Origin of the sequence: Thioclava atlantica (assembly GCF_000737065.1) — a bacterium.
GTDB lineage: Bacteria > Pseudomonadota > Alphaproteobacteria > Rhodobacterales > Rhodobacteraceae > Thioclava > Thioclava atlantica.
This window is the reverse complement of the sequence record NZ_AQRC01000004.1, coordinates 220,933-275,937: the sequence shown is the minus strand read 5'-3', so window position 1 is coordinate 275,937 and position 55,005 is coordinate 220,933. Positions and strand designations below refer to the sequence as shown.

Below are 55,005 nucleotides of genomic sequence, written 5' to 3'. Positions count from 1 at the left end.
AGAGCCGCAGTTCCGAGACCGCGCGCGTGCCCTCGGGCCAATGCGGCGCGGGACCGGTGAGCGCTGCGAGATGGCTCTCGTAATCGAAGCGCGGCACCGTGTCGTCGGGCTGCGGCTGGAGGAAGGCGGCGGTGATGTCGGAGGCCCCGCTCAGCGCCGGCATCCGCCCCCGGTCCAGCAGGTTGGCCACCAGCGAGGTGATGAACACGGTCTTGCCTGCGCGCGACAGCCCCGTCACGCCGAGCCGGATCACCGGTTCGAACAGCGCCTCCGAAACCGAGGCGCCAAGGTCCTCGATCCCGCGTGTGATCCCGTCCGCGATGTCGGAAATGCCCAAATGCCCGTTCCTCTCTGCCTCGCACTCAAGATAGGCAGGGCGGGGGCGCGAGGGAAGAGAGGGCGGACATTTGCCCGCCCCCGCGATATCCGCCTCAGACCGAGAGGCAGATATATTTCAGCTCGAGATAGTCGTCGATCCCGTGGCTCGAGCCTTCACGGCCCAGCCCCGATTGCTTCACCCCGCCGAAAGGCGCGACTTCGGTCGAGATGATGCCGGTATTGACGCCGACGATCCCGTATTCGAGCCCTTCCTGCACCCGGGTGATGCGGCCCACGTCGCGGGCGTAGAAATAGGAGGCGAGCCCGAAGATCGTCGCATTGGCCTTCTCGATCGCTTCCTCTTCGGTGTCGAACCTGAACAAAGGCGCGACCGGACCGAAGGTTTCCTCGGTCGAGACCTTCATGTCTTGGGTGACGCCGGTCAGCACGGTCGGCTCGAAGAAGGTGCCGCCGATCTCGTGGCGCTTGCCGCCGGTGACGACCGCGCCTCCGCCCTCGACGACGTCCTTGATATGCTCCTGCACCTTCTCGACGGCCTCCTCGTTGATCAGCGGCCCGGCTTCGGTGCCCGCCTCGAGCCCGTCGCCGACCTTCAGCTTCGCGACCGTCTGCGCGAGCTTCTCGGCGAAGGCGTCATAGACCCCGGCCTGAACGTAGATCCGGTTCGCGCAGACGCAGGTCTGGCCGTTGTTGCGGAACTTCGAGGCCATCGCGCCTTCGACCGCGGCATCGAGATCGGCGTCGTCGAAGACGATGAAGGGGGCGTTGCCGCCAAGCTCCATCGAACATTTCATCACCTGATCGGCGGCCTGACGCAGAAGGATCCGCCCGACCTCGGTCGAGCCGGTGAAGGTCAGTTTGCGCACGGTGTGATTCTCGCAGAATTCCTTGCCGATATCGGAGGCTTTCGACGAGGTGATCACCGACAGGATTCCCTTGGGCAGGCCCGCGCGTTCCCCCAGAACCGCCATCGCGAGCGCCGAGAGCGGCGTCTCGGAGGCCGGGCGGCAGACGAAGCCGCAGCCCACCGCGAGCGCCGGGCCCGCCTTGCGCGCGATCATCGCATTGGGGAAGTTCCACGGCGTGATCGAGCCCACGACGCCCACCGGCTGCTTGATCACGGTGATCCGCTTGTCGCGCTGGTGACCGGGGATGGTCTCGCCATAGACGCGCTTGGCCTCCTCGCCGAACCATTCGATGAAGCCCGCGCCATAGGCGATCTCGCCCTTGGCCTCGGCCAGCGGCTTGCCCATCTCGGCGGTGAGGATCTTCGCGAGGTCCTCCTGGTTCGCCATCATCAGGTCGAACCATTTGCGCAGCACCGCGGCACGTTCCTTGCCGGTGCGCGCGGCCCAGTCCTTCATCGCGATGCGGGCGGCCTCGATGGCGCGGGCGGTCTCGGCGCGGCTCAGATCGGGCACGGTGCAGATCACGTCGCCGCGCGCGGGGTTCGTCACGTCGAAGGCGGAGCCGTCATCGGCATCGACCCACTCCCCCGCGACGAAGGCCTTGGTCGCCAGCAGCGAGGGGTCCTTGAGGATGGATTTGAGATCGGTCTTGTCGTCGAGCATGGGGTCCTCCGGTGTCTTGGGCGATAGGGTCGCCCTCTCAAAGCGGGCCGGTCGCGGCCGGTCGGTAGAGTGTCTTCCAGCTGGGTTGCGGATCGCCGGGTCGCGCTTGCGCCTCATAGATGGCCCGGGCGATCGCACGGGCAAGGGTGCAGGCAGCGGCATGGCCAAGCTGGAAAATATCGCGGACGGGGTCGGCGAGCGGGCGTTCGCCGGTCGCCGCGGCGAAGACGAGATCGCCGTCGAGCAGACTATGCGAGGGCACGATCGCGCGCGCCATCCCGTCCTGCGCTGCGGTCGCGAGCCGGGTCGCCTGAGCCTGGCTCAGCGCGGCGTCGGTCGCGACGATCGCGATGGTGGTGGCCTCGCCCTGACGCTTGAGGGGCTCGGGTTCCGCGTCCGGGGCGATCCGGCTGACCGGTCCCAACCCGCCGAATTCGCCGCCCAGCTCCCACGGCGCCGCCCAGAAGCGCGGGCCGCCGGGTTCGGTCACCGAACCGAGCGCATTGACCGCGACCAGAGCGCCGATCGTGTAGCCGCTCTCGAGCACCGCCGAGGCCGAGCCGAGCCCGCCCTTGAGCGTGCCGGTCATCGCTCCGGAACCCGCCCCCGCCGAGCCGAGGGCGAAATCCTCGGCTGCAGCCTGCAACGCGGCGCGCCCGAGGCCGGGATAGGGATTTTCCCTCCAGTCCTTCGCGCCGCCATTCAGCAGATCGAAGAGGATCGCGCCGGGCACGATCGGCACCCGCTGATCGCCCACCGCGAAGCCGCGCCCCTGCGCCCGCAGCCCCGCCATCACCCCGTCGCAGGCCCCGAGCCCGAAGGCCGAGCCGCCCGAGAGAACGAGCGCATCGACCTCCTGCACCAGACGGTCCGGGGCGAGCAGGTCGGTCTCGCGCGTGCCCGGGGCGCCTCCCATCACCGAAATCGCCGCGGTGAAGGGGCGCTCGCCCAGGAGGACGCTCACGCCCGAGCGCAGGCCCGCCTCCTCGGCATTGCCCACGCGCAGCCCCGCGACATCGGTGATCAGGTTTCTCGGGCCAGGTACCATCTTCCTCTTGATCCAAATATCCCGGGGGACCTCCGAAGGACGGGGGGCAGCGCCCCCTCCCAAGTTCAGATGCAGCGCCCGCCATCGACCTCCATCGCGACGCCGGTGATCATGCTGGCCTCGTCCGAGCACAGGAACAAGGCTGCATTGGCCATGTCCTCGGGGGTCGAGAAACGGCCGAGCGGGATCGTGGCGAGGAATTTCGCGCGGATCTCGGGCGTATCCTCGCCCATGAAATTCTTCAGAAGCGGGGTCTCGCCCGCAACCGGGTTGATCGCATTGACGCGGATGCCCTCGGGGGCGAGCTCCACCGCCATCGCCCGGGTCGCGGTGATCATCCACCCCTTCGAGGCATTGTACCAGTTGAGCCGGGGCCGGGGGCTCACCCCCGCGGTCGACGCGACGTTGAGGATCGCCCCCGCGCCCTGGCGCTTCATCACCGGCACGATATGGCGCGCGGTGAGATAGACCGATTTCGCGTTCACCGCCATCACGCGGTCGAACTCCTCCTCGGTCACCTCTTCCATCGGTTTCGGCAGATGCGTCGTGCCGGCATTGTTGACGAGGATGTCGATGCGCCCGAAGGCCTCCATCGCGGCCTGCGCCATCGCGGCGACCTCCGCGTCGCTACTGACATCGACTCGGCAGGCGATCCCGCCGATCTCTTCCGCCACCGCCCGGGCGGCCTTGTCGTTCAGATCGGCCACCATGATGCGCGCGCCTTCGGCGGCGAAGCGGCGAGCGATGCCCGCGCCGAAGCCCGAACCCGCCCCGGTGACGATCGCGGTCTTGTCCTGAAGTCTCATCGCTATCTTCCCCCCGGAGCGCACTCTGGCAGATGCGCGGGCAGGCGCAAGGGGGCGCCGCCCCCTCTTCCTGCTCGCTCACCCCCGGCGTATTTCGGAGCGGGAGAAGATCCTATCCGTGCCAGGCAGCGATGGTCTTGAGGCTCGAGAAGCCATAGAGCGCCTCGAAGCCCTTCTCGCGGCCATGGCCCGATTTCCCGGTGCCGCCGAAGGGCAGCTCGACGCCGCCGCCCGCGCCGTAATTGTTGAGAAAGACCTGGCCCGCGCGCAGGCGTTTCGCCAGTCGCATCACGCGCGACGCATTCTCCGACCAGACCGAGGCCACGAGCCCGTAATCCGTCCCGTTGGCGATCGCGACGGCCTCCTCCTCGTCCTCGAAGGGGATCACGATCTGGGCGGGGCCGAAGATCTCTTCCTGCGCGAGGCGATGCGCGGCATGTCCGCCCCCGATCAGGGTCGGGGCGACGTAATGTCCGGCCGCCGGGACGTCATCCGCGATCGTGCCCTGCGCCGCGATGGTAAGATCCGAGGCGAGGCGCAGATACCCTTCGACGATTTCCTTCTGCCGCGCCGAGATCAGCGGGCCGAGATCGCGATCGCCGAGCGCGGGACCGACCACGAGCCCGCGGTAGCGCGCGGCCATGCGCTCGAGCACCTCGTCATAGCGCTCGCGCGCGACCAGGATGCGCGAGGCGGCCGAACAGGTCTGGCCTGCATTCTGGATCCCGGCATTGACGAGGAAGGGCAGGGCGCGGTCGAGATCGGCATCGGCGAAGACGAGCTGGGGCGACTTGCCGCCGAGCTCGAGCGTGACCGGGACCACGTTCGCGGCCGCCGCCGCCTGGATGAGCTGCCCCACCGCGACCGAGCCGGTGAAGGAGATATGGTTCACGCCGGGATGGGCCGAGAGCGCGGCGCCGGCCTCCTCGCCCAGCCCGGGCACGATATTGACCGCGCCCGCCGGCATTCCCGCCTCCTCGGCGATCCGCGCGAAGGCGAGCGCGGTGAGCGAGGCTTCCTCGGCCGGCTTGATCACGGTGGCATTGCCCATCGCGAGCGCCGCGCCGACCGAGCGGCCGATGATCTGCATCGGGTAGTTCCACGGCACGATATGGGCGGTGACCCCATGCGGTTCGCGCAGGGTATAGGCGGTATAGCCGTCGAGATAGGGGATGGTCTGGCCCATCACCTTGTCCGCCGCGCCGCCGTAGAATTCCAGATAACGCGCGAGCGCGGCGACGTCGGCGCTGGCCTGACTGAGCGGTTTTCCCACATCCATCGCCTCGATCGTGGCAAGCTCCTCGCCCCGCGCGGTGACGAGCGCCGACATCCTCATCAGGATGCGGCCGCGTTCCGCCGCGCTCATCCGTCCCCATGCGCCCTCGAGCGCATTTCGCGCCGCCGCGACCGCCGCATCGATCTCGCCGCGCCCGCCACGGGCGATTTGCGCCATTTCCCGCCCATCTGACGGGTTTTCGACGGAAACTGTCTCATTTGCGGCTTGCCATTCGCCGCCGATCAGCATTTGTTGCGGGTCGAACCAAAGGGGCAGGGTCATGCGGGGCTTTCTCCGGGAAAAGTCGGGTCCGGCGCCAAGCTCCGCCGGGTTTCACGCCGCGTCAAGGGGGGCGGCTTTCCGCCGAACGGATGCATTCACATTCATGTTAGTGTGAGCCGAGGGAACTTTTCCCTATTTAGTGCTTTGGTAGAGCGAGACCGGGCGCGGGGGCGCCTTATGAGAGAGACAGGAAGTTACAAGTGACCGTGAGTTCTATCACACGCAAGCGAGCGATTCGTCCCGTGATTCTGCTTGGCGTCGCCGGGCTTCTGGCCGCCTGTGCGAGCGAGCCGCATAGCTATGCCGCGCCGCAACCGACCCAATCCTCCAAGGCCGTGCCCGCGCATTACCAGTCGCGCGAGGATGACGGGAAGGAGATCCCGGCGGTCAACCCGAAATACCTCGTCGAGCGCAATCGCCGGCAGATCGTGCCCTATTACGGCCCCGAGGCGGTCGGCACGATCGTCGTCGATCCCTATGCGCGTTTCCTCTATTACATCACCGAGCCGGGCAAGGCCGAGCGCTATGGCGTGGCGGTCGGCCGTGAGGGCAAGGGCTTCTCGGGCGATGCGACGATCGAACGCAAGCAGGAATATCCGAGCTGGCGTCCGACCAACAACATGATCAAGGAAGACCCCGAGGTCTACGGTCCGCTCAAGGACGGCCTGCCGGGCGGTCTCGACAACCCGCTGGGTGCGCGCGCGCTCTATCTCTACGAGAACGGGCGGGACACCTATTACCGGATCCACGGCACGATGGACCCGTCCTCGATCGGCCGGGCAACCTCGGCGGGCTGCATTCGCCTCTTCAACCAGGACATCATCGATCTCTTCAGCAAGGTGCCGAAGGGGACGCAGGTGAAGGTCCGGACCCGCGAGGAAAGCCTCAAATTCGAGGGGCCGGTGGTGCAGCTTCACTCGGGTTACGTGGTTTCGGCCTATAACCAGGTCGCGATCAACGAGGATGAAGCCGCCTGGAAGGCGGGGATGATCCCCGACCAGAACAAGGTCGAGCAGGAACAGCACGCGGCCTCGGTCGCGATGGCTGAAGAGGTCGGTGCCTCGGGCGAGAATGCCAGCTCGAAGGATTGCGGTTATCCGGGTTCCGGCCCCTGCCCGGGCGGCGCCACCGCCACCAACTAAGGGCCGGCTCGGTTCGCAGAATTGCGCGGCGCGGGGGATGATCCCGCGCCGTTTTTCGTGCCGGAAGGCCCGGCTGCATACATCCCTGATGCCGCCGCGTTGCGGCATTCTTGTCTTCCCTTGCGGCGTTCGGGAAGCTAGGAGTCCACTCCAAGCAGATCAGGAGGATGCCCGATGAGCGCCACCGGAACGACGCGTCAGAAGATGCCCGCCGACATTCTCGCGATGAAGGGGGGCGCTCCGATCGTCTGCCTCACCGCCTATACCACCCCGATCGCGAAGCTGGTCGATCCGCATTGCGACCTCGTGCTGGTGGGCGACTCGGTGGGCATGGTCCTGCACGGGCTGCCCTCGACGCTGGGCGTCACGATGGAGATGATGATCCTGCACGGTCAGGCGGTCGCGCGCGGGCTTTCGAACGCGCTCATGGTGATCGACATGCCCTTCGGCTCCTACGAGGAGAGCCCCGCTCAGGCGTTTCGCAACGCGGCGCGCCTGATGGGCGAGACCGGCGCGGGGGCGGTGAAGCTCGAGGGCGGGGTGCATATGGCCGAGACGATCGCGTTTCTTGTCGCCCGTGGCATCCCGGTGATGGCGCATATCGGGCTCACGCCGCAATCGGTGAACACGCTGGGCGGCTACAAGGTGCAGGGCCGCGGCGAGGATGGCGCCCGGCTGATGGCCGACGCCCAGGCGGTGGCCGAAGCGGGCGCCTTTGCGGTGGTGCTCGAAAAGGTACCGCAAGGGCTGGCCGACCGGATCACCGCCGAGGTGGGGATCCCGACCGTCGGCATCGGCGCGGGCGCGGGATGCGACGGACAGGTGCTGGTTGTCGACGACATGCTGGGCCTCTTTACCGATTTCAAACCGAAATTCGTCAAGCGTTTCGGCGAGCTGGGCCGCGCCGCCGAGGCGGCGGTCGCCGATTACGCGGCAGAGGTGCGCGAGCGGTCCTTCCCCGCGACGGAACACAGCTTCGCCGACGAGGTGAAGAAATGACGCAGGTGATCCGCACCGCGGCCGAGCTGCGCGAAAAGGTCGCCGCGTGGAAGCGGTCGGGCATGCTCGTCGGGGTGGTGCCGACGATGGGCGCGCTGCATGACGGCCATCTGAGCCTGGCCCGCGCCGCGCGCGAGCAATCCGACCGGGTGATCGTGACCGTCTTCGTCAACCCGATGCAGTTCAACAACCCCGCCGATCTCGAGAAATATCCGCGCGACGAGGCTCATGATCTCGCGCTTCTCGAGGCCGAGGGGGTGGATGTCCTCTTCGCGCCTGGCGTCGACGAGGTCTATCCCGACGGCTTCGCGACGACGGTGTCGATCACCGGGATCACCGAGCCGCTCGAAGGCGCCTTCCGCCCCGGGCATTTCGACGGGGTGGCGACGGTATGCTCCAAGCTCTTCGGGATGACGCAGGCCGGGCGCGCCTTCTTCGGCGAGAAGGACTGGCAGCAATTGCAGGTGGTCCAGCGGCTCGTGCGCGATCTCAACATCCCGGTGCGGATCATCGGCTGCCCGACGATCCGCGAGGCGGACGGGCTCGCGATGTCCTCGCGCAATGTCCGCCTGAGCGACGCGCACCGCGCGATCGCGCCGCGGCTTCACGAGGTGATGCAGGGCGCCGCGGCGCGGATCCGCGAGGGACTGCCCGCCGAGGCCGCCCTCAACGATGCGCGCGCCGCGCTGGCGGAGGCCGGTTTCGGTGCGATCGACTATCTCGAACTGCGCACGGTGGAGGGGTTGCGCCCCGCCGCCGACCTCTCCGAGCCCGTGCGGATGCTCGCCGCGCTCTGGCTGGGCGATGTGCGCCTGATCGACAATATCGCGGTGTGAGATGCCGGGGCGGGGGCGCTGCCCCCATCTCCTTCGGAGATCCCCCCGGGATATTTGGATCAAGAGGAAAGGGCGCGATCCTGTCTTCCTCTTGACCGAAATATCCCGGGGGTGAGGGCGAAGCCCGAGGGGGCCGCGCCCCCTATCTCCCCAGCAAGTCCGCCAGCACGAGCGCCATGACCTGGGCGCTGTCGGCCATGTCCTCGATCCCTACCCATTCATCGGGCTGGTGGGCCAGTTCCAGAAGCCCGGGACCATAGGCGATGCAGTTCTTCAGCCGTCCGATCCGGTCGACATGTTTCTGGTCATAGGTGCCGGGGCTGACGACGTAACGCGCCTCACGGCCGAGAACCGCCGCGATCGCAGCGGCGGTTGAGCGAACCACCGGGGCGTCACGTTCGGTCATCGTCGGCTGAACCTCGAAGAGATCGCGGATCTCGTAGCGGAACGAGGGTCGGCCCGCCCGCACCCGCTCCATCAGCGCGGTGATCTCCGCCTTCACCTCCGCGATTTCCTCCTCGATCAGGAACCGCCGGTCGATCACGATGCGGCAGCGATCGGCCACGCAAGGGGCGGGAAGTCCGGTGTAATCGGCCCCCTGTTCCGGCTCGCCGCCATGGATCGAATTGACGTTCAGCGTCGAGGCCCGCGCGCCTTCAGGGATCACCGGCATCTCGGTGCGCTTGCCGGCCAGGAGCGGGTAGAGCGTTTCCTCCATCTCGGCGAGCACTGCGCCCATATGACGGATCGCGCTATCGCCGAGAAACGGCATCGAGCCATGGGCGATCCTTCCCTGCGTCTCGATTTCGGCCCACCAGACGCCGCGATGGCCGAGGCAGATCTGGTCCTTGTGCAAGGGCTCGGGGATGATCACATGCTGAACGCGTTCGGGCGCGAAGCGGCCCTGGCTTGCCAGATAGGCGACCCCGCCATAGCCGCCGGTTTCCTCATCCGCCGTGGCCGAGATCTCGATCGCACCGGCAAAATCGGGGCAGGCCGCGATGAAGGCCTCTACGGCGATCACGGAGGCCGCGAGCCCGCCTTTCATGTCGCAGGCGCCGCGGCCATAGATCCGGTCGCCCTCGATCTCGGCACCGAACGGATCGCGCGTCCAGCCATGACCGACCGCGACCACGTCGTGATGCGAGTTGAAATGCACGCAGTCGCCGGGTCGTGCGCCCTCGAACCGCGCGACCATGTTCCAGCGCGGGAAGCGGTCGCTGTCGCCGGGCGCGTCATGCGCGCGGATCAGCTCGGTCTGGAAACCGCGCGCGGCGAGCCGGTCGGAAAGGCATTCGCAGATCTCGAGATAGTTGCGCCCCGGCGGGTTGAGCGTCGGGATCCGGATCAGATCCCGGGTCAGCGCGAACAGCTCGTCGCGGCGGTGATCGATCTCGAGCTTGAGGCGGGTGGCGAGGTCCATGAGGTCACGCTAGCGCCGCCCCGACCCGCTCTCCAAGCGGAAAACGCATGGCTTTCGTGGCTCTGCCGCGATATTGCGGGGGACAAACCCGGCGGGGCGGCCGGGGCAGGAGGGACGAGATGAACCTGTTTCTGGGCTTCGCGCTGGTGCTTTGCATCGCGGTGGGCGGCTGGCTGTCGAAATATGAATGGGCGAAACTGCTTGCGCTGGTGCCGGTGGGGATGCTTGTGCCGGCCTTCTACATGACGGGCACATCCTGCGGTGCGGGCTTCGTGATGCATTTCATGGAAGAGGGCGTGTGCCATAACGGGTATTCTCCGCGGGTGATGTTCGCGGCCACCTATGTGCTGGCGCTGGTGCCGGTCGCGGCCTCGGCGATCGCGATCAAGCTGATCCGGCTGGCGATCGCGGCGCGCAAGAGCTGAGAACGTTGGCTGAGATGGGCAGCTGAGATGGGCGCCTGAGGCGCACCGCTCTTGCCCGGAGCCCACGGTCGCGTAGTCTTGCGAGAGGCGATAGGGAGCGGATCGGATGCTGGGCTTGGCGCGACTGGTGCTCTTCGGGCTGATCGGCCTGACGCTTCTGTTCTGGCTGGTGCGGATCTATGCGCGCTCGCTCAAGCGCGAGGCGCTCGAGGAGGACTGGGAGGAGACAGCCACGGAGGGTCGGGCCGAGCTCCCGCGCGACGCCTTTGTCGAGAAAGGGTTGCGCGCCTACGAAAAGAGCCTTCTGCGCAAGCTGATCTGGCTCGTCTATATTCTGCCGATCACGCTGATCGCGCTGGTCGTCTACCTGATGAATTACACGTGAGGGTGAGATGCGATACCTGAAATGGGGCTTCTGGCTGGTGCTGGTGGGTGTGGTCGGTGTTTTCCTGAGCTACGATCTGCCGCGCCACGACATCGTGCGCGTCGTGGGCACCGAAGTGCGGCGCGTCGATTTCGGCGAGAATTCGCTCTTCTGGGCCGCGCCCGATGTCGGCACCGCGAGCGCGACGAGCCGCGATGTGCGTTTCATCAACACGGTACGGCCCAGCGGCAAGGCCCTGGTGTTTCGCAACGAGGATACCGGCTGGGGCTGGCCGCCCTATTTCAAGCTCGACAGTTCCGATCTTCAGGCGCAGGCGGAGTCGCTCATCTCGACCAAGGCGGAACCGATCTGGGTCTCGGTCACCCGCTATGGCTGGCGCTCGCGCTGGCTGACGATCTATCCGAATGCGGTGGGAATGAAAGTCGTGCCGGGCCCGGATGCGCGGATCATCCCATGGGCCAATATCATCATCCTAACCCTGCTTGCGCTCGTGGTGCTCACGATCCGGGCGATGTGGCGGCAGTTCCGCGAACGCTCGATCGACCCGCTTCTCGAAGACGCGGAAGACGCCTGGGACGATGCGGGAGAGGGTGCGAGGAACTGGTTCGACCGGCTCTTCGGACGAAAGTGAGTGACAAGAGACCGGCCGCAGGTCTGGCGCGCCCTCTTGGAGGTTTTGAACCAGAGCGGGGAGAACAACCCGCGCCTCTTCCAAATGCACGAAATATCCCGGGGGTGAATGGCCGCAGGCCAGAGGGGGCAGAGCCCCCTCTTCGGCTTTCAATCATCATCCTCCGGCGACGCAGGGGGTAGCGCCCCCTTACTCGCCGTAAGGCACCCAGATCGTCTTGATCTGCGTCGCGCGCGACAGGAATTCGCGCCCCTGAGCGGCCGCCCAGTCGCGGTTTTCCATCACCCAGCTTGCTTTCAGGTTCCCCGCGCTTTCGGCCTCGACCATGGCGCGGCCCTCGGCGGAGCCGCAATACCACATGGCGGCGACGTCATCGTGCTGGGCCAGAGTCTTCGCGAGTTCGTCGCGCGGACCGCTGACGATATTGACCACGCCGCTGGGCAGGTCGGACGTGTCGAAGACCTGATAGAGATCGGTCGCCAGAAGCGGCATCGACTGGGCCGGGACGGCCACCACGCGGTTGCCCATCGCGATCGCGGGCAGAACCAGCGAGGCGAAGCCCAGCAGCGGCGCGGCATCGGGGCAGGCGATGCCCATCACGCCCCAGGGCTCGTTCATCGCCACGGTGATCTTCGCGCTTTGCGTCGATTTCACCGCGCCGTCGAACTTGTCCGCCCAGGCGGCGTAGTGGAAGGCACGCCGCACAGTGGCCTCGGCCTCTTTCGGGTCGTGGCCGGCCTCTTTCAGCCGTGCGGCGAATTCCTCTGCCCGCACCGCTAGATTCTCGGCGATGTAATAGAGCACCTGCGCACGGTTATGGCCGGTCTGCTTGCCCCAGCCGGAGGCCTTGTGCGCGGCCTCCACGGCGTTGCGGATATCCTTGCGCGACCCCAGCGGCGCGAGGCCCAGCTCGCGACCCTTCACGGCGATCGTGTAGCTTTGCCCGCTGTCGGGCCGGGTCTGCTTGCCGCCGATATAGAGCTTCGGCGTGCGGTCGATCGCGGCGGCGCTTGGCGTCTCGGGCGAGGGCCGGGCCGTGAAATCCGTGGCCTTGGTCTCGGGCTTTCTCTTCGGCTCCGGCACCTTGAGATAGGCCAGCATCCCTTCGCGCCCGCCTTCGCGGCCGAAGCCGCTCTCGCGCATGCCGCCGAAGCCCGCGGCCGCGTCAAACTGGTTGGTGCAGTTGATCCAGACCACGCCCGCCTTCACCTGCGCGGCGATATCCATCGCGAGCGTCACGTTTTCCGACCAGATCGAGGCGGAGAGGCCATAGCGCGTGGTATTGGCGAGCTGCACGGCCTCGGAGGGCGTGCGGAAGGTGGTGAGCGTGGCGACGGGGCCGAAGATCTCCTCGACGCTGGCGGGGTTCGCAGGCTCGGCACCGGTCAGGAGGCCGGGCGCGAAGAACGAGCCTTTCGCGGGAAGTTGCGTCTCGGGCTGGATCAGCGTCGCGCCCGCGGCTTCACCCTGCGCCACCAGGTCGCGGATCCGCGCGAGCTGGGTCGGATGCACGATCGCGCCCATATCGGTGCATTTGTCGAGCGGATCGCCGACACGCAGCTTGCCCAGCCGGGCGGTAAGGCGGGCGGTGAATTCCTGCGCAACGGCCTCGGAGACGAGGATGCGCGAGCCCGCGCAGCAGACCTGGCCCTGATTGAACCAGATCGCGTCGACCACGCCTTCGACGGCCGCGTCGAGATCGGCATCGGGGAAGACGATGAAGGGCGACTTGCCGCCCAGTTCCAGCGTCAGGGCCTTGCCGGTGCCCGCCGTGGCGCGGCGGATGATCCGGCCGACCTCGGTGGAGCCGGTGAAGGCGATCTTGTCCACCTCCGCGTCGACCAGCGCAGCGCCGGTGGCTCCGTCGCCGGTCACGATGTTCACCACACCGTTGGGCAGGCCAATCTCGGCACAGATCTCGGCGAAGGCCAGCGCGGTGAGCGAGGTGAACTCGGCGGGCTTGAGGACCACCGTGTTGCCCGCGGCGAGAGCCGGCGCCACCTTCCAGGCCAGCATCAGCAGCGGGAAGTTCCACGGGATGATCTGGCCGCAGACGCCGTGGGGCGCGTGGTTCGGGAATTCCTCGGCGACGAGTTCCGCCCAGCCCGCATGGTGGTAGAAATGGCGGATCGCGAGCGGGATGTCGATGTCGCGGCTCTCGCGGATCGGCTTGCCGTTGTCGAGCGTCTCCAGCACGGCGAGGAAGCGCGCGCGTTTTTGCAGATGGCGCGCGATCGCGTAGAGGTATTTCGCCCGCTCATGGCCTGACAGCCCGGCCCATTTCGGCGCGGCCTTGCGGGCGGCCTTCACCGCGACCTCGATATCCTTCGTGGTCCCTTGGGTGATCTGCGCCAGAGCCTCGCCCGTCGCGGGGTTCTCGGAGACGAAGGTCTCTCCCGCCTCGGTGAAGCTGCCATCGATGAAATGGCCGAAACGCCCGCGCGCCTGCAACCATGCGGTCACTTCCGAGGCGCTTTCAGGGGCGGGGCCATAATCCATCGTCTCAAGGATCTCTTTCACGGTCGGCATCTTTCCCTCAGGCGAGTGCGTGGCGGGACGAGGACGCATAGCGCCCGGTGACATGGTGTTCGAGCTGACGCTCGATATCGCCCAGAAGCGAGGAGGCGCCGATCCGGAACAGGTGCGGCTGGAGCCATTCGGTGCCCATCTCCTCGCGCATCAGGATCTGCCAGGCGAGGGCGTCCTTGGCGGTCTTGAGGCCCCCTGCGGGTTTGAACCCGATCTTGTAGCCCGTGCGCGCGCCGTATTCGCGCAGTGCGCGGACCATCGTGAGGCTGACGGGCAGGGTGGCGTTCACGCCTTCCTTGCCGGTCGAGGTCTTGATGAAATCGGCGCCCGCCTGCATCGCGACCATCGAGGCCTTGTAGACATTGCGCAGCGAGCCAAGCTCGCCCGTCGCAAGGATCGCCTTGAGATGCGCGTCGCCACAGGCCTCGCGCATCGCGGCGATCTCGTCGTAGAGCGCCTGCCAGTTGCCTTCGAGCACATGGGCGCGGGTGATGACGATGTCGATCTCGGCGGCGCCCTCCTCGACGGCGTAGAGGATTTCGGCCAGCCGCAGGTTCATCGGCATCAGGCCCGCCGGGAAGCCCGTCGCGACCGAGGCGACGGGGATGCCGGTCCCGTCGAGCGCACGCACCGCGGCGCGCACCATCGTCGGGTAGACGCAGACCGCGCCGGTCTGGACATGATCGAGCCCGAGCCCGTCGAGGATGTGATCGGCCAGCGGCCGCTTGGCCTTGGCACAAAGCCGGGCCACGCGGGCTTCGGTATCGTCGCCTGCCAGCGTCGTGAGGTCGATGCAGCGGATCGCGTTCACGAGCCAGGCCGCCTGCCACTCCTTCTTGAGCGAGCGCCGGGTGGTCAGCTGGGCCGCGCGGTTCTGCGCGGCGGGCGTGTTGACGGCGATCCGGTCAAACCAGGAGAGGTTGAGCGGCATGCCGGGATTGCGCGGCACGGAGGGATGGGATGTTGGGGAAGCCATGATGGGTCCGACTGAAAATCTTTCCGAAAGCTAGCGAAGGCCGGGTCACGATTCAACCATTTGGTCAAAACCGGACGCAGCGGAACGCGTGCATGCGCGCGGACATCTTGCACCGCCTGTCCGAAATGGGAAACCCCGCCCGGGCAGGGGCGGGGTCGAACAAGCTTCGAAAGAGGCCGGTGTCAGGCGTTCGCGGCGCGGATCTGCTCGGCGGCTTCCTTGTTGAAGGTCACGCCCTTGGTCTCGAAGAGCTGGTCGAGCTCACCCGAAAGGGTCATCTCGGTGATGATGTCGCAGCCGCCCACGAACTCGCCCTTGACGTAGAGCTGCGGAATGGTCGGCCAGTCCGAGTAATCCTTGATGCCCTGGCGGATATCCTGATCGGCCAGCACGTTCACATCCTTGTAGGTCACGCCCATGAAGTTCAGGACGCCCGCGACGCGGCTCGAGAACCCGCATTGCGGCATCTCCTTGGTGCCCTTCATGAAGAGAACGACGTCGTTCTCGGCGATGTCCTGTTTGATCTGGTCTTGCGCGCTCATAGCTCAGGTCCTTTCTGCGCCCTGAATTCGGGCGCGTGCATCATCAATCGGGCGCTTTGGTCGTCAGCGCGAGCGCATGCAGCGCCCCGTCCGGACCGTCCATCGCGCCCTTCAGCGCGGCATAGACCGCGCGCTGTTGCTGGACGCGGTTCTTGCCGCGGAAACTCTCGTCGATCACCTCGGCTGCCCAATGGTTGCCGTCCCCCGCAAGGTCGGTGATCGTGATCTTGGCATCGGGGAATTCCGCCCGGATCAGGGCTTCGATGTCATGCGCTTCCATCGGCATAAATAGGGCTCCTCGTCCTTTGGGGCAAATCTAGGTCCCCGGACGGCAAGTCGCAAGGGGATGGGGGGCGTGGGACGCGCGTGGCGCGACGCGTGGCGCGCAGGAAAAGAGGGCGCGATTGGGCCGCGCCCTCGGGTCGGTTCAGCCTTCGACCGCGGCCTTGAATGCGCTGCGGTAGAGGTCCGAGAGCTCTGCGAGCGGCGCGCTGTCGGAGCCGAAGCTCACCGTATCGCCGCCGAAGCGACCGACGGTGGTCAGCGTCACCTCGGCCTTGCGGGCCTCGACCATCAGCGCCTCGGCCTGATCGAAGGAGCAGACCACCAGATAGCGGGCCTGATCCTCGCCGAAGAGCGTCGCGATATCGTCCGCATCGAGCGTGACGCCGATACCGGCAGCCTCGGCCATCTCGAAGGCCGCCAGTGCCAGCCCGCCATCGGCAAGGTCGGTCGCGCCTTTGACCAGCGCGCGGTTGTCGCGCAGGAACTCGCCGTTGCGTTTCTCGGCCTCAAGATCGACCTCCGGTGCGTCACCCGCCTCGATGCCGAAGGCCTCGAAGGCCAGCGCGGACTGCGCGAGATGCCCGTTGGTCTCGCCGATCACCATCGCCACGTCGCCCGCCTGCGGCAGGCCCGCGATCAGCTCGTCGAGCGAGTTGAGCAGGCCCACGGCCCCGATCGTGGGCGTGGGCAGGATGCCGGTGCCGTCGGTTTCGTTGTAGAGCGAGACATTGCCCGACACGATCGGCATGTCGAGCGCACGCACCGCCGCGTCGATGCCTTTGATCGCACCCACGAACTGGCCCATGATCTCGGGCTTCTCGGGGTTGCCGAAGTTCAGGTTGTCGGTGGTGGCGAGGGGCTTCGCGCCCACCGCGGTCAGGTTGCGATAGGCCTCGGCCACGGCCTGCTTGCCGCCTTGATACGGGTTCGCCTTGACGTAGCGCGGGGTCACGTCGGCGGTGAAGGCCAGTGCCTTCTCGGTGCCATGTACGCGCACCACGCCCGCGCCCAGACCCGGGCGGCGCACGGTGTCGCCCATCACCTGCGTGTCGTATTGCTCGTAGACCCAGCTCTTGTCGGCATAGTTGGGCGAGCCGATCAGCGCCCTGAGCGCGTCGATCGCGCCGATTTCGGGCAGCTCGGGAGCGGCGCCGGCGGCGGGCGTCTCGACCCAGGGGCGGTCATATTCGGGGGCTTCGGAGGAGAGTTTCGAGAGCGGGAGATCCGCCTTCACCTCGTTGCCGTGGATGATCAGGAAGCGGTCCTCGGCGATGGTTTCGCCGACGATGGCGAAGTCGAGATCCCATTTCTCGAAGATCGCCCGCGCCTCGTCCTCCTTCTCGGGGTTGAGCACCATGAGCATCCGCTCCTGGCTTTCCGAGAGCATCATCTCGTAGGCGGTCATGTCGACTTCGCGCTGCGGCACCGAGTCGAGCTGCAGCTTGACGCCCAGACCGCCCTTGTCGCCCATTTCGACGGCCGAGCAGGTCAGGCCCGCCGCGCCCATGTCCTGGATCGAGATCACCGCGCCGGTCTGCATCAGTTCGAGGCAGGCCTCGAGCAGGCATTTCTCGGTGAAGGGGTCGCCGACCTGAACGGTGGGGCGCTTCTCCTCGATCGTGTCGTCGAACTCGGCCGAGGCCATCGTCGCGCCGCCCACACCGTCACGGCCGGTCTTGGCGCCGAGATAGACCACCGGCATGCCGATGCCCGAGGCCGCTGAGTAGAAGATCTTGTCGGCATCCGCGAGGCCCGCCGCGAAGGCGTTCACGAGGCAGTTGCCGTTATAAGAGGGGTGGAAGCGGACTTCGCCGCCCACATTCGGCACGCCGAAACAGTTGCCGTAGGAGCCGACGCCCTCGACCACGCCTTTCACGATATGCGAGGTCTTGGGGTGGTCGGGCATGCCGAAGGACAGGCTGTCCATCGCCGCGATCGGGCGCGCGCCCATCGTGAACACGTCGCGCAGGATGCCGCCGACGCCGGTCGCCGCGCCCTGGTGGGGCTCGATATAGGAGGGGTGGTTGTGGCTCTCCATCTTGAAGACCACGGCCTGCCCGTCGCCGATATCCACAACGCCCGCGTTCTCGCCCGGACCGCAGATCACCTGATCGCCCTTGGTATGCAGGGTGCGCAGCCATTTCTTCGAGGACTTGTAGGAACAATGCTCGTTCCACATCGCCGAGAAGATGCCAAGCTCGGTGAAAGTGGGTTCGCGGCCGATGATTTCGAGGATCCGATCATACTCATCGGGTTTCAGTCCATGTGCGGCGATGAGATCGGGCGTGATCTGCGGCTCGTTCATGCGGGTCCTCCGGGCAGCGGGTTTGGCGCACCTATTAGGCCAATCCTCGCAAGGGGGAAAGGTATTGCCGGACGTTGCGGCAATAAAAAACGCGAGGCCCGGAGGCCCCGCGTTCGGTCTTGCGGCCTGTCAGCCGATCAGCTGCGCATGTCGACCTGCTTCTCGAGAACGTCGAGCAGCTCCGAGAGCTTCCACTTCAGATCGACCTGGCCGTCATGCACGGCCCCTTTGGGGACGTCGATCTTGAAGACCGAGACCGTGGTGTCGAGCGTGTTCGAGGTGCGAACATAGACCGTGTCGGTCTTCGCATTCGGAACGACCTTCTCGATCCTGCCCACGGCGGCATTGTCCGCGGTGACCACCTGGTCGTCGACCTGTGCCTCGGTCTTGTTGTCGGCGATGCCGGCATGGGCCTTCAGCTGGTTCTCGGCCGGGATCGCGCCGGCGCCGTTCGAGGTGGCCGCCATATCGACATTGCCCATCTTGACGTCGGTCTGGCCGTATTGCTCCGACCCGGCCGTCACGCGTGCGGCGCTCAGCACCGGCGGATTGCCCTGCGACGTCTGTTTTTGCGAAACGATGCCGCTGCGGTAGTCGGCGATGCCGTAGAACTGACCGTTATTGTCGTTCGTGGACGGGATCTTCGCGAGATCGAGCGCGGAAGCCGAACCTGCAGCGGCGAGGGTGCCGACGAGGGTCGAGGCGGCGATGAGAATTTTCTTGTCAGTCATGTCATACTCCTTTCGTTTCGATTGGCGTGACACATAACCGTTTGCGCCATTGCGGCGTCTGGCTGCTCAACCGATCGCACCGGGGATCTGTTCAGTGAAAAGAATGTGACCGCGAGCCGCGCGAAAAAACTGAACCGGATCGCGCTCGCAGCGTAGCGTGCGCACGCGCTCAGGGTGCGTCGGGCACTCGCTCTGCGTTCGGGGGCGGTTCCTGGGGCGCGAAATAAAAAAAAGGCCGAGACGAAGCTCGGCCAAAGTCCAACAGGGAGGTAGAAGGTGATGCGCCCGAAAGCGCTCCTAGCCTTCCTCGCCTCATTTATGGGCAGTTTGTTAACGCATCAAGGGCAAACATGCTGCACTCGCAACATGTCCGGTATGCGTTGCGGTAATGCCGCGGTGCAATCTCAGGTTGAATCGCCTGCCTGATGGCGCCGATAGGCGAGGATTTCCTCCTGGATGAAGTCCCGGAACGCGGTGACGCGGCGCGAGGAGCGCAACTCCTCGGGATAGGCGAGGAAGACCGGCACCTCGACCGATTCGAGATCCGGCAGCACGCGCTGTATGTCGGGGAAGTCGGCGGTGAGGTAATCCGGCAGAATGCCGATCCCGATATTGTTGAGCACCGCCTGCAGCACGCCGAAATAGTTGTTCACCGTCAGCGTCGAGGACTGGTCGAAGGCGAGCACCTGCCGCGCGAGCTGCGCCCCCGCCTGCACCTGCGGGAACCGCGGGGTCTGGCAGATCAGCCGGTGCTTGCGCAGATCCTCGATCTCCTGCGGAACGCCCGCTTTCTCGAGATAGGCGGGCGTCGCGTAGAGGCGCATGCGGATGTTCAGGAGCCGTTTGCGGATCAGGTCGGCCTGCGCGGGCTCTTTCATCCGGATCGCGACATCGGCCTCGCGCATCGGAAGGTCGAGCACACGCTCCTCGAGCATGAGGTCGATCTTCAGATCCGGGTACCTGTCATAGAGCTTGGTCAGGCGCGGCGCGAGCCAGAGCGTGCCGAAGCCGGTGGTCGTGGTGACGCGCAACTCGCCGAAGACTTCCTCTTCGCTGTCGCGGATCCGTGCCGAGGCGCTTTCGAGCTTTTTCGCCATCGCGGAGGTCGCTTCGAACAGAAGCTCCCCCTGTTCGGTGAGAATCAGTCCGCGGGCATGGCGGTGGAAAAGGGTCGTTCCGAGCCCCTCTTCGAGGGCCCTGATCTGCCTGCTCACGGCAGATTGAGACAGGTGCAGCGCATCGCCGGCATGGGTCAGCGAGCCGGCATCGGCCACTGCATGAAATATTCTGAGCTTGTCCCAATCCATCCCGGTCACTTTCGGTTTGTGCGCGCTGGTATCGCGTAAGTTTCTTTATATTAATCTACCTAATTTAAGAAACCGCTTTGTGATAATTTTCCGCTTTCTAGGTCAGCGATTGTGACCTACCATTGTCCTATGCCCAAATAGCAAGGGGAGGTGCTCAATGGGAAGGCAGGAAATATCCCTCGCGGATCGATTTGACCTTACGAAATCTCCGGTTTTGCTCAACGGAACGCAGGCGCTGGTGCGTCTGGTTCTGGCGCAGGCCGCACGCGACAAGGCGGCGGGGCTGAACACGGCCGGGTACGTGACCGGCTATCGTGGCAGCCCGCTCGGCGCGGTCGATCTCCAGATGGCGCGGGCGCGGAAACTGCTCGACGCCTCGGGGGTCCGCTTCGAGCCGGGGCTCAACGAGGACCTCGCGGCGACCGCGCTCTGGGGCAGCCAGCAGGCCGAGCTGCGCGGCGAAGGCAAATATGACGGCGTGTTCGGCCTCTGGTACGGCAAGGGCCCGGGCGTGGACCGCTCGGGCGACGTGATGCGCCATGCGAACATGGCCGGGACGTCTGCGCATGGCGGCGTGCTGATGGCGATGGGCGACGACCATACGGGGGAAAGCTCGACCGTGCTGCACCAGTCGGACTGGGCGATGGTCGATGCCTATATCCCGGTGCTCTCCCCCGCTGGCGTGCAGGAAATTCTCGATTTCGGGCTCTACGGCTATGCGCTGAGCCGTTTCGCGGGCGTCTGGGTCGGCCTGAAGACGATGAAGGACACGGTCGAGGCGACCGCCGTCGTCGATGGCGACCCCCATCGTCTGCAATTCGTGACGCCCGAATTCGCGATGCCCGAGGGTGGGCTCAACATCCGGCTCGGCGACACGCCTGTCGCGCAAGAGGCGCGGATGATCGACTTCAAGCGCTTCGCGGCCGAGGCCTTCGCCCGCGCGAACCGCATCGACAATCGTGTCTGGGGCAAGCCGGGCGCGAAGATCGGGCTGGTCGCCGCCGGCAAGAACTGGCTCGATCTGAGCCACGCGCTGAGCCTGCTCGGTATCGACGAGGCGGAAGCGGAGCGGCTCGGGATCACCACCTACAAGGTCGGCCAGACCTGGCCGCTCGACATGACCTCGTTCCACGAATGGGCCGAGGGGCTCGAACTGGTCATCGTCGTCGAGGAGAAGCGCAAGCTGATCGAGGTGCAGGTCAAGGAGGCGATCTTCGACGACCGCCGCGGCCGGCGCGTCTATGGCTGGCACAAGGGCGACACTTGGGAGCATGGACGGCAGGTCGAGCTGTTCCCGACCCGCTACGCGCTCGATCCGGTGATGATCGCGCGCAAGCTCGGCGAGATCTTCATCGAGGAGGGGCGCGATACCGACAGCATCCGCGCCGGGCTCTCGAAGATCGAGGCCGCGCAGCGTGCCGACAACGCGCCCGAGATCGCGACCCGCACGCCCTGGTATTGCTCGGGCTGCCCGCATAACAGCTCGACCAAGGTGCCCGAAGGCGAGCGCGCCTATGCCGGGATCGGCTGCCACTACATGGTGCAGTGGATGGGGCGGAACACCGAAGGCTTCACCCATATGGGCGGTGAGGGCGTGAACTGGGTCGGCGAGGCTCCGTTCTCGAAGCGCGAGCACATGTTCCAGAACCTCGGCGACGGCACCTACAACCATTCCGGCAGTCTTGCGATCCGCGCGGCCTTGGCGGCGGGGACGAACATCACCTACAAGATCCTGTTCAACGACGCGGTTGCGATGACCGGCGGGCAGCAGAACGAGGGGGGGCTGACCGCCCAGCAGATCGCCGCCGAGATCGTGGCGATGGGCGTGAAACCCGTGGTCGTGGTCTATGACGAGAAGGAAGAGATCGACTTCTCGGGCTTCCCGTCCGGGATCGAGAAGGTCGAGCGGTCCGAGCTGATGGCCGTGCAGAAGCGGCTTGCCAAGACCAAGGGCGTCTCGGCGATCATCTACATCCAGACCTGCGCGGCCGAGAAACGCCGCCGCCGCAAGCGGGGCCAGTTCCCCGACCCGGACAAGCGCGTCTTCATCAATACCGATATCTGCGAGGGCTGCGGCGATTGCGGGGTCCAGTCGAACTGCGTCTCGATCGTGCCGATCGAGACCGAGCTGGGCACCAAGCGCGCGATCGACCAGTCGTCGTGCAACAAGGATTTCCGCTGCCTCGACGGGTTCTGCCCGAGCTTCGTGACGCTGAAAGGGGCGAAGATCCGCAAGGCCGAGGCGCAGGCGCTCGATCTGCCGGATCTGCCGGACCCCGCGCTGCCCGAGATCCAGGGCACCCATAACGTGGTGATCACCGGTGTCGGCGGCACGGGCGTCGTGACGGTCGGCGCGGTGCTGGCCATGGCCGCCCATGTCGACGGCAAGGGCGCGGGCATGATGGAGATGGCGGGGCTCGCCCAGAAGGGCGGGGCGGTCCATATCCACCTGCGCATCGCGAACAAGCCCGAGGACATCTCGGCGATCCGCGTGGCCGTGGGCGAGGCGGATTGCGTGATCGGGGGCGATCTGGTTGTCTCGGCGGGCGCGAAGACGCTCGGGCTGATGACGACGGGCCGCACCGGCGCAGTGGTCAACAGCCATGAGATCGTCACCGGAGATTTCACCCGCAACCGCGATTTCCGCCTGCCGGGCGAGCAGCTCAAGCTCAGCCTCGAGGCGCGGCTCAAGGAGCGGGTCGCCTTCGTCGATACTTCGGAACTTGCGCGCAAGATGCTGGGCGACTCGATCTATTCGAACATGGTCGTTCTGGGGGCTGCGTGGCAGCAGGGCTTCGTGCCGCTGAGCCACGAGGCGATCTTCCGCGCGATCGAGCTCAACGGGGCGAAACCCGAGGAGAACAAGCGGGCCTTCGAATTGGGTCGCTGGGCGATGGCCTTCCCCCAGGAGGCCGCTAAGGCGCTCGATGCGGATGGGGTCAAGGCGCCGGTCGATCCGGTCGACTATCGCGCGGCCCATCTGGTCGAATACCAGAATGCCCGGCTTGCCAAGCGCTTCCGCAACTTGGTGGACAGCGCGCCGGCGGAGCTGCGCGGATCGGTGGCGAAGGGCTATCACAAGCTCCTGGCCTACAAGGACGAATACGAGGTCGCGCGGCTGCATCTGGAAACGGCTGCGAAGGCGCGGGCCGAATTCGACGGCGATTTCGAAATGCGCTTCCACCTCGCGCCGCCGATCCTGACGCGGATGGGCAGCGACGGACGCCCGAAGAAGCGGGAATTCGGCCCCGCAATGGAGCGCGGTTTCCGGGTCCTCGCCAAGCTCAAGGGCCTGCGTGGCACGCCGCTCGATATCTTCGGTTATTCGGCGGAGCGCCAGATGGAGCGCGCGCTCATCAAGCAATACGAGGCCGACATGGCCGAAGTGCTGCTGAATGTCGGCCCCGAGACGATGGAAATCGCCCGCGAACTCGCTGAGCTTCCGTTGAGCATCCGCGGCTTCGGCCCGGTCAAGGCGGAGGCGGAGAAGGTCGCGGCGAAGCGGCGCGAGGAATTGCTGGCGGCGTTTCGTCACGGCGGAAGCCCGCAGAAGATCGCCGCCGAGTGAGGGCTGTCACATCGCTGTCGCATCCTCGTGACATGGCGCTGGAAAAATCAGATCCAGCCCATGCTCCCAGCCCATGCCCGAGGTGCGACATGACCGCAGACCCGATGGCTCCCCGCCATGCGACGCAGGAAATCTCCTATGCCTGGTCGGCACGCTCGCGCGGGGCCCGGTTCCTGATCCGCGCGATGGAGAACGCGACCGGACGGCTCGGGCTGATCCGGCGCGCACGGGGCTATGAACGCGAAATCGCGCATGGTGCGGATTTCTGGGAGGTGATGGCATCGCGCTACGGGCTCGAGCTCGAGCTCGCGGGCGGTTGCCTGGAGGACATTCCGTCCACCGGGCCGCTCATCGTGATCGCGAACCACCCCTATGGCATTCTCGACGGGCTGGTGATGGGGTTGGTGATGGCGCGGCGGCGCGATGAATTCCGCATCCTGGCGCATAACGTTTTCAAGCGTGCGCCCGAGATCGACCGGATCATCCTGCCGGTGGATTTCTCCGAGACGAAGGAGGCGGTGAAGGCCAATCTGCGCACCCGGGCCGAGGCCCTGCGGTTTCTTGACGAGGGCGGGGCGATCGGCGTCTTTCCCGGCGGCACCGTCTCGACCGCGGCAACGCCTTTCGGGGCGCCGATGGATCCGGGCTGGCGCAATTTCACCGCCAAGATGATCGCGCGCTCGGATGCGGTGGTGCTCCCGGTTTTCTTCGAGGGGCATAACAGCCGCCTCTTCCAGCTCGCGAGCCATCTGCATTACAGCCTGCGAATGGGGCTGATGATCCGCGAGTTCAAGGCGCAGGCGCGCAATCCGCTGCGTCTGGTGATCGGCCAGCCGATCGCGCAAGCGCAACTGGCACCGCTGCGCGAGAGCCCGAAACAGATGATGGATTTCCTGCGCCGGGCGACGTATGACTTGTCGCCGACTCCATTGAAGTCATACGGATATGGCTTCGAGTTCGAGGCGAAATACAGGAACTGACGGGCCCGCTCGGACCCGCAGGGGCGAGGGGCGCGACATGGCGGTAGGGGTGTTCGATTCTGGCTTGGGCGGCCTGACGGTTTATGACGCCTGCGCGAAGCGGCTGCCCGATGTGGCCTTCTGCTATTACGGCGACAATGCCCACGCGCCCTACGGGGTTCGCGATGCCGACGATATCTTCGACCTGACCTGCCGCGGCGTGGAACGGCTGTGGGAAGAGGGCTGCGATCTGGTGATCCTCGCCTGCAACACCGCCTCGGCGGCGGCGCTCAAGCGGATGCAGGAAACCTGGGTGCCCGAGAACAAGCGCGTGCTGGGCGTCTTCGTGCCGATGATCGAGGCGCTGACCGAGCGCAAATGGGGGGACAATTCGCCCCCGCGAGAAGTCGCGGTGAAACATGTCGCGCTGTTTGCGACCCCGGCGACGGTGGCAAGCCGCGCCTTCCAGCGCGAACTGGCCTTCCGGGCGATCGGGGTGGATGTCGAGGCCCAGCCCTGCGGCGGTCTGGTCGACGCGATCGAGGCCGGCGACGAGATCCTCGCCGAGGCGCTGGTGAAGAGCCATGTCGAGGCCCTCAAGCGCCGGATGCCGAAACCCGAGGCCGCGATCCTGGGCTGCACCCATTACCCGTTGATGCAGCAGGCATTCCAGGAGGCGCTCGGGGCCGACGTGGCGGTCTATTCGCAGGCCAATCTGGTGGCCGAGAGCTTGGCCGATTATCTCGACCGACGCCCCGAATTCGTCGGGGCGGGGAACGAGGCGAAGTTCCTCACCTCCGGCGACCCGGCCTCGGTTTCGAGCCATGCGACGCAATTCCTGCGCTATCCGATCCGTTTCGAGACCGCCTGATACCGGGCCGGTCTTGCGGATCGCGCGCGCGATCCCACATTTTGCCTGAGGGGGAGACCCGGGCTGCAAGCTGCGGAGAAAGAGAAGACATGTCCAAGAAAATCGCGATTCTGGGGGCTTCGGGCTATACCGGGGCCGAGCTTGTCCGCCTGATCGCCACCCATCCGGGGATGGAGATCGTGGCACTTTCGGGCGAGCGAAAGGCCGGCATGGCGATGGGCGACGTCTTTCCGCATCTGCGCCATCTCGGCCTGCCCGATCTGGTGAAAATCGAGGAGATCGACTTCTCCGGTGTCGATCTGGCCTTCTGCGCGCTGCCCCATGCCACGAGCCAGGAAGTGATCAAGGCGCTGCCGCGCGATCTCAAGATCGTCGATCTCTCTGCCGATTTCCGCCTGCGCGATCCGGCCGAATACGAGAAGTGGTACGGCAAGCCCCACGCCGCGGTGGAGCTGCAGAAAGAGGCGGTCTACGGCCTGACCGAGTTCTATCGCGAGGCGATTCGCGAGGCGCGTCTCGTCGCGGGCACCGGCTGCAACGCGGCTGCGGGCCAATATGCGATCCGTCCGCTGATCGAGGCCGGGGTGATCGACCTCGATGATATCATCCTCGATCTCAAGAACGGCGTCTCGGGCGCGGGGCGGAGCTTGAAGGAAAACCTCCTCCATGCCGAGCTCTCCGGCGGGACCTACCCGTATTCCGCCGGCGGAAAGCATCGCCACCTGGGAGAATTCGATCAGGAATTCAGCGCCTTGGCCGGGCGTCCCGTGATGGTGCAGTTCACCCCCCACCTGGCGCCCTTCAACCGTGGCATCCTCGCGAGCGCCTATGTCAAGGGCGATCCCGAGGCGGTCTACAAGGCGCTGGCGGACCGCTACGCGTCGGAGACCTTCCTCGAGGTGCTGCCTTTCGCCGCAATGCCCTCCACCCGGTCGGTTGCCGGCTCCAATTTCGTGCATATTGGTGTATCAGGGGATCGGATCCCCGGTCGGGCTCTGGTCGTCGTCGCCCTCGACAACCTGTGCAAGGGCTCGTCGGGACAGGCGCTGCAGAACGCCAACCTGATGCTGGGGATGGATGAGAGCGAAGGGCTTATGCTGGCGCCCGTTTTCCCGTAAGATCGGGTGCGAGGAGGAGTGAAGATGAAGAGCCTGAAGAAAAAGCGCCGCATTCAGGTGCTGGCCGTGGCGGCCGTTGCGCTGGTGATCTCGACCGGGATGATCGGCTATGCGATGCGTGACGGGATCAACTTCTTCCGCGCCCCCTCGCAGCTCGCGACCGAACCGCCGAAGCCCGGCGAGACCTTCCGTCTCGGCGGCTTGGTCGAGAAGGGGACGCTCAAGCGCGGCGAGGGCGAGACGATCACCTTCAGCGTCACCGATGGCGGCGCGACCGTCCCGGTGAAATTCGCGGGCGTCCTGCCGGATCTCTTCAAGGAAGGCCAGGGGATGATCGGCACCGGCAAGATGGAAGACGGCGTCTTCGTCGCCGACGAGATCCTCGCCAAGCACGACGAGAATTACATGCCCAAGGAAGTCGTGGACGCGCTCAAGAAACAGGGCGTCTACGAAGCGCCGAACTCCTGAAGCCTTTCGCGGCGCGCGCCGCATTCCCCGACCCTTAACCCGATCGCATGAGCCTGTCGCCGTTGTCATCCACGGAGGCAGGCCATGAAGTCGATCACCGAGATCGCGGCGGAGATCGTCGCGCGCGAGGGCGGGTATGTCAGGGATCCCGACGATCCGGGCGGCCCGACGAAACACGGCGTGACGCTCGGCACGATGCAGCGGCTCGGACAGGATCTGACCGGGGATGGCGAGGTCGACGAGATGGATCTGCGTGCGCTCGGCCCCGAACAGGCGGCGCAGATATTCCTCCGGCACTATTACGACGGGCCCGGCATCGATCGGCTCCCGGCCTCGATCCAGGCCTCGGTCTTCGACATGTATGTGAATGCCGGCGGCAATGCGGTGGTGATCCTTCAGCGGCTCCTGGGCGACATGGGGCAGCGCGTCGTGGTCGACGGGATCATCGGCCCGCAGACGATCGCGGCGGCGGAACTGGCGGAGGCATCGGCGCCGGGACATTTCGCCGATGCCTACGGGATCGCGCGGCGCAATTATTACTACCGCATCGCCGATGCCCGCCCCTCGAGCCGGAAATACGCCAACACGCGGGCCGGGACGAAGGGGGGCTGGATCCGGCGTTCGGAGGAATTCATCTCGCCGCGTTTCCATCTGAGCCCGGCCGAGCATCGCAAGCGGGTCGCGAAATGGGTGTGATCGAGCGGCTGATCGGGGGCGCGGGCGCGGTGAAGGCCGCGGGCGAGGCGGCGAGCTCGGTCGCCGAGGTCTTCGTGCCCAATGCGACGAAGAAGCTCGAAGCGGCGCAGGCGGCCTATCTCGCGGCGTTGGCGGAACACGGGGCGGAGTTCGAATATATCCGTCCCGGGCTTTTCGACCGTTTCGTGAACGGCCTCAACCGGCTGCCGCGCCCGACGCTCGCCTTCGGGATCGTCGGGCTCTTCGTCTATGCGATGGTGGATCCGGTCGGTTTCGCGCAGCGCATGGTGGGGCTCGGCTACGTGCCCGAACCGCTCTGGTGGCTGTTGGGGGCGGTGGTGAGTTTCTACTTCGGCGCGCGCGAGGCCTTCCATTTCCGGATGCGCACGCGCCCCGCGCCCCCTGCCGCGCTGAAAACGCCCGAGGCGCCGGAGGAGAATGCGGCGCTCACGGCTTGGCGCGTTGGGGAGAAACCCGCCGGTTGAGGGGCGCTGCCCCCGTCGCCGGATGGCGACAATCATCGGTGCAAGAGGGGGCGCTGCCCCCATCGCCTGCGGCGACTCCCCCGGGATATTTGGATCAAGAGGAAGAGGGTAGGCGGCCACTTCCAAATGCCCCAAATATCCCGGGGGTGAATGGCCGCAGGCCAGAGGGGGCGGCGCCCCCCGATCTCCCGCTCAGTGGCGCTTGCCGGCGAAGCGCTTGTGCCACTCCTCGCGCTCTTCATCCGCGATCTTGCGGAACAGAACCTCGGGGGTGGTGAAGGCGTGGCCCGCGGGGAGCGCGGTCAGCGCCGCGCGGATGTCTTCGGGCCAGCTGCGGTCTTCGGTCCGCATCGCGTCGAGCATCGTCTCGGCGGCGTCCGGGATGAAAGGCGCGGAGAGTACCGCGTAGATTGGGATCAGGTTGAGCGCGAGCCGGGCGATCGCCGCCGCCTGCTCGGGATCGGTCTTGAAGACCGACCAGGGGGCCGCGGCCTGCAGGTATTCGTTCCCCGCCACCCAGATCGCGCGCAGCTCGCCCGCCGCCTTGCGGATGTCCTTCTCTTCCATATGCGCCTCATAGGCGCGGATACGGGTTGTGAGCTCCTCGATCAGGGCCTCTTCGCGCTCGCCCCAGGTGCCGCCTTCGGGCAAAGCCTCTCCGAATTTCGAGCGGGTGAACTTGGTGATCCGGGAGACGAAGTTGCCCAGCACATCGGCGAGATCCTTGTTCACCGAGACCTGGAAGTTCTCCCAGGTGAATTCCGCATCGGCCGACTCCGGGGCGTGGCTCAGCAGCCACCAGCGCCAGTAATCGGCGGGCAGGATCTCGAGCGCCTGATCCATGAACACGCCGCGCCCGCGCGAGGTCGAGAACTGGCCGCCATCGTAGTTCAGGTAGTTGAAGGACTTGATGAAATCGACGAGCTTCCACGGCTCGCCCGAGCCGAGGATGGTCGCGGGGAAGCTGAGCGTGTGGAAGGGCACGTTATCCTTGCCCATGAACTGGGTATAGGTGACGTCCTCGGCGCCCCTGTCGGTGCGCCACCAGCGCTCCCAGTCGCCGCCGGTCTTGTCGGACCATTCCTCGGTCGCGGCGATATATTCGATCGGTGCGTCGAACCAGACATAGAAGACCTTGCCTTCCATGCCCTCCCACGGCGCGCCCTCGAATTGCGCGGGCACGCCCCAGCTCAGATCGCGGGTGATGCCGCGATCCTGCAGTCCTTCGCCGTCATGGAGCCATTTCTTCGCGATCGATGTGGTCAGAACCGGCCAGTCGGTTTGGCTGTCGATCCAGGCATCGAGCCGGTCCTTCATCGCCGACTGGCGCAGGAAGAGGTGCTTGGTCTCGCGCATCTCCAGGTCGGTCGAGCCCGAGATCACCGAATGCGGGTTGATCAGGTCCACCGGGTCGAGCTGCTTGGTGCAATTGTCGCACTGATCGCCGCGCGCGCTCTCGAAGCCGCAATTGGGGCAGGTGCCCTCGATATAGCGGTCGGGCAGGAAGCGGCCATCGGCCTTGGAATACATCTGTTTCTCGGTGACTTCGCGGATCAGCCCGGCCTCGGCCAGCTTCACCGCGAAATGCTGGGTCAGCTTGTGGTTCTGCGGGCTCGAGGAGCGGCCGAAATGATCGAAGCTGAGGCGGAAGCCCTCCGCGATCTTCGCCTGCACCTCGTGCATCTCGGCGCAATACTCCGCGACCGGTTTGCCGGCCTTGGCGGCGGCCAACTCGGCGGGGGTGCCGTGTTCGTCGGTGGCGCAGATGAACATCACCTCGTTGCCCCGCGCGCGCTGGTAGCGGGCGAAGAGATCGGCCGGCAGCTGCGAGCCCACGAGGTTGCCCAGATGCTTGATCCCGTTGATATAGGGAATGGCCGAGGTGATCAGATGACGCGCCATGAAGACCCTCTTGATCGTTTAGGTTCGCGCGGGTGTTTACAGGGGTTTGCGCCCGGTGGCCAGAGGTGGTGGCGTATCGGAGTGGCGGTCGGCTTGGGGGCTCTGCCGATCGCCTGTTCGGGGTGAGCGTTCGTTTTTAGGCGGGCGCGGCGCGTATGGCGCTTTTGCGCGGTCGCAGCCGACCGGTGTCATGGTTCAGCGGCATCGCGACAGTCCCGATCGGCGCCCGCTCCAAGTTGCCCCTTCTTCCAATCGCGAAGCATCTCGTGGCGTCGTCTGGGATAGAGTTCGCTCAAGACCCGCGCCTAGATGAGACGGTCTGTGCGGAAATGCCTGTAGGCGCCGCGGTTTTCGCACCATCCGACGAGGATTCGGCCATCGGTGAAGTAGCCGATGGCGAAGGGCCAGATGACTCGCTCGCTCTCTCGCCCGTCCCGATCGCGATACGTTATCGCCAGCTTGCGCTCATGGCGGATCGCGTCGCGCAGATCGGTCAGGTCTTCGTCTGCCGATGCTTTCGAGATCGGCGGCCCGACACGCAGCGGCACGGCGCCCGCGCCGTGCCGGGAGGTTTTGGGCAGCACGGCCTCGATCTTCGACAGGGCATCTGTCGAGGCGGCGGCAAGGGGCCGGTCGGCGAATGCGGAAACCCATCTCATGCCGAGCATGAGCGCTTCGATCTCCGCCTGCGACAGCATAAGCGGTGGAAGGAAGAAGCCGGGCCGCAACACATAGCCCACGCCCGGTTCGCCCTCGATGTCGGCCCCCATTCCCTGCAAGGCTGCGATGTCGCGGTAGAGGGTCCGGAGGCTGGTTCCCATTTCCACGGCCAACTCCCGACCGCTGACCGGGCGCCTGTGGCGACGGAGAACTTGCAGCAGGTCCATGAGGCGTTTCGTGCGCATAATGAAATCATACTGCCATTTTCTGGCAATATGTAGCGGTAGGCTCAGGCAACAAGCAAATGAGGTCTGTGATGCCCGCCCCCAATCTGATTCTTCTTTACGTCGACAACCCCGAGGTCAGCGCGACCTTTTACGAAACGCTGTTCGACCAAGCTCCGGCAAATGTCTTCCCGACCTATGCCGCCTTTGCATTCGAGAACGGCTTGAACGTCGGGCTTTGGTCTACAAAGTCGAAGGACTTCGTCTCCGGAGGATCGGGCCATCGCTCGGAGATGTCCTTCATGGTGCAGGATGACGATCAAGTTCGGGCCCTGCACGATAGATGGCGGGAGAAAGGGATCCCGATAGAGCAGGATCTGCATGAGGCCGTTTTCGGGCTGACATTCGTGGCGCTCGATCCCGACGGCCACCGCATCCGAGTTTGCACCCCTGACGAGTGATCTCGAATGCACGATGCTGGACCGGCCGACCCCTACCGAGCAGGCAGGACATGCCTGATAAATCTCGTGCCTTCGGGGAAGCGGTCGTTCGACCGTTGAGCAACCTCGCCCGAAGTTGGCTCAATCCACTCCCGATCCTCAGATATCCAACGAAAAAGGGCGCCCCGCGAGGCGCCCTTTCCCGTATCCGATATGCTGTTCGGGCTCAGAAGCCGAGGCCGGCATATTTGTTCTTGAACTTCGACACGCGACCGCCGGTGTCCATGAGGCGCGAGCTGCCGCCGTTCCACGCCGGGTGCGAGGTCGGGTCGATGTCGAGCGTCAGGGTTTCGCCCTCTTTGCCCCAGGTCGAGCGGGTCTGGTATTCGGTCCCGTCGGTCATCTTGACGGTGATCATGTGGTAGTCGGGATGGGTATCGGCTTTCATCGTCCCGCTCCTTACGCTTCGGCTTTGGGTTTGTAGGTGGTGTCTTCGGCGATACGAGCCGATTTGCCGCGGCGCGAGCGCAGGTAGTAGAGCTTCGCGCGACGGACGCGGCCACGGCGGACCACTTCGATCGAGTCGATGTTGGTCGAGTAGAGCGGGAACACACGCTCCACGCCTTCGCCGAAGGAGATCTTGCGGACGGTGAACGAGGCCGCGAGCGTGTCGCCGCCCTTGCGCGAGATGCAGACGCCTTCATACATCTGCACGCGCGAACGGGTGCCTTCGGTCACCTTGTAGCCGACGCGGATGGTGTCGCCGGCCTTGAAATCCGGAATGTCTTTGTTGAGATCGGCGATCTGTTCCGCCTCGAGCTGTGCGATCAGGTTCATCGCAACGTCCTTTCTTCTGCTCACGGTTTTTCCCGTGAAGGTTTCGCCGCCTCAGAGCTCCGCGTCTTCACCGGGTCCGGTCGCCTGAGTCAGGGTCGCGCCCGCGGGAGGGTTCAGGTCGTCTTTCGCTTTGGGGCCTTTCGCCATTGCCGGGGATCGAGGGGCCGAAGCAGGCGCCGCGTGGCAACGGAAAAAGAGTCCGAAGGCCGATTCCGGTCCGGACCCGCGCGTATTAAGGGGAAATGGGGTGTGGATCAAGGGGGAAGTGGGGGTGGGGCGATGGTGGCGACATTCGCGACATGCCGATGTTGCCGATGATCCGGTTCAACTTGGATCACCATTCTCCGCCCGTATTGCATCCAAAAACAAATGGTCCGCCCAGGAATTCTGAAACGCGATTTCGAAGTCCCGTCGTCTGGCGCGTTGTGTTCCGCCTTGGGTCGTGCGGGACATACTCCCTGCTGTATGAGCAAGAAAATCTGCGACACACAGACCTCGCATGAAGTCCTTCCCAGAGGCCTTGGCTTGAGTACATACAAATGTAGGGATGACCGTACCGTCTTTGCGGCTTAGGTGATAGCCACGGAAAAACGTTGCGTATTGCTTGTCTAGCCTTTCGCAGTGCTCAATCACAATAATCAACTGGCTAAAGTCACGACTAGATTTCTTGATCAGATTGAGGACCCTCTTGAACGTCTGTTGAACGAGAAGATTTATCAAGGAGACCTTTGGCTCGTTCTCGATGCCCCTCTTTGCAACAGTCGCAAAACGCCCGAAAGCGCCGTTGGCAAAGAAACCTTCCAGAGACGCAAACTGTTCGGGGCGCATCTGCTCCGGCCGAAGTTCAGCAGCATGAAGCGGAAGCATATGAGTGGGAAATGTTCGCTCGACCGTTCGCCACGGCGCATCGATAACTTTGTTGTAGTCGCCAGCGGCGCAAACACAGCCCGCCAAGCCGAAGAACGGTGCGTTTGGATCGCTCAAGTCCTCGTGACCAGTTTCATCGACGAAAACGAGAAGTGCGTCATCTCGAAATTCTGAATGAGTGCCATCGTGCTCCACGACAAACATCATGCTTCCCCGCGGTGTTTGATATACCTAGGTCAAAAAACTGTCGGGCGTTTGGCTGGTTCTCCACATACCATATCGTATATTGGTACGCCTTGCAGCGTTGAGTATTCCGGGCTCCTACCTGCCCTTACTCCCCCCGTTTCTCCCACAGATCCGGCCGCCGTTCCTGCGTCAGCTTCTCGCTCATCTCGCGGCGCCAGTCTTCGATCTTCTTGTGGTTGCCCGAGGTCAGAACTTCGGGGATCAAACGGCCCTCCCATTCGGCGGGGCGGGTGTATTGGGGATGCTCCAGAAGGCCGCTGGAATGGCTTTCCTCGACCGCGCTCTCGGCATTGCCAAGCACGCCGGGGATCAGCCGCACGGTGGCGTCGATCAGCACCTGGGCGGCCACTTCTCCCCCCGTCAGGACGAAATCGCCGATCGAGACCTCCTCGACGCCGAAATGCTCCAGCACGCGCTCGTCCACGCCCTCGAACCGCCCGCAAAGTAGCGTCATGCCGTCGGCCTCGGCAAAGCGGCGGGCCATCGCCTGCGTCAGCGGCTTGCCGCGCGGCGAGAGATACACCACCGGCCACCGGGCGCGATCATCGGGGGTGCCGATCGCGGCCTCGCTCAGCGCGGCGCCCACCACATCGGCGCGCAGCACCATGCCCGCGCCGCCGCCTGCGGGGGTGTCGTCCACGTTGCGATGCTTGCCGATGCCGAAGGGGCGCAGATCGATCGTCTCGAGCGCCCAGAGCCCCAGATCGCGCGCGCGGCCCAGTAGGCTGAGGCCGAGCGTTCCCGGGAAGGCCTCGGGAAACAGGGTCACGATCTTCACCGTCCACGCGCCCTTGAGACGCGGCGGCTCGTCCATCAGCGAGCGCGGCTTGCGCGAGGCGGAAATGCTCAGCCGGGCGTGGGATTTCGTCGCGAGATTGGGTTTGTCGTCGCTCATCTTGAAACCTGCTCTTCCTCGTCATCGTCCAGCCCTTGAGCCGAGCCGAAATGCGCGGCGATCAGCGCGTCCTTCGCCGCATGCAGCGCGTCGGGATCCAGATCGCTTCGGTTCAACTCGATCAGCTGCTCGGCGAGCGCAAGCCCCGGCCCCTGATTGGCGCGGGGCGGCGGGGTGAATTCGGCCAGCTTCGCAGGCGGCAGACGCAGAAAATCGACAAACGGCTGGGCCACTCCGAAAGGGGCGCCCGCGAGCGCGTCGATATCTTCGCTCACGATATGCAGATCCGGAAGTGCGGCGCGGATCCGGGCGAGCTGATCGTGCAAGCTGACTTTCGAGAGCCGGGCGCGGAAGGTCTCCAGATCGTCGGTAATCCGCACGTTGCGCCGCTTGCGTGCCTGATGCCCCCAGACACTGCGTACCCAGTCATCGTGCGCGCGGGTCGAGAAATAGACAGTCAAATCGCAGGGCCAGGCGATCGCCTCGAAAGCGGAGGTCAATGCGCGCACGACCGGCACCGCGATCGGGTAGGGCTCGTCGAGCGTGCCCAGCGGCATCTGTCCCAACAGGTTCTCGCTGCTCAGGATGAGATTGCGGTTGGGCGTGAGGTTCAGATCCCTGATGAAGGCACGCATGCTCGCGTGCAGATCGGACAGCGCCGCCTCGTCGCGCTCGAAGCGATACCAGAACACCTTGTTGGCGATCGGGCGGAGCCGGTAAGGCAGGGCGAGGGCACAGGTCGGCCAGATCCGTTCGCGGTTCTCGTGCAGGAAAGCCTGCGCGCTGCTCGTGGCGCATTTGTGAAAGCCAAGATGCAGCAGGATCCGCGTCATTGCATCTCCTCGGGTGGATCGGCGACGATGCGGCCCGCGGTCAGGTCCACCGTCGGCACGATCGCCTTGGTGAAGGGCAGAAGCAGCGCCTGCTTGCGGCCCGAGGCGAAGATCTCGAGAATGTCGCCCGCGCCGTGATTGTGCACCGCGCGCACGGTGCCGAGCTTCTCGCCGCCGGTATCGACCACCGTCAGCCCGATCAGGTCGGCATAGTAGAATTCGTCATCGGGCAGCGAAGGCAGCTTGTCGCGATCGGCCCAGAGGGTGGTGCCGCGCAGGGCATCGGCCTCTTCCTTGGTGTTCACGCCCGAGAGGCGCGCGCCCAGGCCGTTTTTCGTCGCGCGGGTCAGCGTGACGTCGAAGGCGCGCGAGCCGTCCTCGGTATAGAGCGGCGCATAGCCCGCGATATCCCCGGGTTCGGCGCAGAAGCTTTTCAGGCGCACCTCGCCCTGCACGCCGAAGGCTCCGGCGATCGCACCGACGCAGACACGGTCGGGTTGGGTCATGATGCGCTCCTGTCAGATCTGGGGCAGGGGCCGGACGCATGTCGCGCCCGGCCCGCCAGCCATCCGAAACGGCGAGAGGATTATTCCTCTGCCGCAGCCTCCTCGGCGGGGGCTTCAGCGGCTTCGGCAGCTTTCGCGGCCTTCTCTTCAGCGCGCTCCTGGGCTTTCTTGCCCGGGACGGCTTTCTTCATGTTCGCGCGGGTCTTCTTTTCGACTTCGCCGCTCGCTTCGAGGAAGCGCTGGATGCGGTCGGTCGGCTGGGCGCCCTGCTCGAGCCAGTATTTCACGCGCTCCATGTTCATTTTCACGCGCTCTTCGCTGTCTTTCGGCAGCAGCGGGTTGTAGGTGCCCAGCTTCTCGATGAAGCGGCCGTCACGCGGCATGCGCGAGTCGGAAGCCACGATCGAGTAGAAGGGACGCTTCTTGGAGCCCCCACGGGCGAGGCGGATTTTCATAGCCATGTCAGTATCTCCTTTGGATGGCTGGTGATGGGCCTTGGCGGCCCGTCATTTCTGGAATTGCTCGTGATGCCGGATCACTTCCGAAATCACGAAGTTGAGGAATTTCTTGGCGAATTCCGGATCGAGACCGGAATCCTCCGCGAGGCGTTCGAGCCGGGCGATCTGCCGTGCCTCCCGCGCGGGGTCAGACGGCGGCAGGTCGTGTTCGGCCTTGAGCTTGCCCACGGCCTTGGTCTGGGCGAAGCGCTCGGCCAGCGTCCAGATCAGAACGGCATCGAGCCGGTCGATGCTGTCGCGATGCTCCTTCAGGAGCGCGGCGGCACGGGTGGTTGCGTCGCTCATGCAGCGGCCTCCTTCGGTGCGGGATGACGCCAGACGACGATCGGCGGCTCGCCCGGGAAGGGCGCATCGGCGTCGGGACGGGCGCCCAGACGCTCCGCCAGCGCGGTCGAGCGGGTGTTGTTCGGGTCGATGTAGCTCACGGCGCTGGACCAGCCGAGATCGCGATAGGCATGGGCGATCGCGGCACGGGCAGCCTCGGCCACATAGCCCTTGCCCTCGGCCTCTTCCGACCAGACCGACCAGGCGATCTCCGCCTCGGGCCAGCTTTCCGGCATCCACGGGCCAACCGCCCCGAAGCCCTGATCCGAACCGCGCTCAGTCAGCACGAACATGCCCCAGCCGCGCAGAACCCAATGGCCGATGATCGCCGAGAAGGAGCGCCATGCGCTCTCCGCGCTAGGCTCCTTCACCGGTCGGAACCAGTGGCTGCGCTCAGACATGTAGAAGTCGCGCCATGCCTCCCAATCCCGCGCCTGCGGGGCGCGGAGCACGAGACGCTCGGTCTCGAGGATCGGCGTGGGGGAAAGAGAGATCATTGGACACACCGTTCCGGGTGGCGGTAGATCACACAGGGGTGGCCCTCGAGCGCGATCTCGCGTTCGGGCGTGGCGCCCATCCGTTCGGCCAGCTTGCGCGAGCGCATATTGCCCGGGGGGACCAATGAAATGACCGAGTGCATGTTCATCGCCTGTGCCGCGTGGCGGCGCGCGGCCATCGCGGCCTCATAGGCCAGGCCGCGCCCCTCGTAGCCTTCATAGACGACCCAGCCGAGATCGGGCGTGTCCCCTCCCCGGGTCAGGAAGCCCACGGTTCCCGCGATTGCGCCGCTATCGCGCATCTCGAGGGTCCAATAGCCGAACCCGTGCAGCAGCCATTCGCCGACCCGGCCTGAGAACTTGCGCCATGCCGCGGCACGCGACACCTCGGGCCCGTCATTGTGCGTCCGCTCGGTTTCGAGAAAGGCCAGATGCCGCTCGAAATCGGTCTCACGCGGTTCACGCAGGACGAGCCGTTCGGTCGTCAGGACCGGAATATCGACGCTCAGAACCGTCACTTCTTCTTCCCGAGCCCCGAAAGGCCCGGCGGCAGCGCGCCGCCCAGACCACCCAGGCCGCCCGGGGGCAGCTTGCCGCCCATCGCCTTTGCCGCGGCTTCCACTTCGGCGGGGTCCATGTTGGCGAGGTCCGGCATGCCGCCGCCCTTGCCGCCCATCATCTTCATCGCCTGTTTGAGCATGCCGCCCTTGCCCATCTTCGACAGCTTCTTCATCGAGTCGGCCATCTGGCGGTGCATCTTGAGCAGGCGGTTGAGCTCGGCCACATCGAGGCCCGCGCCCGCGGCGATCCGCTTCTTGCGGCTGGCCTGAAGGATCTGCGGATTGGCGCGCTCCTTCTTGGTCATCGAGTTGATGAGCGCGATCTGGTGGGCAATGGTCTTGTCGTTGAGACCGGCATCCTCGGCCTGCTTGGCATATTTCGACATGCCCGGCATCATGCCCATCACGCCCTGCATGCCGCCCATCTTGATCATCTGCTCGAGCTGGCCCTTCATGTCGTTCATGTTGAACAGGCCCTTCTGGAAGCGCTTGGCCATGCGCTCCGCCTGTTCCTTCTCCAGCGTCTCCTGCGCGCGCTCGACGAGGGCAACGATATCGCCCATGCCGAGGATGCGGCCGGCGATCCGCTCGGCCTCGAAGGTCTCGAGCGCGTCCATCTTCTCGCCGAGGCCAACGAAGCGGATCGGCTTGCCGGTGACCGCGCGCATCGAGAGCGCCGCACCGCCGCGGCCGTCGCCATCCATCCGGGTGAGCACGACACCCGAGACGCCGACCTTCTCGTCGAATTCGGTCGCGACGTTGACCGCGTCCTGACCGGTCAGACCATCGACGACCAGCAGCGTCTCGCGCGGGTTGGCGACATCGCGGACGGCCTGAACCTCGTCCATCAGCACTTCGTCGATATGCAGGCGGCCCGCGGTGTCGAGCATGTAGACGTCATAGCCGCCGAAGCTCGCCTGCTGCTTGGCGCGCTTGGCGATCTGAACCGCGTTCTCGCCCTTCACGATCGGCAGCGTGTCGACGCCGATCTGGGTGCCGAGGATCGCCAGCTGCTCCATCGCCGCGGGGCGGTTGGTGTCGAGCGAGGCCATCAGCACCCGCTTGCCCTCGCGGTCCTTGAGACGCTTGGCGAGTTTCGCGGTGGTGGTGGTCTTGCCCGAGCCCTGCAGACCGACCATGAGGATCGGCGCGGGCGGGTTGTCGATCTTGAGCGCATCGGCCGGGCCCTCGCCCGAGAGCATCGCGATCAGCTCGTCATGGACGATCTTCACGACCTGCTGGCCGGGCGTCACCGATTTGGTGACGGCGGCGCCGGTCGCCTTGGCCTCGACGGCTTTCATGAACTGGCGCGCGACCGGCAGCGAGACGTCGGCCTCGAGCAGGGCCACGCGCACTTCGCGCAGCGCGGTCTTCACGTCCTCCGCGGAGAGCGCACCTTGTTTGGTCAGCCGGTCGAAGACGCCGCCTAGGCGCTCGGAAAGACTTTCGAACATGGGCCTCCCTCCTATTCGTTGGGGCCGTGACAAAGACCAAGCGCACCAGTGGGCGCAACGCGCTGACTGGTGGCGATCCCGACCGAATGCCGGGACCGGAGGGATTGGTCCTCCGGGGAATCCGTGGGGATGTATGACAAAGGCCCCGCGGAGTCAACCACGGGGCCAGTCGGGAGGAAGGGAAGGAAGATCAGGCAGCGAGCTTGATGATCTGCTCTTCGGCCTTGGCGATCGCGGCGGCCTCGTCGAGGTTCACGCCCTCGGCGGCGACCACGGTCACGTCGGTGATGCCGATGAAGCCCAGAACCTGCTTGATATAGGGGGTCGCGAAGTCGAAGGCGGAGCCCGCGGGCACGCCGCCCGAGGCATAGGCGACGATCACGCGCTTGGGTCCGGCGAGGCCTTCAGGGCCGGCTTCCGAGTAGCGGAAGGTCTCGCCCACGCGGCAGATCTGGTCGATCCAGGCCTTGAGCGGGCCGGTCACGCCGAAATTGTAGACGCCGCAGCCGATGACGATCGTGTCGGCGGCCTTGAGTTCGGCGATGAGCTCGTCCGAGAGGGTCAGGAGTTGCTTCTGCTCGTCGCTGCGCTGGTCGGCCGGGGTATAGGCCGCACCGATCCACGCGCCGTCGATGGCGGGGATCCGGGTCGCGTCGCGCGACACCAGTTCGCCGCCGAGCTGGTCGACGATCTTGTTGGAGAGGCGGCGGGTGATCGAGGCTTCACCTTTGATGGAGCTGTCGATGCGGAGAATCTTGGTCATGGGGGAGGACTCCGAATATTTTGAACTTCGGCCGGGAGAATGGTCATTGCATTCGGGAACTCAACCGGCATGATCGAGCAGAACATGTTCATGGGCGCACATTATGGGTTTTGACAGTTGGGATGAAATCCGCACCGCTTACCACGTGGCGCGGATCGGGACGGTTTCGGGCGCGGCGGAGGTGCTCGGCGTTCACCATGCGACGGTGATCCGGCATGTGGACGCGCTCGAGGAGAAGCTCGGAACGAAGCTTTTCCAGCGACATCCGCGCGGTTACACGCCGACCGAGGCCGGGCAGCAGCTCCTCTCGGTGGGGCAGGCCACGGAGGATCAATTCAGCCAGCTCGCCGCCCGGATCGCGGGCGCGGGCGAAGAGGTCACCGGGGAGCTGATCCTGACCTCTCTGACGGCGGTCTCGGTGCTCGTGCTGCCCGCGATGGAGAAGCTTCTGGGCGATTTTCCCGGGCTGCGCCTGCGCTACCTGACGGATCAGCGCGTCTTCCGCCTCGAATATGGCGAGGCCCATGTCGCGATCCGCGCCGGCAACCGCCCGACCGAGCCCGACAATGTGGTCCAGCCGCTCGGCCGGATGCAGAACGCGATCTATGCGAGCCATGCCTATGTCGAGCGCTTCGGCATCCCGCGCAGCAAGGAAGAGCTGACCCAGCATCGCTTCGTCTCGATCGACAACCGCGACAGCCGCGCGCCCTTCTATCGCTGGATCCGCGACAACGTGCCCGACGAGCAGGTCGTGTTCCGCGCCAACGAGCATGAATCCCTCGTCGATGCGATCAAGGCGGGGCTCGGTCTCGGTTTCCTCGCCGTGCCGATGGGGCGGGCCGATCCCACGCTCGAGGAGGTCGTGAAACCCTACGAGACCTGGGACACGAACCTGTGGCTCGTCACCCATGTGGACCTTCACCGCACCCCGAAGGTCCAGGCGGCGGTGAAGGCGATCCGCGAGCAGGTGCGCCGCTCGGAAGGGCTGGTCGCGCCCTAACGGGCCGCGGGCCGGGCGGAGCGCTGAGCGGGGCGCGGGTTGTTCGAGGCCAGAAGCGGCGCGGGCGGACCGAAGACCGTGACCGGCATCGGATCGCTCTTGACCCGGCGCGCCTTGTTGAGCGCCTTCGGCCCGAAGCGGTCGCGCAACCACGCCAGCAGGAACTGCGCCGCGAGCCCGAACGCGATGAGCGCGCTGTCCTGGATCAGGCCGCCCGGATGGACCTCCTTGATCGCCTGTCCCGCCATCGCGAGCACCGTGCCGAGCGCGAAGACCGGCAGTGAATGACGGCCGAGCATCCGGATCGGCTCGAGCGCGCGCAGACGGGCGACGGCCGGAACGAGGCCCGGAAGCGACAGCAGGTAGGCCAGCGCCAGAAGGTGCAGCAGGCGGGGAGCGGACACGAAGGTCTTGTCGAAACCCGCGATGAAGAAGGGCACGCCCCATTGGCGCAGCTGCCAGGTGCCGTGGCCGAAGGTCTTCATCATCCAGTCGGAATGGATCCAGATGAAGCTCAGGATCAGCCATCCGGCCGCGAGCGCGGTGATCCAGCCGCGGACCGGGACGAAGCGGCGGCGCTCGCGCAGCGCGAGCCCGGTCAGGATGCCGAAGCTGAAGACGAGTTGCCAGGCGAGCGGGTTGAAGAACCAGCCGCCCTCCATCGGGTAATTCGGCAGGTTGAGGCGCATCAGCCCCGTCAGCGCCCAAAGGCCAAGCGCGGTGGCGAGCAGCGCCACGGGACTGCGCTGGCCGATCCGGATCAGCGCCGGTGCCATGATCAGGAGCGCCATATACATCGGCAGGATGTTCACGTAACCGAGCTGATGCCCGAGCGTCGCGATCCCGATCAGGAAGCCGAACGGGTCGCTCTGCAGCGTCTTGAAGGCGTTCTTCGTGAGAAGCTCATAGGCGTCCCAGTAATGCACCGCCGTCGCGACGATGGCGATCGCCCAGACCGCGGTCAGGATATGCACGAGATAGAGCAGCCAGGCCCGGCCCCAGAGCCGCGAGATGCCCTCCCAGTTCAGACCGCGCGCAAGCCCCGGCCCGTAGGCCAGCGCCGCCGCAAGGCCGGACATGAAGACGAAGCCCTCTGCCGCGTCCGAGAACCCGAGATTGCGCGAGGTGAAGTTCTCGTAGAGGTTTCCGGGGATATGATCGACGAAGATCATGATCAGCGCAAGGCCGCGGAACAGGTCGATCCGCAGGTCGCGAGAAACGGTCTTGGGGGCGGTATCAGGCATGGGCGGGGCTCCGGCCCATCGCGGCCGGGGGGGCGGGCTGCGGGGGCTCGATGGCGGGGAAGGCGTTTTCCCAGCGGGTGAAGATCTGGTCGTGAAGCGCCACGACGGCGGGGCGCTCGAGCTCGCTCGGAACCTGCATGAGGTCCGAGCGGGACGGCTGCGAGGACCACGAGATCAGCCAGGGCGCGGCGATCATCGGCAGGCCGACCGGCAGCAGCCAGAGCAGCAGGCCCGGGGCGAAGAGATAGGTCAGGGCGAGACCGGAGAGTCCGGTCGCGACGATCCACCACGAGGCGGCGAAGCCTTCGCTCGCGCTCATCCGGCCGTCGCCGCGGTTGTTCGTGGGCCAGCCGCCATCGCGCCCCAGCAGCACCTGGAACACCGAGCGCGTCGCGAAGGCGAGCAGCACCGGCGCGGTGAGCGAGGAGAAGGCGAGCTCGGCCAGCGTCGAGGCGAAGCCCATCGCCGCCCCTCCGAAGCCGCGCGCCTCGCCCTGCAGGGCCGCGCGCGCCGCGATCAGGAGTTTCGGCACCAGAAGGAGGCCGAAGATGCCGATCGCGAGGCCGATCGCCTTCGAGGCCTCGGAAGGCGGGAAATAGGGGAAGGGCCAGTAGGGCTCGGGGAAGTAATCCGGCGGCGGCACGAAAAGCGGCGCGCTGATCGAGGCGGCGAGGAAGCCAAGCCAGAAGAGCGGCGCGATATAGGCCATGATACCCTGCGCGAAGACGAAGCGCGACCAGCCCTTGAGCCCCGGTGCGCCGATGATCCGGGCATGTTGCAGGTTGCCCTGGCACCAGCGGCGGTCGCGCTTGGCGTGATCGACCATGTTCTCGGGGCCTTCCTCGAAGGAGCCGCCCAGATCGTCGTCGAGCCGCACGGTCCAGCCCTTGCGGGCCAGGAGCGCCGCTTCGACATAGTCGTGGCTCATGACATGGCCGCCGAAGGGGGGCTCGCCGCGCAGGGCGGGCAGGCCGCAGCTCTCGGCGAAGGCGCGGGTGCGCACGATGGCGTTGTGGCCCCAGAACGGCCCGGTTTCGCCCTGCATCATCGCAAGACCCCGTGCGAAGACCGGCGAGAAGAACGAGGCGGAGAATTGCATCGCGCGGGCAAAGCGGGAGCGCGCGCGGATCACCTTGGGTAGCGTCTGCAGCAGACCGAGGCGCGGCTCGGCCTCGATCCGGCGGATCATCTGCAGGATCGTCTCGCCTTCCATCAGGCTGTCGGCATCGAGGATCAGCGCATAGTCATACGCCGCGCCCGAACGGGTGATGAAATCCTCGATATTGCCCGCCTTCTTGCCCACGTTGTTGATGCGGCGACGATAGAAGAAGCGCCCCACACCGTTCCGCTCCTCGACCAGATGGGCGAAAATGCGGGTCTCCCGTGCGGCGATTTCCTCGTTGCGGCTGTCGGACAGGATCGCGAAATGGATCTCGGCCGGGTCGCGGGTGGCGGCAAGCGAGGCATCCATCGCGGCCACGCGCGAGAACGTCGCGACCGGGTCCTCGTTATAGACCGGCACGAGCACGGCGGTGCGGCCCCGGATCGGTGCCTCAGGGTCGAGGCGAGGAGGCTCGGGTCGCGAGGTCAGACCGATCAGCGCCTGCGCCGCACCCCAGGCGAGCCAGAGCGTCGAGATTAGGATCAGGACGGCACGCAGGATATCGACGACCTGCAGGCCGTCGGTCTGGCCGAACTGGAGAAACAGCACGAAAGCCCCGATACCGGCCAGCGCCGAGAGACCCAACGCGAGCGCGCGCAGGGCGACCAGCATTGCGCCCCGGGGACGCGACAGCGCGGACATGTCAGGCGCCTTCGCGCGCCGCCGGGCCCGCACGGCGGGTCAGGAACCGGACGAGGCGCCCGAGCATTGAAAGGTCGGGTTCGATTTGCTGGCGCGGCATCGCCATCGGAGCGGAAGGCAGCGCGCAGGGACCCGCGATCAGCGCCTCGGGAGAGGAGGCGCGTGCGGGGCGGACTTGCTCGGACATCGCGGGGACGGCGGGCAGGTCGAAGTGAGACATCATGATTTGTTCCACTGATAGAGCCAGGTTTCGGAAAGCTTCCGCCCAAAACCCGCTAGATGCGCAGTGAGTTCCACAGGCGCGTCGCCATCGGCGGAAACATCCAGCACGAGCCGCCAGACTCCGTCCTGCTCGACCTTCGAAAGCGTCTGGGTGACGATCTTTCCCTTGGTCGCATGGGTGATCGCCTCGATCTCGTCGACGGCCGAGTTGGGCAGGCGCGAAATCTCTCCACCCTTGAAATCAATGACGAATTTCCGGGTGCCTTTGGTGTTCTCGACGCCGGATACGCCGCCGGTCCCGGCCCGCGTATCCGCGACATAGGCCCGCGAGGCCGTCGGATCGGGGGGCAGGTCGCCCCATTCGAGGCGATAGGCGAATTCCAGCGCATCGCCCGCCTTGGCCGGAGCCTCGGGGACCCAGAAGGCCACGATGTTGTCGTTGACCTCGAGCTTCGAGGGGATCTCGACAAGCCGCACCGTGCCCTTGCCCCAGTCGCCGCGCGGGGTCACGCGGACCGAGGGGCGGCGCTCGTAGCGGGCCGAGGCGTCCTGATAATGGTCGAAGTCGCGGTCGCGCTGATATAGGCCGAAGCTCTTGGGTGCGTTCTCCGCGAAATAGGAGGAGGCAAGCTGGCGCGGGTTGTGCAGCGGCCGCCAGAGCCGTTCGCCATCGGCCTGCTCGATCGCGAGCCCGTCGCTGTCATGGACGCGCGGGCGGTAATCGTCGAACTGGTCGCGGTTGCGCGGCCCGTAAAGGAACATCGAGGTCAGCGGCGCGACGCCGAGCTGCTGGATGTCGTTGCGGATGAAGAGCCGCGCGGTGACGTCGACCGAGGTGGCCTCGCCCGGCGTGACGACGAAACGATAGGCGCCGGTGAGCGAGGCCGAATTCATCGCCGCGTAGAGGGTGATGGTGTTCGCACCGGGTTTCGGGGCCTCGATCCAGAACCGCGTGAAGCGCGGGAACTCCTCGGCCACCGACAGCCCGGTATTCACCGCGAGGCCGCGTGCCGAAAGCCCATAGGCCGAGCCGCGCCCGAGCGCGCGGAAATAGGACGCGCCCTGAAAGGCGATCAGTTCGTCCATGACGTCCGGGCGGTTGATCGGGCTGTGCAACCGGAAACCGGCGACGCCCGGCAGGGGGACATGCGCGGGCACGATGTCGCGCGCCTCGCGTTCGTAGATGAAATCGTCGGTCGAGAACTCCATCGGGCTCGATTGCCCGTCGGCGAGCGTGAAAAGCTGCACCGGCTCCTTGAAGAGCCAGCCGAGATGGAAGGCCTGGAGTTCGAAACGGGTGTTCTTGATGCCGGCGAACCGGGACTTTTCGGGATCGAAGCGGATCAGCCGATAGGTGTCGTAGGTCAGTTCGTCGAGAAATTTCGCCTCGCTCGTCGCGGGCGCAACCGGCTCGCCCTTGGCGACGGCGCGCATTTCCTCGGCCAGCTGGTCGAAGGAGAAAGGAGCTTGCTGCGGTGCGGCATCCGACGCGGCTGCTGCGGGCTGGGTCTCCTGCGCGAAGCCCGCCCCGGACCAGAGCCCGGCTGCAGCGAGGCACCCCATGGCGGAGCCTGCGCGCAGAAGCTGGCGGCGGTTCGGACGGAACGACGAGGACGGTCGGGATTGGTGCATCTGTTTTCCTGCGATAACAGTCGCTTCGTGCCCCAAGATAGGCGCGGATCGGAACTTGCATAGCCACAGGGTCTCGGAACTTGCAAGCTTTCTCGCAATGTGGGGCAGGGCGAGAGGGGTGAGCTATGCGAATTTCGCATGTCCTTGCCCATCCATGCACAAAAAAGCGCGAAAACCCGCCGATCCGAGGGTCCGGGCGGCGCGGGATGCTGCGGTTGCGAAGGGCGGCGAATGGCGGTGCGGCACGCCGCGAGACCCGCGAGCCTGACGAAAGGACACCGATTCTGCCCATTATTCTACCTCACGGAACTTGACAGGCAGGGTCCCCTTGCTCAGGTAGAGAACAGCTTGCGCGGGGGGGAGCATGCGCGCGCATATTTCCACCCCAAGGCCCGCCCAAGAACGGACCGGAGTGAAAATGTCGCCTGCCCTGATCGCCGCCTTGCCTTTCCTTGGCGCAGCCCTGCCGTCAATCCTCATCCGCACTGGCCGAAACAATGCCGCCGCCGTATCGGCGCTGATCACGGGGCTCGCGCTGCTGGGGCTCCTGCTGAACCTGCCCACGGTGCTGGCTGGCGGCGTGGTCGAGACCAGGATCGACTGGCTGCCCTGGCTGGGCCTGAACGTGAATTTCTGGATCGACGGGCTGGGGATGCTGTTCGCGACGCTGATCCTCGGGATCGGGCTCCTGATCATTCTCTATGCGCGCTACTACCTGTCGAACCGGGATCCGGTCGGCCAGTTCTATACCTACCTGTTGCTGTTCCAGGGCGCGATGGTCGGGATCGTGCTGTCGGACAACATCCTGCTCTTGCTGATCTTCTGGGAGCTGACCTCTCTGTCGTCCTTCCTGCTCATCGGCTACTGGAAGCACCTGCCCGAAGGCCGTCAGGGCGCGCGCATGGCGCTGACCGTGACCGGGATGGGCGGGCTTTCGATGATCGCGGGGATGCTGATCCTCGGACATATCGCGGGCAGCTACGACATCTCCGAGATCCTCAAGCACAAGGACGCGATTCAGGCGAGCCCGCTCTATCTGCCCGCGCTTTTGCTGATCCTGGGGGGCGCCTTCACCAAATCCGCGCAATTCCCGTTCCATTTCTGGCTGCCGCACGCGATGTCCGCGCCCACGCCCGTTTCGGCCTATCTGCATTCGGCGACGATGGTGAAGGCGGGCCTGTTCTTGATGGCGCGGATGTGGCCCGTGCTCTCGGGGACGCCGGAATGGTTCTACATCGTCGCCTCGGTCGGCTTGATCACGATGCTGCTCGCGGCGCTGATCGCGATCTTCAAGCACGACATGAAGGCGCTCCTGGCCTTCTCGACCGTCTCGCATCTGGGGCTGATCACCTTCATGCTGGGGCTCGGGACCGAGGCGGGCGCGCTGGCTGCGGTGTTCCACATCATCAACCACGCGACCTTCAAGGCGGCGCTTTTCATGTCGGCGGGCATCGTCGATCACGAGGCGGGGACGCGCGACCTCACCCGCGTCTCGGGCTTGCGCAAGCTGATGCCGATCACCTTCGCGATCGCGACGATCGCGGCGCTTTCGATGGCGGGCATTCCGCTGTTCAACGGGTTCCTCTCGAAGGAGATGATGCTCGAGGCGGCGTTCCATACGAGTTGGCTGCACAACGAGTGGTTGGTGCCCGCCCTTGCCACGCTGGCGGCGCTGTTCTCGGCGACCTACGCGTTCCGCTTCATCAGCCACGCCTTCTTCGGCCCGGTCTCCACCGATCTGCCGAAGACGCCGCATGATCCGAAATTCGGCATGTGGCTGAGCCCGGCCTTTCTGGCAGTGCTGGTGGTCGCGATCGGGCTTTTCCCGATGGTCATCGCCGGTCCCTATGTGCAGATGGCGACGAATGCGGTGGTGGGCGGCGGCTATCACATGCACGAGCTCAAGATCTGGCACGGGGTGACGCCCGCGCTCTTCATGTCGATCATCGCGGTCGTGGGAGGTCTCGCCTTCCTCGCCGCCCACGCGCCCTTCCAGAAGATCTGGGATGCGATGCCGCGCCCCGAGGCGAAAGTGATGTTCGACTGGGTGATCGCGCGGGCGCAGGCGCTTTCGGACTGGGTCACGCAGGGGCTGCATAACGGCTCGATGGCGCGGTATCTGATGCTCTTCACCGTGGCCTCGGTCGGGGCGGGGCTCTATGCCTTCTCGACCGGGATGATCGGCGCGCCGACCCGCGAGCTCACGCCGGTCAACGGCGCCGCGATCGTCGCCTGGATCCTCGTGCTTTCGGCGACGCTGTGCATCGTGGCCTTCCATCACAATCGTATCCTCGCGCTGGTGATGATCGGGATCGTGGGCCTGACGGTGTCGATCTCCTTCATCTACCTCTCGGCCCCCGATCTCGCGCTGACGCAGATCTCGGTCGAGGTGGTGACGACGGTGCTGATGCTGCTCGCGCTGAACTTCCTGCCCAAGGTCACGCAGATCGAGTCGAGCCGCTTCAAGATCAGTTTCGACGTGGCGCTCTCCGTGTTCGCGGGCGCGGCGGTGACGGGGCTGATTTACGCGCTCCTGACGCGCGATTTCGCCTTCCCGACGATGTCGGGTTACATGCTCGACAACAGCTACAATCTCGCGGGCGGCGACAATGTGGTGAACGTGATCCTCGTCGACTTCCGGGGCTACGATACCTATGGCGAGGTCACGGTGCTGGGCATCGCCGCGCTGGTGATCTTCGCGCTGACCGAGGCGCTGCTGCAAGGCGCCTCGTCGCGCAAGCTGATCGCCTGGCGGCCCGACGTCGCGCGCGGCGGGGACAAGCACCCGCTGATGCTGCTGGTCGTGACGCGGGTGATGATGCCGATCGCGCTGGTCGTGGGGCTTTACATCTTCCTGCGCGGCCACAACCAGCCGGGCGGGGGCTTCATCGCCGGGCTCGTGGTCGCGATCGCGCTGGTGACGCAATACATGGCCTCGGGCTTCGCCTGGACCCAGGCGCGCCAGAAGGTCTATTACCACGTGCTGATCGCCGCGGGCGTGCTGGTGGCGGGGATCACCGGGGCAGGGGCTCTCTTCAACGACATGCCCTTCCTGACCTCCGATTTCGGCTATGTGAAGCTGCCGGGGCTCGACAAGTTCGAACTGGCGACCGCAGCGGGCTTCGATCTCGGCGTGTTCCTCGGCGTGGTCGGGTCGGTGATGCTGGCGCTGGGCGGGTTGAGCCGCCTTGCCCGCCGTGCCGCGATGGGCGAGCAGGAGGGCGAGAACGGCCCGCATATCGCCGCCGAGAAACCCGAGGCGCGGGTGCTTGCGCCGCTCGCGGCGGGGCCCTACCCGCCCGAGGCCAAGGTCCCCCGGCGCTGGTGGAAGACCGCGCGCGCCGCGAAGGAGGCCACGCAGGCCGAGATTGCCGCGATCCATGAGAACAAGAAGAACCACGGGGGCGATCACTGATGGAAGTGCTTGTCGCATCGGCCATCGGCGTGCTGACCGCCGCCGGCATCTACATGATCCTGCGCCTGCGCACCTTCCCGGTCGTGGTGGGGATGTCGCTTCTGTCCTACGCGGTGAACGTGTTCCTCTTCGCGACGGGGCGGCTGGTGGTGAACCAGCCCCCGATCCTGCGCGACGGCGTCACCTCCTACACCGATCCGATCCCGCAGGCCCTGGTGCTGACCGCGATCGTGATCTCCTTCGGGATGACGGCGGTCGTGGTCATGCTCGCGCTCGGCGCCTTCATCGAGGCGAGCAATGACCGGATCGACCTCGAGACCGAGGAGGACGGACGATGATGGAGCACTGGATCATCGCGCCGGTCGTCCTGCCGGCGATGCTCGCGCCTCTGATCGTGTTGTGGATGCGCTACGATCTGGTGACGCAACGCGTGGCCTCGATCATCGGCATGTCCGCGCTGCTGATCCTCGCGATCGCGCTCGCGGTCTCGGCCACCATGCACCCGCCCGAGGTCTATCGCCTCGGCGACTGGGACCCGCCCTACGGGATCGTGCTCGTGCTCGACCGGCTCTCGGCGATGATGCTGGTGCTCAACGCGCTCCTCGGGCTGGTGATCGTCCTTTACGGGATCGGGTCGGGCTGGGACCGGCGCGGCTGGCATTTCCATTCGCTGATGCAGTTCCAGATGATGGGGCTCAACGGGGCTTTCCTGACGGGCGATGCGTTCAACCTCTTCGTCTTCTTCGAGGTGCTGCTGATCGCCTCTTACGGCTTGATGATCCATAGCGGCGGGCGCGCGCGGCTGAAATCGGGGGTGCAATACGTCGTCTACAACCTCGCGGGCTCGACGCTGTTCCTTTTTGCGCTCGGCACGATCTATTCGGTGACCGGCACGCTCAACATGGCCGATCTCGCGGTGAAAGTGGCCCAGATGCCGCCCGATCAGACCGCGCTGATCAAGGTCGGCGCGGCGCTCCTGATGCTGGTCTTCGCGGTCAAGGCGGCGCTGGTGCCGTTCCAGTTCTGGCTGCCCGCGACCTACACGAACGCCCCCGGACCGGTGGCCGCGCTGTTTGCGATCATGACCAAGGTCGGCGTCTATGCAATCGTCCGGGTCTATACGCTGGTCTTCCCGATCACCGGGACGACGGGCACGCTCGCCCATGACATCCTGCTTCCGGCGGCCGGCGTGACGCTGGTGATCGGGATGGTCGGGATCCTGGGCGCGCGCGACATGGGGAGGGCCGTCGCCTATTCGGTGATCGGTTCGGTCGGGACCATGATGCTGGCTTTCGCGCAATTCACCCAGGGCGCCACCTCGGCGGGGCTCTATTACATGATCCATTCGACGCTGGTGGCGGCGGTGCTGTTCCTGATCGCCGATCTGGTGCGCGAGCGGCGCGGCCGCTGGGGGCTGTCGCTCACCGATGCGCCGAAGATCGCCAATCACGGGCTGATCGCCGCGATGTTCTTCATGGGCGCGATCGCGATGGCGGGGATGCCGCCGCTTTCGGGCTTCCTCGGCAAGCTGATGATCCTCGATGCGACGCGGGGGCAATGGTGGCTCTGGGGGGCGGTGCTGATCACCTCGCTCGTCGCGATCATCGGCTTCGCCCGCGCCGGCAGCCAAGTGTTCTGGCGCGCCTATGCGGTCGAGGTCGAGGAGGGCGAGGGGCCGGAACCGGCGAAGGATGCCTCCGCCCCCGCGCTTGCCTTCACCGCGACGGGGCTGCTTCTCGCCGGTCTCGTCGGGTTGACGGTCCTTGCCGGGCCGGTGAGCAACTGGGTGCAAGGCACCGCGGCGCAGCTCTTCACGCCGCGGCAATATATCGACGCCGTGCTGGCGGGCGCCGAGGCGCGTGCGCAGGAGGCCGCCCGGATCGGTGCGCAGGAGCATGGCCATATGAACGTGATCGAAGACATGCGCGACGAGGGCGCGGCGACCGGGCATGACGCCCCGGCCGCGCATTGAGGGGAGGCCGAGAGATGATCCGCAAGTTCCTGCCCCACCCCTATCTCACGCTGACCCTGATCCTGGTCTGGCTGCTGCTGGCCAATGCCTACACGCTCAACTCGCTGGTCTTCGCGGTGCTGGTGGGGCTGGTGATCCCCTGGGTCACCGCACCCTACTGGCCCGCGCGCCCGCGGATCGCGAACCCGCTGAAGATCATCGAATATGTCGGCGTGGTGATCTGGGACATCATCGTGGCCAATATCACCGTGGCCCGGATCGTGCTGTTCATGCCGAACCGGGATCTGCACCCGGCCTGGGTCGTCGTGCCGCTCGATCTGGTCACGCCCGAGGCGATCACCGTGCTGGCCGGAACGATCACCATGACGCCCGGAACGCTGACCGCCGAACTGGCCGCCGACGGGCATTCGCTGCTGGTACACTGCCTGCACGCCCCCGATGCCGATGCGGTGCGCGACGAGATCAAGACCCGTTACGAAGCCCGCCTGAAGGAGATTTTCGAATGATCACCTATGCCCTGATCTTCGCCATCGCCTGCTATTCGGCGGCGCTGATCTTCAACCTCTACCGCGTCATCAAGTCGCCCGGCGTGACCGACAGGGTGCTTGCGCTCGACACGATGGCGGTGAACGCGATCGCGATGATCGTGCTCTTCGGCATCTGGGAGGGCACGGCGCTCTTCTTCGAGGCCTCGGTGCTCTACGCGATGACAGGGTTCGTCGCGACCGTGGCCTTCGCCAAATTCATCCTGCGCGGCGACATCATCGAGTGAGGCGATCATGGAACTTCTCTGGGATATCGTGATTTCCGCGCTGCTGGTAATCGGCGGGATCTTTGGTTTCGTCGGCAGCCTCGGGCTGGTGAAACTGCCCGATCCGATGACGCGACTGCATGCGCCGACCAAATCGGCGACGCTGGGGGTGGGGGCCATCCTGATCGCCTCGATGCTGTGGTTCGCGACCAAGCAGGGCCATATCACCCTGCACGAGCTGATGGTGACGGTCTTCATCTTCCTCACCGCGCCGATCACCGCGCATTTCATCTCCAAGGCCAATATCTTTCGCGATTGGCCCGCCGAGACGCTTCCCGAACCCGCGGGCGAGGGCGAATGGGCGGTCCATCAGGCCGATGCGGATACGTCCGAGGGCGAATTGGCAGTGAAGAAGGAAACCGAGGCCGCGCGCGAAGAGGACTGACGCGGCGAAACGCTTTGCGCCTGCGCGGACCCGTGGCACGCTCTCTCCCGGAGGACGTTTCGGGGAGGAATGCGATGCGGTTGCGGTTGATGCTGTCTCATCTGTCGATCTGGGTGATGATCGCGGTCGTTCTGGCGGCTGTGGTCCATACGGCGCAGGGGCCGGTCTGGCTCTGGGCGGTGGCGCTTCTGGGGATCCCGGCGCAGATGCTCAACGAATACGGGCTGCACCGCTACATCTTCCACATGGCGCCGCCGAAGCGGCAATGGGCGTTCAACTGGCTCTACCGGGTCCATTACGGGCATCACGAATTCCCGACCTGCTGGCCGCTGCTCTTCGCTCCGCTTTCGGTGATCGTGCCGGTTCTGGTCGGCAATACGCTTCTGCTCTGGGCGATCCTGTCGTTCTTCGGTCTGACCCATGCCTTCGACATCGCGGTCGCGGTCGTCCCGCTCGGCGGCGCGGGGACCTTCCTCGGCTATGAATGGTTCCACACCACCGCCCATGTGAATGTGAAGAAGGGCTGGGTCGAGCGCCGGGTGTCGACGCTCCACAACCAGCACCATTTCCGGGATTTCTCGAAATGGTTCCACGTCACTGCGGGCGGCGAAGTGATCGACCGGATGATGGGCACCGCGATCTCGCGCGATCAACTCAAGAGCCAGAGCCGGGTCGAGTTCATCCGCACGCTGGGCCTGCGCCCCGACGACCCCCGCCTGATCGCGGCGCGCGAGAAATTCGCGCCCCGCTTCGGAATCACCGATCAGGAGGTCGCGCGCGCGGCGATCGTCGGAGGGGGCGCTGCCCCCGCGCGCTGACGCGCGTCCCCCGGGATATTTCCGGCATCTGGAAGGGACGCGCCCTCTCCTGCTTCCAAATGCGTGAAATATCCCGGGGGAGAGGGCGCCAGCCCGAGGGGGCAGAGCCCCCTGTCAGAGGTTGTCCGTCACGCGGAAGCCGTCGGGGATCGCGTCTCGCTGCTCCAGTACCAGATCGACCATGACCTGCGCGACTTTCGGGGCCATGCCGAAGCCGATCTTGAAGCCCCCATTGGCGATGAAATGGCCCTCCCGCCCGGGCCAGGGGCCCAGCATCGGCGCACGGGATTTCGCACGGGGGCGCAGGCCGGCCCAGCGGTCGATCACCGGGGCAGCAGCGAGGGGCGGACAAAGGCTGCGGGCCTTGTCGATCAGCGCCTCGAGCCGGGCATCGGTGGTGTCGGGCGCGTCGAAGTCGCGTTCCGAGGTCGAACCGATCGCGACGGTGCCGTCGGAATGGGGAATGATATGCAGGCTCTCGGCATAGATCTGCGGGACGTCGCCCGCGTCGAATTTCAGCAGCGCCGATTGCCCCTTCACGCCATTGCCGACGGGTTTGCCGAGGGCGGCTGCGAGATCCGCGAGGCCGGGGGCGCCGGTGGCGTGGATCACCGGGCCGATTTCCTCCGCTTCGCCGATCACGATCTCGGCGCCCATCGCTTCCAGCGCGGCGACGAGCGCGGCGTCGGCGGCGCGCGGATTGGCGCGGGCCGAGAGCGTGTCGTGGATCACCAGGCCGGTGGGCGAGGGCGGCGCGAAGGGGCCGAATTCGGCGACCGGCGCGATGCGCCATTGCGCGAAGCCCTGCCAGAGCGCGGCGGCGCCCTCCGCGCGGTCCCTGGCGCGGGCGATCTGCGCCTCGTCGGCGAGCGGCTGGATCCGGCCGAACCGCGCATAGCCCGGATCGCCACCACCGGTCCCGGCCACGCCCGCCCAGAAACCTTCGGCCATCTGCAGGCTTTCGAACTGGAACTGCTTCTTCGGGTTCCATTGCTCGGGCACATGGGGAGCCAGCGCACCGACATGCCCGCCCGAGCTGCCCGCGCCGATGCGGATCCGTTCGATCAGCCGGATCCTCGCGCCGCGCCGCGCCGCCTCATAGGCGATCGCGAGGCCGAAGATGCCGCCGCCGCGCACTGTCAGATCGGGTCTGCCACTTGTCATTCGCCGCGTCCTGTTCCAAGGCTTGGCCGGAACTTGTGGACTACCTCCGATGACCGCGCCTGACCAGAGCAAAGCCGATCTCGATTGGCGTGACGACCGCGTGCCGGTCTCGCGCCGCTTCGACGATCCCTATTTCAGCCTTGCCGGGGGGCTGGCCGAGACGCGTCATGTCTTTCTGGCGGGAAACGATCTGCCTGCGCGGCTGCGCCCGGGATTTCAGGTGGCCGAACTGGGCTTCGGCACGGGGTTGAACCTGCTGGCGCTGCGCCTCGCCTGCCCGGCGGACTGCCCGATCCGCTTCACCTCCTTCGAGGCTTTCCCGATGACCGCGCAGGAGATCTCGCGCGCGCTCGCCGCATTTCCCGAGGCCGAGGCCGTGGCCGGGCCCTATCTCGAGGCCTGGGCGGCCGGGCAGCGGGCGTTCCGGCTTGGCCCCGTCTCGGTCGAGGTGATCGAGGGGGACGCGCGCGAGACGCTGCCGGGTTGGGAGGGGCGCGCCGATGCGTGGTTTCTCGACGGGTTCTCGCCCGCGAAGAACCCAGAACTCTGGGGCGCGGATCTGATGGCCGAGGTCGGGGCGCATAGCGCTGAGGGCGGTACATTCGCGACCTATACGGCCGCGGGTTTCGTGCGCCGGGGTCTGGAAGCGGCGGGCTTCGAGGTGACGCGCAGCCCCGGTTTCGGACACAAGCGCCACATGTCGCGCGGGGTGAAACATGGTTGAGCAGAGCAATCGCCGCGGCATCGTGCTGATGGTCGCGGTGACCTTCATCTTCGCGATGCAGGACGGGATCTCGCGCCATCTGGCCGAGACCTACAACGTCTACATGGCGCTGATGGTGCGGTTCTGGTTCTTCGCCGCCTTCGTGCTGACGGTCGCGGCGCGCAGCCCGGGCGGCTTGCGGCGGGCGACGCGTTCGGAAATGCCGGTCGCGCAGCTGATCCGGTCGGTCGTGCTGATCACCGAGGTGATCGTGATGGTGCAGGCCTTCGTCTATCTCGGCCTCGT

The 55,005-nt window shown here is 65.9% G+C and carries 56 protein-coding genes (2 of these 56 cut by a window edge); 24 read left to right on the top strand and 32 right to left on the bottom strand.

The window, feature by feature from the left end; translation table 11 throughout:
- The 5 genes from DW2_RS07370 to DW2_RS07350 all read right to left on the bottom strand — a co-directional run.
- Positions 1-337, bottom strand: partial view of a YcjX family GTP-binding protein gene (locus DW2_RS07370; protein WP_038145006.1) — the 5' end (the start) only. The gene continues 1,067 nt to the left of window position 1, outside the view; only the first 337 of its 1,404 coding nucleotides appear in the window; its start codon is at positions 335-337; the stop codon falls past the left edge of the window.
- 94 nt (positions 338-431) lie between these two features.
- The gene (locus DW2_RS07365) at positions 432-1,910 is read right to left on the bottom strand and encodes an NAD-dependent succinate-semialdehyde dehydrogenase (RefSeq protein ID WP_038145005.1); all 1,479 of its coding nucleotides are present in this window, start codon (positions 1,908-1,910) and stop codon (positions 432-434) included.
- Positions 1,911-1,947: 37 nt separating this feature from the next.
- Complete coding sequence (locus tag DW2_RS07360) at positions 1,948-2,958, bottom strand: P1 family peptidase (RefSeq protein ID WP_038145003.1); 1,011 nt, start codon at positions 2,956-2,958, stop codon at positions 1,948-1,950.
- Positions 2,959-3,023: 65 nt separating this feature from the next.
- Positions 3,024-3,764, bottom strand: coding sequence for an SDR family oxidoreductase (locus tag DW2_RS07355; protein WP_038145002.1), 741 nt, complete (start codon positions 3,762-3,764; stop codon positions 3,024-3,026).
- Positions 3,765-3,876: 112 nt separating this feature from the next.
- A complete protein-coding gene (locus DW2_RS07350; RefSeq protein WP_038145001.1) occupies positions 3,877-5,322 on the bottom strand; it encodes an aldehyde dehydrogenase family protein in 1,446 nt (481 codons plus the stop codon).
- 242 nt (positions 5,323-5,564) lie between these two features.
- Here DW2_RS07350 and DW2_RS07345 point away from each other — a divergent pair, with 242 nt between their 5' ends.
- The 3 genes from DW2_RS07345 (at position 5,565) to panC (ending at position 8,299) form a co-directional block, all read left to right on the top strand.
- Entirely contained in the window at positions 5,565-6,464 is a 900-nt protein-coding gene (locus tag DW2_RS07345; protein ID WP_337588235.1) for a L,D-transpeptidase, read from the top strand.
- A gap of 174 nt (positions 6,465-6,638) precedes the next feature.
- Positions 6,639-7,463 carry a 3-methyl-2-oxobutanoate hydroxymethyltransferase gene (panB, locus tag DW2_RS07340; RefSeq protein ID WP_038145000.1) on the top strand — a complete coding sequence of 275 codons (825 nt, stop codon included), beginning with the start codon at positions 6,639-6,641 and terminating at the stop codon, positions 7,461-7,463.
- Complete coding sequence (gene panC, locus DW2_RS07335) at positions 7,460-8,299, top strand: pantoate--beta-alanine ligase (protein ID WP_038144998.1); 840 nt, start codon at positions 7,460-7,462, stop codon at positions 8,297-8,299. The genes panB and panC overlap by 4 nt, the downstream gene beginning before the upstream one ends.
- 142 nt (positions 8,300-8,441) lie before the next feature.
- Here panC and DW2_RS07330 read toward each other — a convergent pair whose 3' ends face one another.
- Positions 8,442-9,722 carry an acetylornithine deacetylase/succinyl-diaminopimelate desuccinylase family protein gene (locus DW2_RS07330; RefSeq protein WP_038144996.1) on the bottom strand — a complete coding sequence of 427 codons (1,281 nt, stop codon included), beginning with the start codon at positions 9,720-9,722 and terminating at the stop codon, positions 8,442-8,444.
- A 119-nt stretch (positions 9,723-9,841) separates the two neighbouring features.
- Here DW2_RS07330 and DW2_RS07325 point away from each other — a divergent pair, with 119 nt between their 5' ends.
- From DW2_RS07325 to DW2_RS07315, 3 genes are all read left to right on the top strand, one after another.
- On the top strand, positions 9,842-10,147 hold the full coding sequence (locus tag DW2_RS07325; RefSeq protein ID WP_038144994.1) for a hypothetical protein: 306 nt from the start codon (positions 9,842-9,844) through the stop codon (positions 10,145-10,147).
- 106 nt (positions 10,148-10,253) lie between these two features.
- Entirely contained in the window at positions 10,254-10,532 is a 279-nt protein-coding gene (locus DW2_RS07320) for a hypothetical protein (RefSeq protein ID WP_038144992.1), read from the top strand.
- A 7-nt stretch (positions 10,533-10,539) separates the two neighbouring features.
- Entirely contained in the window at positions 10,540-11,163 is a 624-nt protein-coding gene (locus tag DW2_RS07315; RefSeq protein ID WP_038144991.1) for a DUF1523 family protein, read from the top strand.
- 189 nt (positions 11,164-11,352) lie between these two features.
- Here the strand turns inward: DW2_RS07315 and DW2_RS07310 are convergent, their stop codons facing one another.
- The 7 genes from DW2_RS07310 to DW2_RS07280 all read right to left on the bottom strand — a co-directional run bounded on the left by DW2_RS07310 (position 11,353) and on the right by DW2_RS07280 (position 19,838).
- On the bottom strand, positions 11,353-13,692 hold the full coding sequence (locus tag DW2_RS07310) for an aldehyde dehydrogenase family protein (protein WP_038144990.1): 2,340 nt from the start codon (positions 13,690-13,692) through the stop codon (positions 11,353-11,355).
- Positions 13,693-13,699: 7 nt separating this feature from the next.
- Positions 13,700-14,668 (bottom strand): deoxyribose-phosphate aldolase, encoded by a 969-nt coding sequence (deoC, locus tag DW2_RS07305; protein ID WP_038144989.1) that lies wholly within the window; start codon positions 14,666-14,668, stop codon positions 13,700-13,702.
- 182 nt (positions 14,669-14,850) lie between these two features.
- The gene (gene grxD, locus DW2_RS07300) at positions 14,851-15,210 is read right to left on the bottom strand and encodes a Grx4 family monothiol glutaredoxin (protein WP_038144988.1); all 360 of its coding nucleotides are present in this window, start codon (positions 15,208-15,210) and stop codon (positions 14,851-14,853) included.
- Between the two features lie 43 nt (positions 15,211-15,253).
- Positions 15,254-15,496, bottom strand: a complete 243-nt coding sequence (locus DW2_RS07295) for a BolA/IbaG family iron-sulfur metabolism protein (protein ID WP_038144987.1) — start codon at positions 15,494-15,496, stop codon at positions 15,254-15,256.
- Positions 15,497-15,637: 141 nt separating this feature from the next.
- On the bottom strand, positions 15,638-17,800 hold the full coding sequence (gene purL / locus DW2_RS07290; RefSeq protein ID WP_038144986.1) for a phosphoribosylformylglycinamidine synthase subunit PurL: 2,163 nt from the start codon (positions 17,798-17,800) through the stop codon (positions 15,638-15,640).
- 137 nt (positions 17,801-17,937) lie between these two features.
- The gene (locus tag DW2_RS07285; protein ID WP_038144985.1) at positions 17,938-18,531 is read right to left on the bottom strand and encodes a hypothetical protein; all 594 of its coding nucleotides are present in this window, start codon (positions 18,529-18,531) and stop codon (positions 17,938-17,940) included.
- 404 nt (positions 18,532-18,935) lie between these two features.
- Positions 18,936-19,838 (bottom strand): LysR family transcriptional regulator, encoded by a 903-nt coding sequence (locus DW2_RS07280; protein ID WP_038144984.1) that lies wholly within the window; start codon positions 19,836-19,838, stop codon positions 18,936-18,938.
- Positions 19,839-19,995: 157 nt separating this feature from the next.
- Between DW2_RS07280 and DW2_RS07275 the strand changes: the two genes are divergently transcribed.
- The 7 genes from DW2_RS07275 (at position 19,996) to DW2_RS07245 (ending at position 28,003) form a co-directional block, all read left to right on the top strand.
- The gene (locus DW2_RS07275) at positions 19,996-23,406 is read left to right on the top strand and encodes an indolepyruvate ferredoxin oxidoreductase family protein (RefSeq protein WP_038144982.1); all 3,411 of its coding nucleotides are present in this window, start codon (positions 19,996-19,998) and stop codon (positions 23,404-23,406) included.
- A gap of 89 nt (positions 23,407-23,495) precedes the next feature.
- A complete protein-coding gene (locus DW2_RS07270) occupies positions 23,496-24,386 on the top strand; it encodes a lysophospholipid acyltransferase family protein (protein ID WP_238321281.1) in 891 nt (296 codons plus the stop codon).
- 37 nt (positions 24,387-24,423) lie between these two features.
- The gene (gene murI / locus DW2_RS07265) at positions 24,424-25,236 is read left to right on the top strand and encodes a glutamate racemase (protein ID WP_038144979.1); all 813 of its coding nucleotides are present in this window, start codon (positions 24,424-24,426) and stop codon (positions 25,234-25,236) included.
- Positions 25,237-25,325: 89 nt separating this feature from the next.
- Positions 25,326-26,354 carry an N-acetyl-gamma-glutamyl-phosphate reductase gene (argC, locus tag DW2_RS07260; RefSeq protein ID WP_038144977.1) on the top strand — a complete coding sequence of 343 codons (1,029 nt, stop codon included), beginning with the start codon at positions 25,326-25,328 and terminating at the stop codon, positions 26,352-26,354.
- A 24-nt stretch (positions 26,355-26,378) separates the two neighbouring features.
- A complete protein-coding gene (ccmE, locus tag DW2_RS07255) occupies positions 26,379-26,822 on the top strand; it encodes a cytochrome c maturation protein CcmE (protein WP_038144976.1) in 444 nt (147 codons plus the stop codon).
- Positions 26,823-26,906: 84 nt separating this feature from the next.
- Positions 26,907-27,518 carry a holin-associated N-acetylmuramidase gene (locus DW2_RS07250; protein WP_038144974.1) on the top strand — a complete coding sequence of 204 codons (612 nt, stop codon included), beginning with the start codon at positions 26,907-26,909 and terminating at the stop codon, positions 27,516-27,518.
- The gene (locus DW2_RS07245; RefSeq protein WP_038144973.1) at positions 27,509-28,003 is read left to right on the top strand and encodes a holin family protein; all 495 of its coding nucleotides are present in this window, start codon (positions 27,509-27,511) and stop codon (positions 28,001-28,003) included. Before DW2_RS07250 ends, DW2_RS07245 begins: the two co-directional genes overlap by 10 nt.
- Before the next feature lie 192 nt (positions 28,004-28,195).
- Here DW2_RS07245 and metG read toward each other — a convergent pair whose 3' ends face one another.
- Positions 28,196-29,905, bottom strand: a complete 1,710-nt coding sequence (gene metG / locus DW2_RS07240; protein WP_038144972.1) for a methionine--tRNA ligase — start codon at positions 29,903-29,905, stop codon at positions 28,196-28,198.
- Between the two features lie 305 nt (positions 29,906-30,210).
- Entirely contained in the window at positions 30,211-30,792 is a 582-nt protein-coding gene (locus DW2_RS07235; RefSeq protein ID WP_202900099.1) for a helix-turn-helix transcriptional regulator, read from the bottom strand.
- A gap of 89 nt (positions 30,793-30,881) precedes the next feature.
- Between DW2_RS07235 and DW2_RS07230 the strand changes: the two genes are divergently transcribed.
- A complete protein-coding gene (locus DW2_RS07230) occupies positions 30,882-31,250 on the top strand; it encodes a VOC family protein (RefSeq protein ID WP_038144971.1) in 369 nt (122 codons plus the stop codon).
- Between the two features lie 205 nt (positions 31,251-31,455).
- Here DW2_RS07230 and rpmE read toward each other — a convergent pair whose 3' ends face one another.
- The 12 genes from rpmE to DW2_RS07170 form a co-directional block, all read right to left on the bottom strand.
- Positions 31,456-31,677, bottom strand: coding sequence for a 50S ribosomal protein L31 (rpmE, locus tag DW2_RS07225; protein ID WP_038144970.1), 222 nt, complete (start codon positions 31,675-31,677; stop codon positions 31,456-31,458).
- A gap of 11 nt (positions 31,678-31,688) precedes the next feature.
- On the bottom strand, positions 31,689-32,066 hold the full coding sequence (rplS, locus tag DW2_RS07220; protein WP_038144969.1) for a 50S ribosomal protein L19: 378 nt from the start codon (positions 32,064-32,066) through the stop codon (positions 31,689-31,691).
- A 324-nt stretch (positions 32,067-32,390) separates the two neighbouring features.
- Positions 32,391-33,140 carry a DUF3800 domain-containing protein gene (locus DW2_RS07215; protein WP_156102911.1) on the bottom strand — a complete coding sequence of 250 codons (750 nt, stop codon included), beginning with the start codon at positions 33,138-33,140 and terminating at the stop codon, positions 32,391-32,393.
- A gap of 124 nt (positions 33,141-33,264) precedes the next feature.
- Entirely contained in the window at positions 33,265-34,074 is an 810-nt protein-coding gene (gene trmD, locus DW2_RS07210) for a tRNA (guanosine(37)-N1)-methyltransferase TrmD (protein ID WP_038144966.1), read from the bottom strand.
- The gene (locus DW2_RS07205) at positions 34,071-34,907 is read right to left on the bottom strand and encodes a hypothetical protein (protein ID WP_038144962.1); all 837 of its coding nucleotides are present in this window, start codon (positions 34,905-34,907) and stop codon (positions 34,071-34,073) included. Before DW2_RS07205 ends, trmD begins: the two co-directional genes overlap by 4 nt.
- Entirely contained in the window at positions 34,904-35,413 is a 510-nt protein-coding gene (gene rimM / locus DW2_RS07200; RefSeq protein ID WP_038144960.1) for a ribosome maturation factor RimM, read from the bottom strand. Before rimM ends, DW2_RS07205 begins: the two co-directional genes overlap by 4 nt.
- Before the next feature lie 80 nt (positions 35,414-35,493).
- Positions 35,494-35,874: a 30S ribosomal protein S16 gene (gene rpsP, locus DW2_RS07195; RefSeq protein ID WP_038144958.1), complete on the bottom strand. Its 381-nt coding sequence runs from the start codon at positions 35,872-35,874 to the stop codon at positions 35,494-35,496.
- 45 nt (positions 35,875-35,919) lie between these two features.
- Positions 35,920-36,216, bottom strand: a complete 297-nt coding sequence (locus tag DW2_RS07190; RefSeq protein WP_038144956.1) for a chorismate mutase — start codon at positions 36,214-36,216, stop codon at positions 35,920-35,922.
- Complete coding sequence (locus DW2_RS07185; protein WP_038144953.1) at positions 36,213-36,752, bottom strand: GNAT family N-acetyltransferase; 540 nt, start codon at positions 36,750-36,752, stop codon at positions 36,213-36,215. Before DW2_RS07185 ends, DW2_RS07190 begins: the two co-directional genes overlap by 4 nt.
- Entirely contained in the window at positions 36,749-37,270 is a 522-nt protein-coding gene (locus DW2_RS07180; protein ID WP_038144950.1) for a GNAT family N-acetyltransferase, read from the bottom strand. Before DW2_RS07180 ends, DW2_RS07185 begins: the two co-directional genes overlap by 4 nt.
- Positions 37,267-38,766, bottom strand: a complete 1,500-nt coding sequence (gene ffh, locus DW2_RS07175; RefSeq protein ID WP_038144947.1) for a signal recognition particle protein — start codon at positions 38,764-38,766, stop codon at positions 37,267-37,269. Before ffh ends, DW2_RS07180 begins: the two co-directional genes overlap by 4 nt.
- Positions 38,767-38,956: 190 nt before the next feature.
- Positions 38,957-39,529, bottom strand: a complete 573-nt coding sequence (locus DW2_RS07170; RefSeq protein ID WP_038144944.1) for an FMN-dependent NADH-azoreductase — start codon at positions 39,527-39,529, stop codon at positions 38,957-38,959.
- Positions 39,530-39,632: 103 nt separating this feature from the next.
- Here DW2_RS07170 and DW2_RS07165 point away from each other — a divergent pair, with 103 nt between their 5' ends.
- Positions 39,633-40,529: a LysR family transcriptional regulator gene (locus DW2_RS07165; RefSeq protein ID WP_038144941.1), complete on the top strand. Its 897-nt coding sequence runs from the start codon at positions 39,633-39,635 to the stop codon at positions 40,527-40,529.
- Here DW2_RS07165 and DW2_RS07160 read toward each other — a convergent pair.
- The 4 genes from DW2_RS07160 to DW2_RS07145 are packed head-to-tail and all read right to left on the bottom strand — an operon-like array spanning position 40,526 to position 45,431.
- Positions 40,526-41,773 (bottom strand): OpgC family protein, encoded by a 1,248-nt coding sequence (locus tag DW2_RS07160; RefSeq protein WP_051855596.1) that lies wholly within the window; start codon positions 41,771-41,773, stop codon positions 40,526-40,528. The two genes, DW2_RS07165 and DW2_RS07160, sit on opposite strands and share 4 nt — an antisense overlap.
- The gene (gene mdoH, locus DW2_RS07155; RefSeq protein ID WP_051855593.1) at positions 41,766-43,577 is read right to left on the bottom strand and encodes a glucans biosynthesis glucosyltransferase MdoH; all 1,812 of its coding nucleotides are present in this window, start codon (positions 43,575-43,577) and stop codon (positions 41,766-41,768) included. The genes DW2_RS07160 and mdoH overlap by 8 nt, the downstream gene beginning before the upstream one ends.
- Position 43,578: 1 nt before the next feature.
- Positions 43,579-43,800 carry a hypothetical protein gene (locus DW2_RS07150; RefSeq protein ID WP_038144940.1) on the bottom strand — a complete coding sequence of 74 codons (222 nt, stop codon included), beginning with the start codon at positions 43,798-43,800 and terminating at the stop codon, positions 43,579-43,581.
- Entirely contained in the window at positions 43,797-45,431 is a 1,635-nt protein-coding gene (locus DW2_RS07145; protein ID WP_051855590.1) for an OpgD/OpgG family glucan biosynthesis protein, read from the bottom strand. Before DW2_RS07145 ends, DW2_RS07150 begins: the two co-directional genes overlap by 4 nt.
- A gap of 418 nt (positions 45,432-45,849) precedes the next feature.
- On the opposite strand from DW2_RS07145, the gene DW2_RS07140 reads away from it, so the two are divergent.
- The 7 genes from DW2_RS07140 to DW2_RS07110 all read left to right on the top strand — a co-directional run bounded on the left by DW2_RS07140 (position 45,850) and on the right by DW2_RS07110 (position 52,832).
- Positions 45,850-48,846 (top strand): monovalent cation/H+ antiporter subunit A, encoded by a 2,997-nt coding sequence (locus DW2_RS07140; RefSeq protein ID WP_081874894.1) that lies wholly within the window; start codon positions 45,850-45,852, stop codon positions 48,844-48,846.
- On the top strand, positions 48,846-49,184 hold the full coding sequence (locus DW2_RS07135; RefSeq protein WP_038144939.1) for a Na+/H+ antiporter subunit C: 339 nt from the start codon (positions 48,846-48,848) through the stop codon (positions 49,182-49,184). The genes DW2_RS07140 and DW2_RS07135 overlap by 1 nt, the downstream gene beginning before the upstream one ends.
- Positions 49,184-50,818 carry a monovalent cation/H+ antiporter subunit D gene (locus tag DW2_RS07130; RefSeq protein ID WP_081874899.1) on the top strand — a complete coding sequence of 545 codons (1,635 nt, stop codon included), beginning with the start codon at positions 49,184-49,186 and terminating at the stop codon, positions 50,816-50,818. Before DW2_RS07135 ends, DW2_RS07130 begins: the two co-directional genes overlap by 1 nt.
- Before the next feature lie 14 nt (positions 50,819-50,832).
- Positions 50,833-51,324: a Na+/H+ antiporter subunit E gene (locus tag DW2_RS07125; RefSeq protein WP_038144938.1), complete on the top strand. Its 492-nt coding sequence runs from the start codon at positions 50,833-50,835 to the stop codon at positions 51,322-51,324.
- Positions 51,321-51,590, top strand: a complete 270-nt coding sequence (locus DW2_RS07120; protein WP_038144937.1) for a K+/H+ antiporter subunit F — start codon at positions 51,321-51,323, stop codon at positions 51,588-51,590. Before DW2_RS07125 ends, DW2_RS07120 begins: the two co-directional genes overlap by 4 nt.
- 7 nt (positions 51,591-51,597) lie before the next feature.
- Positions 51,598-52,014, top strand: a complete 417-nt coding sequence (locus tag DW2_RS07115) for a Na+/H+ antiporter subunit G (protein ID WP_051855588.1) — start codon at positions 51,598-51,600, stop codon at positions 52,012-52,014.
- A gap of 74 nt (positions 52,015-52,088) precedes the next feature.
- Complete coding sequence (locus DW2_RS07110; RefSeq protein ID WP_038144936.1) at positions 52,089-52,832, top strand: sterol desaturase family protein; 744 nt, start codon at positions 52,089-52,091, stop codon at positions 52,830-52,832.
- A 114-nt stretch (positions 52,833-52,946) separates the two neighbouring features.
- Here the strand turns inward: DW2_RS07110 and DW2_RS07105 are convergent, their stop codons facing one another.
- Positions 52,947-53,996, bottom strand: a complete 1,050-nt coding sequence (locus DW2_RS07105; protein ID WP_038144933.1) for an NAD(P)/FAD-dependent oxidoreductase — start codon at positions 53,994-53,996, stop codon at positions 52,947-52,949.
- A gap of 49 nt (positions 53,997-54,045) precedes the next feature.
- On the opposite strand from DW2_RS07105, the gene mnmC2 reads away from it, so the two are divergent.
- Together mnmC2 and DW2_RS07095 are read left to right on the top strand one after the other, a co-directional pair.
- Positions 54,046-54,720, top strand: a complete 675-nt coding sequence (mnmC2, locus tag DW2_RS07100; protein ID WP_038144930.1) for a tRNA (5-methylaminomethyl-2-thiouridine)(34)-methyltransferase MnmC2 — start codon at positions 54,046-54,048, stop codon at positions 54,718-54,720.
- Positions 54,713-55,005: the 5' end (the start) of a DMT family transporter gene (locus tag DW2_RS07095; protein WP_038144927.1), read on the top strand. It continues 580 nt past the right edge of the window; 293 of the gene's 873 nt are visible here — the first part of the coding sequence; the start codon lies at positions 54,713-54,715; its stop codon lies beyond the right edge, outside the window. The genes mnmC2 and DW2_RS07095 overlap by 8 nt, the downstream gene beginning before the upstream one ends.

Coding starts and splice junctions, on each gene's coding strand:
- DW2_RS07365 (WP_038145005.1), bottom strand. CDS start 1,910: ATGCTCGACGACAAGACCGATCTCAAATCCATCCTCAAGGACCCCTCG.
- DW2_RS07360 (WP_038145003.1), bottom strand. CDS start 2,958: ATGGTACCTGGCCCGAGAAACCTGATCACCGATGTCGCGGGGCTGCGC.
- DW2_RS07355 (WP_038145002.1), bottom strand. CDS start 3,764: ATGAGACTTCAGGACAAGACCGCGATCGTCACCGGGGCGGGTTCGGGC.
- DW2_RS07350 (WP_038145001.1), bottom strand. CDS start 5,322: ATGACCCTGCCCCTTTGGTTCGACCCGCAACAAATGCTGATCGGCGGC.
- panB (WP_038145000.1), top strand. CDS start 6,639: ATGAGCGCCACCGGAACGACGCGTCAGAAGATGCCCGCCGACATTCTC.
- panC (WP_038144998.1), top strand. CDS start 7,460: ATGACGCAGGTGATCCGCACCGCGGCCGAGCTGCGCGAAAAGGTCGCC.
- DW2_RS07330 (WP_038144996.1), bottom strand. CDS start 9,722: ATGGACCTCGCCACCCGCCTCAAGCTCGAGATCGATCACCGCCGCGAC.
- DW2_RS07325 (WP_038144994.1), top strand. CDS start 9,842: ATGAACCTGTTTCTGGGCTTCGCGCTGGTGCTTTGCATCGCGGTGGGC.
- DW2_RS07320 (WP_038144992.1), top strand. CDS start 10,254: ATGCTGGGCTTGGCGCGACTGGTGCTCTTCGGGCTGATCGGCCTGACG.
- DW2_RS07315 (WP_038144991.1), top strand. CDS start 10,540: ATGCGATACCTGAAATGGGGCTTCTGGCTGGTGCTGGTGGGTGTGGTC.
- DW2_RS07310 (WP_038144990.1), bottom strand. CDS start 13,692: ATGCCGACCGTGAAAGAGATCCTTGAGACGATGGATTATGGCCCCGCC.
- deoC (WP_038144989.1), bottom strand. CDS start 14,668: ATGGCTTCCCCAACATCCCATCCCTCCGTGCCGCGCAATCCCGGCATG.
- grxD (WP_038144988.1), bottom strand. CDS start 15,210: ATGAGCGCGCAAGACCAGATCAAACAGGACATCGCCGAGAACGACGTC.
- DW2_RS07295 (WP_038144987.1), bottom strand. CDS start 15,496: ATGCCGATGGAAGCGCATGACATCGAAGCCCTGATCCGGGCGGAATTC.
- purL (WP_038144986.1), bottom strand. CDS start 17,800: ATGAACGAGCCGCAGATCACGCCCGATCTCATCGCCGCACATGGACTG.
- DW2_RS07285 (WP_038144985.1), bottom strand. CDS start 18,531: ATGACTGACAAGAAAATTCTCATCGCCGCCTCGACCCTCGTCGGCACC.
- DW2_RS07280 (WP_038144984.1), bottom strand. CDS start 19,838: ATGGATTGGGACAAGCTCAGAATATTTCATGCAGTGGCCGATGCCGGC.
- DW2_RS07275 (WP_038144982.1), top strand. CDS start 19,996: ATGGGAAGGCAGGAAATATCCCTCGCGGATCGATTTGACCTTACGAAA.
- DW2_RS07270 (WP_238321281.1), top strand. CDS start 23,496: ATGACCGCAGACCCGATGGCTCCCCGCCATGCGACGCAGGAAATCTCC.
- murI (WP_038144979.1), top strand. CDS start 24,424: ATGGCGGTAGGGGTGTTCGATTCTGGCTTGGGCGGCCTGACGGTTTAT.
- argC (WP_038144977.1), top strand. CDS start 25,326: ATGTCCAAGAAAATCGCGATTCTGGGGGCTTCGGGCTATACCGGGGCC.
- ccmE (WP_038144976.1), top strand. CDS start 26,379: ATGAAGAGCCTGAAGAAAAAGCGCCGCATTCAGGTGCTGGCCGTGGCG.
- DW2_RS07250 (WP_038144974.1), top strand. CDS start 26,907: ATGAAGTCGATCACCGAGATCGCGGCGGAGATCGTCGCGCGCGAGGGC.
- DW2_RS07245 (WP_038144973.1), top strand. CDS start 27,509: ATGGGTGTGATCGAGCGGCTGATCGGGGGCGCGGGCGCGGTGAAGGCC.
- metG (WP_038144972.1), bottom strand. CDS start 29,905: ATGGCGCGTCATCTGATCACCTCGGCCATTCCCTATATCAACGGGATC.
- DW2_RS07235 (WP_202900099.1), bottom strand. CDS start 30,792: ATGGACCTGCTGCAAGTTCTCCGTCGCCACAGGCGCCCGGTCAGCGGT.
- DW2_RS07230 (WP_038144971.1), top strand. CDS start 30,882: ATGCCCGCCCCCAATCTGATTCTTCTTTACGTCGACAACCCCGAGGTC.
- rpmE (WP_038144970.1), bottom strand. CDS start 31,677: ATGAAAGCCGATACCCATCCCGACTACCACATGATCACCGTCAAGATG.
- rplS (WP_038144969.1), bottom strand. CDS start 32,066: ATGAACCTGATCGCACAGCTCGAGGCGGAACAGATCGCCGATCTCAAC.
- DW2_RS07215 (WP_156102911.1), bottom strand. CDS start 33,140: ATGATGTTTGTCGTGGAGCACGATGGCACTCATTCAGAATTTCGAGAT.
- trmD (WP_038144966.1), bottom strand. CDS start 34,074: ATGAGCGACGACAAACCCAATCTCGCGACGAAATCCCACGCCCGGCTG.
- DW2_RS07205 (WP_038144962.1), bottom strand. CDS start 34,907: ATGACGCGGATCCTGCTGCATCTTGGCTTTCACAAATGCGCCACGAGC.
- rimM (WP_038144960.1), bottom strand. CDS start 35,413: ATGACCCAACCCGACCGTGTCTGCGTCGGTGCGATCGCCGGAGCCTTC.
- rpsP (WP_038144958.1), bottom strand. CDS start 35,874: ATGGCTATGAAAATCCGCCTCGCCCGTGGGGGCTCCAAGAAGCGTCCC.
- DW2_RS07190 (WP_038144956.1), bottom strand. CDS start 36,216: ATGAGCGACGCAACCACCCGTGCCGCCGCGCTCCTGAAGGAGCATCGC.
- DW2_RS07185 (WP_038144953.1), bottom strand. CDS start 36,752: ATGATCTCTCTTTCCCCCACGCCGATCCTCGAGACCGAGCGTCTCGTG.
- ffh (WP_038144947.1), bottom strand. CDS start 38,766: ATGTTCGAAAGTCTTTCCGAGCGCCTAGGCGGCGTCTTCGACCGGCTG.
- DW2_RS07170 (WP_038144944.1), bottom strand. CDS start 39,529: ATGACCAAGATTCTCCGCATCGACAGCTCCATCAAAGGTGAAGCCTCG.
- DW2_RS07165 (WP_038144941.1), top strand. CDS start 39,633: ATGGGTTTTGACAGTTGGGATGAAATCCGCACCGCTTACCACGTGGCG.
- DW2_RS07160 (WP_051855596.1), bottom strand. CDS start 41,773: ATGCCTGATACCGCCCCCAAGACCGTTTCTCGCGACCTGCGGATCGAC.
- mdoH (WP_051855593.1), bottom strand. CDS start 43,577: ATGTCCGCGCTGTCGCGTCCCCGGGGCGCAATGCTGGTCGCCCTGCGC.
- DW2_RS07150 (WP_038144940.1), bottom strand. CDS start 43,800: ATGATGTCTCACTTCGACCTGCCCGCCGTCCCCGCGATGTCCGAGCAA.
- DW2_RS07145 (WP_051855590.1), bottom strand. CDS start 45,431: ATGCACCAATCCCGACCGTCCTCGTCGTTCCGTCCGAACCGCCGCCAG.
- DW2_RS07140 (WP_081874894.1), top strand. CDS start 45,850: ATGTCGCCTGCCCTGATCGCCGCCTTGCCTTTCCTTGGCGCAGCCCTG.
- DW2_RS07135 (WP_038144939.1), top strand. CDS start 48,846: ATGGAAGTGCTTGTCGCATCGGCCATCGGCGTGCTGACCGCCGCCGGC.
- DW2_RS07130 (WP_081874899.1), top strand. CDS start 49,184: ATGGAGCACTGGATCATCGCGCCGGTCGTCCTGCCGGCGATGCTCGCG.
- DW2_RS07125 (WP_038144938.1), top strand. CDS start 50,833: ATGATCCGCAAGTTCCTGCCCCACCCCTATCTCACGCTGACCCTGATC.
- DW2_RS07120 (WP_038144937.1), top strand. CDS start 51,321: ATGATCACCTATGCCCTGATCTTCGCCATCGCCTGCTATTCGGCGGCG.
- DW2_RS07115 (WP_051855588.1), top strand. CDS start 51,598: ATGGAACTTCTCTGGGATATCGTGATTTCCGCGCTGCTGGTAATCGGC.
- DW2_RS07110 (WP_038144936.1), top strand. CDS start 52,089: ATGCGGTTGCGGTTGATGCTGTCTCATCTGTCGATCTGGGTGATGATC.
- DW2_RS07105 (WP_038144933.1), bottom strand. CDS start 53,996: ATGACAAGTGGCAGACCCGATCTGACAGTGCGCGGCGGCGGCATCTTC.
- mnmC2 (WP_038144930.1), top strand. CDS start 54,046: ATGACCGCGCCTGACCAGAGCAAAGCCGATCTCGATTGGCGTGACGAC.